The organism is Streptomyces sp. col6 (genome assembly GCF_008042035.1).
Taxonomy (GTDB): domain Bacteria; phylum Actinomycetota; class Actinomycetes; order Streptomycetales; family Streptomycetaceae; genus Streptomyces.
Genome location: NZ_RDBL01000013.1, coordinates 1,462,164 through 1,516,007, shown reverse-complemented (window position 1 = coordinate 1,516,007; position 53,844 = coordinate 1,462,164). Strand labels below are relative to the sequence as shown.

The following is a 53,844-nucleotide window of genomic DNA, read 5'->3' as shown; positions in this document are numbered from 1 at the left end:
GGTGCCGGCCGCGCGCATCCCGGCTCCGAGGACCGCGAGCCGGTCCACCGGGCGGACCGGCTCGCGGTCCTCGGAGCCGGGATGCGCGCGGCCGGCACCGTCGACCCGGCGGCCCCGGTCGGTGACCAGGGTCGGCGGCCGGCGGCGACGGGGCAGCGGCCTGGTGCCCTCGGGGTGCAGGGCCCGCACGCCGTCGTCGGGGGCCTGCTGGTGCTGCTCGCGTTCGCCGTCGCGGCGCAGTGCGCGGGCGCGGAAGATGCCGCCGCGTTCGCTCTCGGTGTCCTCCAGGTCGGCCACGCCGTCGAGCACGGGGTCGAGCCCCGGACCGGCCACCGCTTCGAGGACGGGGTCACGGGTGAAGTCCAGCGGCTCGTCGCCCTCCAGCTCGACGGGGCCGTCCAGCAGGACCGGGTCGACCAGTCCGGTGGGGACCGGCGAGAGGCCGCTCGGCCGCCCCGGCACGTGGACGTCGGCCTCGGGGCGGCCCGTGGCGGCGCCCGGACGGCTGCTGGCAATGGCCTTCTCGGACCTGCGGTCGAGGCGGAAGCCGGTGCCGTGCGACTCGGGTGCGTCGGTGAGGAGCGCGGCCGGGATGAACACCACCGCCGTGGTGCCGCCGTACGGGGATGTCTGGAGGGAGACGCGGACGTTCTGCCGCTGGGCGAGCCGGCTGACCACGAAGAGGCCGAGGCGGTCGGTGTCGGACAGCTCGAACTCGGGGGTCTCGGCGAGCCGGAGGTTGGCGTCGAGGAGGACGTCCGGGGGCATGCCGAGGCCGCGGTCGTGGATCTCCAGGGTGAAGCCGTTGGCGACGCGCTCCCCATGCACCTGGACGGCGGTGTGCGGGGGCGAGAACACCGTGGCGTTCTCCAGGAGTTCGGCGATCAGGTGGGTGAGGTCGGCGACGGCCGGGCCGCCCACGCCGATCCGGGGCAGCCGGCGGACCTCGACGCGTTCGTAGTCCTCGACCTCGGCGACGGCGGCGCGCACCACGTCCATCAGCTGGATGGGCTTGCGCCACTGCCGGGAGGGGGCCGCCCCGGAGAGGATCACCAGGCCCTCGGCGTGCCGGCGCATACGGGTGGTGAGGTGGTCGAGGCGGAAGAGGTCGGCGAGTTCGTCGGTGTTCTCGGTGCGGCGCTCCATGGCGTCCAGGAGCGTCAGCTGGCGGTGCAGCAGGACCTGGTTGCGGCGGGCGAGGTTGACGAAGACCTCGGAGACGCCGCGGCGCATGTCGGCCTGTTTGACGGCGGCTTCGACGGCGGCGCGTTGCAGGGTGTTGAGGGCCTGGCCGACCTGGCCGATCTCGTCGCGCTCGTACTGGAGGTGCGGCGACTCGGTCTCCACGTCGACCTGTTCGCCCGCGGCGAGGCGGCGCATCACGCTCGGCAGCCGTACGCCGGACACCTCGTGGGCGTCCTTGCGCAGCCGGGAGAGGTCGCGGACCAGTTCGCGGCCGATGCGTACGGACACGAAGACGGAGACGAGCAGGGCCAGGAAGCCGAGGACGCCGGCGATGCCCGCCTTGATCAGGATGCCGTAGCCGGCGGGTTTGCCGCGGTCCTGGAAGCGGTTGTTCATCTCCGTCGCGTCGTTGGCCAGCCGGTCCAGGGCGGGCGGGCCGACCTCCTGCCAGCGGGCGGCGTCACGGGTGCGCGGGCCCGTGGTGGGGCCCTGGTCGAGGATCTTCTCCTCGGCGGAACGCAGCGGTTCGCTGTCCGGGCCCTGCCAGTACTGCTGGACGCGCCGGCGTTCGGAGGCGGGGAGCAGGTCGACGTTGGTCTCGTACAGCAGGCCGCGCTGGGCGACGAGGTCGGAGATCTGGCGCAGTTCCGGGGCGGTGAGGCGGCCGGCCAGGAGGCCCGAGGCGACCAGGGCGTCTTCCCTGGAAAGCATTTCGCGGGCGCGGGATATCCCGGTCAGTGCCCGCACCTGCTGGTCCATGGAGACGTTCTCCATGGTGTGCAATCCGGTCAGGAAGCGGTAGCAGGGGTCGATCAGGCGGTTGTAGTAGGCCATCGCCTTGAGCCGGCCGATGGTGCGTTTGTCGACGGATTCGCGCAGGGCGTCGAGACCTTCGACGGCGCCGAGTATCGAGGTGAGCTGGGTCTCGGCGGTCGCGCCGAGCGCGTCGCGGATGTCCTTCTCCTGGGCGCTCCTGCTGACCTCGGCCACGACCCGGTCGGTGGTGGCGCGCTGCCGGCGCAGGGCGGGCAGGGCGTCGGACGTGCGCGGGTCGGCGAGGAAGACGAGCGTCTGGCGGCGTTCGCTCTGGATGACCCGGACGGTGTCCTCAAGCGGGTGGCCCACCTTCTCCACGACGGCGCTCGCGCTCAGCAGTTTCCCGGCCTCGCGCCCGGTGAGATAGGTGGCGAAACCCCAGAGCGCGGTGAGCGAGACGAGCGGCACCACGAGCAACGCCACGATCTTCCTGCGGATGGACTTTCCGCGAAAGCGCATGGCCTCCCCCAGGTCGTCCCCGCGCGGCGGGGACGGGTTTCGTCAACAAACGGCGCGAGCCTACTACTGACACACAGACAACTCGAAGGCGTGTCCGGACGATTTTCGGCCGCCTTACCGGGAGTTGACCATGGCTTGTCCCGGTATTCCGGGAGATGAAATTCACGAAAGCGACAGAAGAGGCCCCAGGGAGTGGCACGTTCCTTCACGTCCCGGTTGGCTGGAATTCTTCGTTTCGTGACGGGTGGGGGGAATCTTCACCCCTGACCGCTCGTCTGTCTGTACGGGGGTAGGGGGACCAACGGGTCACGCTCGGGCGGACGGGACGGACCGTCGGCGTAGAAAGGGTGTATGCCGGGCAGCAACCCTGAAGTCGGACAGCGGTGGGAGTGAAGGGTCTTGGACACACAGGAGCGTGAGGAAGCGGTGGAGCCGACGGGGGACGCGGGCGCGCGGGAGCGGCCGGCCGTGCCCCGGCAGCTCTGGGTGGAGGAGCCGGCGCTGCGACGGCGGATGCCGGATCCGGTGCGCACGGCGGCCGTGCGGGCGGTGCTCGTCCTGTCGTTGACGGTCATCCTGGCGATGGTGGCGTTCCTCACCGCGCTGGCCGGGTCCTGGCTCTCCTTCCCCATGGTGCTGAGCGGGGTGGCGAGCACGGTGGTCGCGACCTGGGCGGTGCTGGACGTCTGGGTCACCCGCCAGGTGTGGAACCAGCGCAACGGCGTGGTCTCCGAGCCCAGCAGCTCGGCCCGTGCCCTGCGGCGTGAGCGGCGCAGGGCACGGCGTGAGGCCCGCACCGCGCAGCGGGACGCGGCACGGATAGCCCACCGGGGCACGGACCGCCTCTCGCGGGCCTGACCGCGCCCGGCGGCTACGGAGTCCGGGTCTTCTCGACGGTCTCGGACGCGTCCGGTGTCCGCGGGGCCGGGGCGCCGCGCTTGAACATGCGGGTCGCGGTGATCTCGCCGTGCACCGTCTCGGCGGCGGGGTCCTGCTGCGGCAGCCCGGGGCGCAGGTGCTCCTCGACGCTGATGTACTTCAGACCGGCCCGCAGGTCCGCGTCGTTGCGCAGCCGGATGACGAGTGGGAATTCCGCGAGCGCCGTGGTGTCGAACAGCCCGGTGGTGTACAGGAGTTGTACGCCGAGTGCGTCGGCCACCGCGCGCTGGAGCTCCAGCAGATAGGTGGCGTTGGCCCGGCCGATCGGGTTGTCCAGGAACAGCGTGCCCGCGTGCCGGTGCTGGGTGCGGTCGCGGCCCCGGTCGTTGCTGCGCAGGGCGGCCATCGTGCAGTAGAGGGCGATGGCCGCGGTGAGCAGCTGGCCGCCGGAGAAGACGTCGCCCATCTGCCCGACGGGCACGCGCTCGGCGCGCAGGACGGCATCCGGCTTGAGGATCTCCACGGCGATGCCCCTGGGTTCCAGGGCTGCCTGAACGCCGCGCAGGAGCAGGGACATGCCGTCCCGGCGCAGGTCGGAGTTCTTCCTGAGGGCAGCCCTGGTGGCCTCGTCGATGACCTCGCCGAGCCGTTCGGTGAGGGTGGCCTGGTCGGGTTCCTCGAAGCGGATACGGAGGAATTCCTGCCCGGACCACTCCCCCAGGCCCTCGGGGAGCCGGGAGAGCCGCTGCGCGGAGCGGAGCGTGGTGAGCGCGGACTCCACCAGGCCGCGCAGCCGGTCGACGATGGAGTCGCGGTTGCGCTCCAGCTGGGCCAGTTCGTCGGTGAGGACCCGAAGCCGGGGCGCGAAGGCGATGGCCCACTTCTCCGCGTGCTCGGGGAGCGCGGCGGCGGGCAGCTCGCGGATCTGCTGCCGGGCGGGCGTGCGGACCTGCTCGTAGCGGGTGGAGTTGGCGTGCCGTACGAGGACGTCGCTCGCCTCCCGGACGGCCGCTTCGGCGGCGGACAGGTCGGCGGCGCAGCCGCGCAGCGAGCGACGGGCCTCGGCGGCGGACTGCCGGGCCTCCTCCAGGCTGCCCGGATAGGGCTCGGGATCCTCCGGGTCGTCCTCGGCGCCGTGGTCCCTGAGCAGGTCGCGCAGCAGGGCGGCGGTCTCGTCGAAGCCGCCCGCCGCGTCCTCGGCGGTGCGATGGGCGTGCAGCAGCTCGGCGTGGGCGGCCCTCGCGGTGTCCAGGGCGGCGGTCGCGGCGGCCAGCTCGGCAGTGGCGGTGCGCAGGAGGGCCTGGGCCTGTTCCGCGTCGGCGGGCACCTGGTCGTCGGGCAGTTCGGTGTGCAGGCTCTCGCCGTCGGCGGGCGCCAGACGTTCGGCCTCGCCGCGCAGCCGGCCCAGCTGCTCGCTGGCCGCCGAGGCACGGGTCTCCAGGAGCTGGACGAGGGATTCGGCACGGGCGGCGGCGGCCTGCCGGGACGGGCCGTCGGCGCCGTCGGTGCCCTCCAGGAGCTGGGCGGCCCGGGTGCGGACCTTGTTGGTGAGGCGGTCCAGCTCGGCGAGCGCGGCGCTCTCGTCGCTCTCGGCGCGGGCCTGTTCGGCGCGCAGGTCGGCGCCGACGCCGACCTTCTCGTACAGCTGGGACGCCGCCCGGTACGCCTCGCGCAGGGCGGGCAGCGCCTGGCGGGGGGCGTCCTCGTCGGGGTCGGGGAGCTGTTCGGGGGCGCCGGCGATCTCGGCGCGTTCGGCGCGCAGGGCGCGGGCGGTGCGGCGGGCGTCGTCGGCGGCGCGCTGGGCGGCGCGGCGGTCCTCGTCGGCGGCCCTGGCGCGCTCCAGGAGGACGGTGGCGCGGGCCTCGCACTCGGCGGCCTCGTCGGTCAGTTCGCGCAGCTTGGCCTGCCAGCCGGCCCGTTCGCGGAGCCGGAAGGCCAGTCCGGCGAGCGCGTCGGCGGCCCGGCGGGCGCGCTGGGCGGCCTCCTGGCGCTCCTCGCGGACGCGGGCGGTGTCGGCGGCGGCCTCGTCGGCCTCGGCACGGACCGTGCGGGCCTCGGCGAGGACGGCCTCGGCGGTCTCGGCGGCGGTGCGGGCGGAGGCGGCGCCCTCGGCCAGCTCGGCGAGCATGCCGGGCGGGCAGTCGGCGCGCCAGGACCCGATGCGGGCGGCCAGCGCGCGGTCGGCGCCGAGACGGGCGGCGAGCACCCGGATGTCCTCGTCGCGGGCGGCGGCCCGGCTGCGCAGCGCGTGGCGCTCCTCGTCGGCGGCGTGCTCGTCGTGCATGGCCGGGTTCGGCGGGACGAGGAAGACCTCCTCGGGGGTGCCGGACGCGCCGCTGCCCGGGCCGGGCACGGGGGCGAGGAGGGCGGCGGCGGTGCCGACGGCGACGGCGGAGCGGGGCAGCAGGGCGGCGGCGCCGAGGACCTCGCGGGCGCGGGCGTGCGCGTCGGGGTCGGTGATGACGACGCCGTCGACGAGCTCGGGGCGGGCGGCGAGGACGGCCGCGTGGTCGGCGGGGTCGACGGCCTGGGCGAGGTAGCGCCAGCCGGGCAGGGCGGGGATGCCCTGTTCGCCGAGGTATTCCACGGTGGCCAGGACGTCCGGGCTCGGCGGGAGGAGGCCGCCGTCGCCGAGCGCGCCCAGGATGCGGGCGTCGTCGGCCGCGGCGGTGCGCAGTTCGAACAGGCGCCGTTCGGCGGTGGCGACGCTCTGGTCGAGCAGGCCGCGCAGCTCGTCCGCGCCGCGGTCGAACTCGTCGGCGGTGAGGGGCTGTCCGTCGGGATGGGCGGCGGTGGCGGTCTCCGTGCCGTCCGGGGCCGGGGCCTCGTCGGTGCGGTGCGGGTCGTCGGCGGCCGTGTCGGCGCCGGGCGCGGCGGCCTGCCGGGGCCGGGGGACGGCGCCGGTCGTGACGGGCAGCCCGAGCAGTTCGGCGAGGCGGGGTTCGGCGGCGAGGGACCCGGCGGCCCTCAGCTCGGCCTCGTAGGCCTGTTCGGCGGCGCGGGCGGCGTCGGCGGCGCGGGCCGCGGCCAGTTCGGCGCGGCTCTCGTCGGCCGTGGTCTGCCGGGCCCGGTCGGCGGCGGCTCCGGCGGCCTCGCGAGCGGTGTCCCACGCGGCCACGGCGGACTGTTCGGCGTCGTTGGCGGCGAGGGCGGCCCTGGCCGGGTCGGCGTGCGGCGCGGTGTCGTCGAGCCAGCCGGCCCGGACGGCTTCGGCGGTCTCCTGCTCGACCTCGGCGAGGCGCTGGCGCAGGTGGCCGGCCTCGCTGCGGGCGCGCTGGGCCTCGGTGGCGGCGGTGGTGGCGTCCCGGTGGGCGGCCTCGCCGGCGCTCTGCAGGGTGTCGGAGCGCTCCTCCTCCTCGTTGGCCCGGTTCTCCCCCGCCTCGGCGGCGGTGTGCAGGGCCCGTACGAGGTCGGCGGCCGCGCTCGCGCGGGCGGCGAGTGCGGGGGCCGCGTCGCGCTCGGCCTCCCGGATCGCGGCGGCGACGCGGGCGGAGCGGTCGGCGGCGGCGCGGTGGCGCAGGACGGCTTCGGCGGCCTGCCAGGCGGAGTGCAGGGTGCGGGCGTCGCCCAGTTCGCGGCGCTGGGCGGCGGCGCTCTTCTCGGCTGCGGTCAGGGCCAGCGAGGCGTGCCGGTAGGCGAGTTCGGCGGCGATCAGGGCGCTGCGGCCGCGGGTCTCCTCGGCGCCGGTGACGGTGTGGGCGGCGCCGGTGACCTGCTGGGCGAGCTCGGCGGCCCGGCCGCGCTCCTCGCCGGACCGGGCGGAGAGGCGGCGGGCGAGGGTGCGGGTGCGGCGCTCCGCCCCGGCGTGGATGTCGCGGGTGCGGGCGCGGGCCGCGGCGGCCTCGACGATGCGGCCGAGGAGGTCGACGGAGCCGGCGGTGAAGTCGCGTTCGGCGGTGAGTTCGGCGCGGCGGCCGAGCTTGTTGCCGAAGCCGCTGACGAGGTCGGCGAGGCCGTCCGTGTCGCGGGTGTCGGTCACGGCGCGCAGCAGCAGGTCGGTGAAGTCGGAGTCCTTCTTCACCGCGAAGAGGCCGGCCGCCTCGCCCTCGTCGGCGTTCATCTCGCGCTGGTAGCGGAAGAGTTCGGGGTCGAGGCCGAGTTCGCCGAGGTGCTCGTTCCAGCGGTCGTGGATCTCCTCCCAGTGCACGTCGAGGTGCTGGTAGAACTTCCCGGCCTCGGTGAGCGCGTCCCGGAAGCCCTTCATGGTGCGGCGCCTGCCACGGGCGCCGGAGACGCCCTCGGCGGGGCGGCCGACGGCGGTGGACTCGGCGACGGGCAGCGAGTCCAGGCCGAGCCCGGGGCCGGGGCGGAAGGAGTACCAGGCCTCGGCGAACTTCCGGGGGTCGTTGGAGACCTGGCGCCCGCGCCACTCGCTGACCTTGCCGACGACCACGCACTCGCCGGTCACGGTGTGCTGCCACTCCAGCGCGACATGCCCGCAGTCGTCGGCCAGCAGGAACTTGCGCAGCACGCCGGAGCTGGCGCCGCCGAGGGTGTTGCGGTGGCCCGGCAGCATCACCGAGAAGATCAACTTCAGCAGGACGGACTTGCCGCCGCCGTTCTCCAGGAAGAGCACACCGGCCGGGGCGGGCCTGCGCGGCGGGCCGACCGGCTCGTCCTCGAAGAACTCCGCCTGCGCCGGTGCGGGGCGGGGCACGGGCTCGCCGACGCCGCGCAGGTCGAGCACGGTGTCGGCGTAGCGTGCGCCGGCGGGCCCGATGGAGTAGAGGCGGACCCGGGAAAGCTCGTACATGGCGGCGGACTCTCGTCGTTCGGGGAGCGGAAGGAAGTCGTCGGGGACGGGATGCGGTCAGCCGTGGAACGGCAGGCCCGCGTCGGCCACCAGTTCCAGGTCGTCGGGGTCCGGGGGCGGCAGCAGCGTGGCGCTGCCGTCGGTGACGGGGACGACGCCCAGCTCCAGGAGTTCGGCCATGGCGGCGCTGCCGGCCATGTCGCGGACCTGGAGCTGGTAGCGGGCGGTGGTGCGGTATGTGCCTCCGGCGTCGTCGCCGGTGCGCTGGAGGAAGCCGGAGTCGGTGAGGAAGGCGACGGCCTTGCCGATGATGCCGGTGGTGGATCCGGCGAGCCGGCGGGCGTCCTTGGTGGCTCCGGTGGCGCTGCGCCGGGCGTAGACGCGCCAGCCGGCCTCCAGGCCCGGGGCGTCGCTGGCCGGGTCGGTGTTGTCGCCCTGCTCCTCGGCGCGCTCCTCCAGGCGGTTGCATGCCTGGCGGACGAAGCCGTCGACCCCGTTGACCGTGATCCGGCCGATGTAGGCGTCGTCGGCGACGTCCTCGGGGCGGGGGAACGCCATCGCGGCGACGGCGAGGTGGGCCAGGCCGTGCAGGAACCGGTCGGCGCTGTCCGAGGAGGCGCGGCGCGCGTAGTCGCCCATGCGGACGGCGAAGAGCGAGTCCTCGCCCGCTGTGACGGCCATGCCCGCCCGGGGCGAGACCTCCAGGACGATGAGGCCGAGCCCGGTGGCGACGGCGTCGGCGAGCCGGGCGAAGGCGGGGTCCTCCCGGTAGCGGCGCAGCAGTTCGGCGTACTCGGCGTCGCGGGCGGGCAGCAGCTTGGGCTGGAGGCCGAAGGCGACGAGCCGGGCGGCGTCCGCCGCGTCCGCCGGGGTGACGGCGGCGGGTGCGGGCGCCGGGCGGTCGGGCTCGTAGCCGTGGGCGGGCCGGTCGGCGGGCTCGCTCCACGCGTCGGCGTGCTCTGCGCGGTGGTCGCTCACGACACTCGCTCCTCGGTGCGGAATGTACTGCGGAAGGTGGAAGGGGAGCCGAGGGCTGTCACGGCGCCTCCGTACGGTCGGCGGCCATGCCGGCGGCGTCGAGCAGAGCCGTGCCCACGATCAGGTCGGCGCCGCCGAACTCCTCGTCGTCGAGCGGGGTGCCGTCGTCCACGGAGAACAGCAGGCGGCGCTCGCCCTGGCGGTAGGCGGTGCCGACCGGGGGGCTCGCGGCGTGCACCGCGAGCAGGGCGACCAGGTAGGGCAGGTCCCGGTCGCGCCGGCGGGCGTCGGCCAGGAGGCCGGAGAGGCGGCGCGGCGCGTCGTGCTCCAGGTCGAGCAGCTCCATCGCTGCGGCCAGCTGCTCCTCGCTGAAGCGGCTGTCGTCCGGGGTGGCGATCAGGTCCGGCTCGGGCATCTCGGCGCCGAGGTGCTCGCGCGCCGGCGGCGGGCTGAGGAGCAGGTCGACCAGGTCGCCCACCCGCACGGATACCGGGGTGCGCAGGCCCGTGCCGTGGGCGAAGAAGGCGTCGGTGGCGCGGCTCGCCTGCTCGACGGGGAGCGGCAGCAGCGGGCCGAGGAGCTGCCCGTACAGGTCGAGGCCGGTGCGGGCGGCGGGTGCGGCGAACGCCTGCCGGTCCTGTTCGGCGCGGAAGAGGGGGCCGGCCTCAAGCAGCCGGGACTGGAGCTGGGTGTGGCGGCGGATGCAGTCCTTGACGATGTCGACGAGCTCGGCGGCGCGGCGCTTGTGCTCGGGGTCCTCGGCCTCGTCACGGGCCTTGCGGATGTTGGTGAGGATCGCGTTCTCGTGGCGGTAGCGGTCGGCGACGTGGTCCAGCGCTTCGGCGATCATGTCGGGCACGGCGTTGAGCCAGTCGACCGCGCGGACGTTGCGCCGGGTGGCGTCGAGCGTCTTGCGCAGCGTTTCCGCGTACTGCACGGTCCGGTAACGGGCCTGTTCGGCGGCGAGCTGGGCGTCGGCCAGCCTGCCCCGGCTGATCAGGACCTCCAGCTTCACCTCGGCGGCGATCTGGGCGCTGGTGACGTCCGTGTCGAGGGCGCCGACAAGGACGTTGACCGCCTCGTCGGTGGCCCTGAGGTAGACGCTGCCGCCGTGCCCGGGGACCTCCTCGATCAGCTTGAAGTCGTAGTCGCGGCGGACGTAGGCGCCGTCGGGCCCGAAGGTGCCGTAGACCGCGCGGAATCCGCGGTCGACGCTGCCGACGTTGATCAGGTTCTCCAGGACCCAGCGGGCGACCCGTTCGTGCTCGGCGGCCGGGCGGCCGGGGGCCTGGGCGGCGACGCGCGGGAGGAGTCTGGTCACTATCTGGTCGTGGTCCGCGCCCGTGTCGAAGTCCATGTTGAGCGTGACGTGGTCGATCGCCGCGAGGGCGACCTCGGCCATCGCGTAGCCGCTGTACTCACCGGCGAGGTTCGCCTTGCGGACGTCCAGGTCGTGCAGCGGAGCCGTGCAGGCGAGCGCGCGCAGCCGCCGGGACAGCCCCTCGTCGGCGGCCGGGCCCGGTGCGGGCCGCGGCCCCGCGCTGAGCTGGGGCGCAGCGTTGTCCGTATAGGCAGGCGAAGTCACGGTGCACAGATTAGGTCCTCGCACCGACAACGGTCGAAACGGCGCAGAAGGGCCGCTCCCGGCGGGACCGGCCGGGCCCCGCGTTCCCGGTCAGCCGTGCCCGTCCCCGTCGCCCGGCTCCCCGTATCCGCCGCCTCCGGGGGTGCGCAGCACCAGGACGTCACCCGCTCCGGCGTCCGCGCTGTCGCAGCCGTCCAGCTCGGTGCGGCTGCCGTCCGCGCGCTCGATGTGCTGGCTGCCGAGCGCGCCGGGTGCACCGCCCGCCATGCCGTACGGGGGCACGCGGCGGTGTCCGGTGAGCAGGGCCAGGGTGACCGGTTCGAGGAAGCGGATGCGGCGCTCCACCCCGCTGCCGCCGCGGTGGCGGCCCGCTCCCCCGCTGCCTTCGCGCACCCGGAAGCTCTCCAGCAGGACCGGGTAGCGCCATTCCAGGATCTCGGGGTCGGTGAGGCGGGAGTTGGTCATGTGGGTCTGGACGGCGTCGGTGCCGTCGAAGTCCTCGCCCGCGCCGGATCCGCTGGCCACGGTCTCGTAGTACTGCACCCGCTCGTTGCCGAAGGTCAGGTTGTTCATGGTGCCGGACCCCTCGGCCTGGACGCCGAGGGCCGCGTACAGCGCGCCCGTGACGGCCTGCGAGGTCTCGACGTTGCCGGCGACCGTGGCGGCGGGCGGGGCGGGGGCCAGCATGGAGCCCTCCGGGACGCGGATCTCCAGCGGGTTCAGGCAGCCGCTGTTGAGCGGGATGTCGTCGGCGACCAGGGTGCGGAAGACGTACAGTACGGCGGCCATGACCACGGACTTCGGTGCGTTGAAGTTGCCCGGCTGCTGCGGGGAGGTGCCGGTGAAGTCGATGACCGCGCTGCGGGCCTCGCGGTCGACGGTGATCGTCACCTCGATCACGGCGCCGTTGTCCGTCTCGTACCGGTAGTGGCCGTCGTCCAGTCCGGCGATGATGCGGCGCACCGACTCCTCGGCGTTGTCCTGCACATGGCCCATATAGGCGTCGACCGCCTCGGCCCCGAACTGGCCTGTCATGGCGCGCAGTTCGGCGATGCCCTTCTCGTTGGCGGCGATCTGGGCGCGCAGGTCGGCGAGGTTGGTCCCGGGGTCGCGGGAGGGGTACGGGGCGGTGGTGAGCAGGGTGCGGGTGGCGTCCTCGCGGAAGGTGCCGTCCCGTACCAGGAGCCAGTTGTCGAAGAGGACGCCCTCCTCGTCGATGGTCCGGCTGAAGGCGGGCATGGAGCCGGGGGTGATGCCGCCGATCTCCGCGTGGTGGCCGCGCGAGGCCACCAGGAACCTCAGCACCGGCTCCGCGCCGCTCTCGTCGAACACCGGCGTCACGACCGTGACATCGGGCAGATGGGTGCCGCCGTGGTACGGGTCGTTGATGGCGTACACGTCACCCGGGCGCATGGTGCCGGTGTTGCGGTGCAGGACCTCCTTGATGGACTCCCCCATGGAGCCGAGGTGCACCGGGATGTGGGGCGCGTTGGCGATGAGGTTGCCCTGCGCGTCGAACAGCGCGCAGGAGAAGTCGAGGCGCTCCTTGATGTTGACGGAGCGGGCCGTGTTCTCCAGCGTGACGCCCATCTGCTCGGCGATGGACATGAAGAGGTTGTTGAAGACCTCCAGCAGCACCGGGTCGACCTGGGTGCCGACGGCCTGCCGGGCCGGGCGCGGGCGTGCCCGGGTGAGGACGAGGTGCCCGGTGGCGGCGAGTTCGGCCTGCCAGCCCGGGTCGACGACGGTGGTGGCATCGGCCTCGGCGACGACGGCGGGCCCGGTGACCGTGTCGGTGGCCCGGAGGTCGGCCCTGCGGTGGAGCGGGGCCTCCTGCCACCGGCCTTCCGCGAACATCCGCGCGGTGTCGTACGGGCGGGGCGTGGTGGGGGCGCCCTCGTCGCGCCCGGCCGGCCGGAGCTCGGCGTGGCCGCCGGCCGTTCCGGTGGCCTCGACGGAGACGGTCTCCACGACGAGCTGCCGGTCGGCGGTGAAGCCGTAACGGGCCCGGTGCTCGCGGGTGAACGCCTCGGTCATCGCGGCGGCCGTGTCCAGGGCCACGGGCAGGCTCGCGTCGGTGCCCTCGTAGCGCAGCAGGACCCTGGCCCGGGTGGAGACGGCGTCGCCGGGCACACCGTCGGCGCGCAGATCGGCGCTCGTACGGGCGGCGAGCTCGTCGCACAGTTCCCGCACCCGGGTCTCGGCGGCGTCGTCGAGGACGGCCTCGAAGGACTGCTCGCGCATGGCGGTGGCATCGGCGAGCCCGATGCCGTACGCCGAGAGCACCCCGGCCAGCGGGGGGACGAGGGCGGTGTCGATGCCGAGCGCGTCGGCGACGGCGCAGACGGCCTGGCCGCCGGCCCCGCCGAAGCCGGTGAGCGCGTAGCGGGTGATGTCGTGGCCGCGCTGCACGGAGATCTTCTTGACCGCACTGGCCATGGCGAGGACCGCGATCTCCAGGAAGCCGGCCGCGGTCTCGGCCGCCGTCCGCTTGCTGCCGGTGGCGCGGGCGACCTCCTCGGCGAGGTCCTCGAAGCGTTCGCGCACGACGTCCGCGTCGAGGGGCTGGTCGCCGTGCGGCCCGAAGACGGCGGGGAAGTGCGCGGGGCGGATGCGGCCCAGCATCACCTGCGCGTCGGTGACGGTCAGCGGTCCGCCTCTGCGGTAGCAGGCGGGACCGGGGTCGGCCCCGGCGGAGTCGGGTCCGACCCGGTAGCGCCGGCCGTCGAAGTGCAGGACCGAGCCGCCGCCGGCCGCGACGGTGTGGATGTTCATCATGGGCACCCGCATCCGCGCGCCCGCCACCTCGGCGCCCAGTTCGCGCTCGAACTCGCCCGCGTAGTGCGAGACGTCGGTGGAGGTGCCGCCCATGTCGAAGCCGATGACCCGGTCGTGGCCGGCCTGCGCGGAGGTGCGGACCATGCCGACGACACCGCCGGCGGGCCCGGAGAGCACCGCGTCCTTGCCCCGGAAGTGCGCGGCCTCGCGCAGGCCGCCGTTGGACTGCATGAACATCAGCCGGATGCCGGGGAGCTCGGCGGCGACCGACTCCACGTAGCGGCGCAGGATCGGGGAGAGATAGGCGTCCACGACGGTGGTGTCACCCCGCGGGACGAGCTTGATCAGCGGGCTGACCTCGTGGGAGCAGCTGATCTGGGTGAACCCGGCGGCCCTGGCCTCGGCGGCGACCGCCTGCTCGTGGGCCGGGTGGCGGTAGCCGTGCATCAGGACGACGGCCGCGCTGCTCAGCCCGTCGGCGCGGGCCTCGCGCAGCAGACCGGCGACGGCCTCGCGGTCCAGCGGGGTGAGGGTGCGGCCGTGGGCGTCGATGCGCTCGGGGACCTCGATCACCCGGTCGTACACGGCTTCCGGGAGCAGGATGCGGCGGTCGAAGAGGCGGGGGCGGTTCTGGTACGCGATGCGCAGGGCGTCCCGGAAGCCTTCGGTGATCACCAGGACGGTGGGTTCGCCGCGCCGCTCCAGCAGGGCGTTGGTGGCGACGGTGGTGCCCATCTTCACGGCGGAGACCCGGTCGGCGGGGACCGGCTCGTCCGGTCCGAGCCCCAGCATCAGCCGGATGCCGGCCACGGCGGCGTCGCGGTAGCGGTCCGGGTCGTGCGAGAGAAGTTTGCGGGTGACGAGCTGTCCGTCGGGGCGCCTTCCCACCACATCGGTGAAGGTGCCGCCACGGTCGATCCAGAACTCCCAGCGCCCGGTCATGTCCCCATACTGGCCTGCCGTCCGGTGATCGCGGAACAGGGCGCGGCGCGTCCGTGGGCCGGCGCGGGTCCCGACGGGTGGTGTGCCGGGAGCGGGGCGGTGCACGGCCGCGGTGGGCCGGGCGGGGTGGAGCGGCGCGCCCCCGACGCGCTGCTTCCTGCGGGGCCGTGTGCGGCCCCCGTACGGACGGTGTCCGGCGGTCAGACGGCCGGGGCGTCCGGGCCGATCCTGCTGCGTACCGCCGACTGGACCTCGGCCTCCTCGGCGGGGTCGGCGGCCAGTCGGCGCAGCCGCTCCGCCACGCGCAGATCACCGGTCTCGGCGTGGAGCGCGGCGACCTCGCGGGTTGTCTCCTCGCAGTCCCACAGGCACTCGACGGCGAAGCCGGTGGCGAAGGACGGGTCGGTGGCGGCCAGGGCGCGGGCGGTACGTCCGCGCAGCTGGGAGGAGGACGTCTCCCGGTAGATGTGGCGCAGTACGGGTGCGGCGCAGGCGATACCCAGCCGGCCGGCGCCGTCGACGAGTGGCCACAGCCGTGGCGCGTCGGGTCCGTCGCCGCGTACGGCGTCGCGCAGGGCGCCGAGCACTGCGGACGCGTCCTGCGGACCGCCGCGTCCGGCCAGCACTCCGGCCGCCGAGGCGCCGAGCGCGTCGGGCCTGCGGGCCCAGCGGCGGGCCCGGTCCACGGCGTCCTCGCCGCACATGCGCTCGAAGGCGGTGACGGCCGCTTCGGCGACGGGCCCCCGGGGTTCGGTGGCGGCGGCCTCGATGAGGTCGAGCACGACGGGGTCGCGGACCTCGGCGGCGAGATAGTGGAGCGCGGCGCAGCGGGCGGCGTCGGGGCCGCTGCGGGCGGCCTCGACGATCTCGGGCCGGTCCTCGGGGCCGGCCACGGCGGCGAGGCAGCGGGCGGCCGGGACGTGCAGGGTGCTACCGCGCTCCAGCCCCTGGTGCGCCCAGTCGAAGACCGCCTGGACGCTCCAGCCGGGCCGGGGGCCGCCGGGGCGCATCTGGCGCTGCCAGCGGTCGAAGGAGCCCTGTTCGGAGGCGGCCCGGACGCGGGCGCCGACCGCCTCGCGCGGATCGTCGGCCCACAGGCGCCAGGGGCGGGGCTCGTAGGCGTCCCGCACGGTGGCGGCCAGTTCGGCGCGGCCCTCGGGGTCGTCGGGGAAGCGGGCGAGCACGGGTTCGGCGAGGGAGCGCAGTCCCGCGTCGTCGTCGCGCAGGGCCAGCTCGTCGAGGGCCCAGGCCCAGTTGGAGCCGGTCGCGGTGTAGCGCCGCAGCACGGCGAGGGCGTCGCCGCGCCCGTAGGAGGCGAGGTGACCGAGGACGGACAGGGCGAGGCCCGTGCGTGAGTCGTCCGTGTCGAGGTGGTCCTCGGGGTCGGACAGGTGCCGCTCGATCTCCTCGACCCCGCCGTCGAGGTCGAGGTAGAGGCGTGCGTAGTACAGGGAGCGGTTCTCTGCCTGCCAGTCGTGGCGGGGGTCGCTCAGGACGCAGTGGTTGAGAGCCGCCAGGGCCTCGGAGCGCGGTGCGGCGAGCGCGTGGAGCGTGCCGTCGCCGCGGCCTCTCTGCAGCAGGCCGAGCAGGGTGCCGCTCGGCGCTATGAACGGATCAAACATGGGGAAAGCCTCACATCAAGCTGTCGACGCAACCGGGACTGTGCAGTTCCATGTGCCGGGTAAGCACTAGGCCGCGCAGCAACATGATTCGCCGACCGCCGTCTTCTGCCTGGTGTAGAGCATCTTCCTCTGCCTCTCGTCGGGTGACCCTGATCGGGCCCGCGACGTCATGATGACCCAGCCATTTCGCCACCGCGACCACATTTACGGCGAACCCGTTCAGCGGGCGCCGAAGAGTTCCAGCAGGTCGTCCTTGCCGAACATGCGCGCGGTGTCCACCGCGGAGGGCGTTCCGGCCGCCGGATCGGCCCCGGCGTCGAGCAGGGCGCGGACCACCGCTTCCTCCCCCTTGAAGACCGCGCCGGCGAGCGGCGTCTGACCCCGGTCGTTCGCCCGGTCCGGGTCGGCGCCGCGGGCGGCGAGGGCCGTGACCGCGGGGGCGTGCCCGTGGTAGGCGGCGAGCATCAGGAGCGTGTCGCCCCGGTCGTTGGTGAGGTTGGCGGGCACCCCGGCGTCCACATAGGCGGCCAGGGCGTCGGTGTCGCCGCCGCGCGCCAGGTCGAACACCTTGGAGGCCAGCTCCACCACCGCGGGATCGGGGGTTTCGCTCATCGGGGTACCGCCTTCCTTGACCGTTCGCGCCACCGCCGGCGGCCGGGACGTGCACGGCGGGGGCCGTGCGAGTGAACCGACAGGGTACTGCCCGTACGCGTGTGTGATCCGGTCCGGACCACATGTCCGCCAATCGAGTGGATAATCACCCTTTTCACCCGATTACGCCTTTTATCTTATGGATACTTGGGGTGAGCCTGGAAGGACTCATGGTGACTGTCCCCCCAACCAGGAGAACCACTCATGATCCTTTCCATGTCAGGCGTCGTCATCCTCGGCATCATCGTCTTCCTGTTCTTCAGGAAGGACGGCCTCAAGGCATCGCACGCCCTGGTCACCGCCCTGTTCGGCTTCTACCTGGCCGGTACCGCCATCGCACCGAGCATCACCGCGGGCGGAGCGAGCCTGGCCGGACTCCTGGGCGGAATCAAGTTCTGACCCTCCGCCCCCGCACCGGCCTTCAGGAGACACAGGAGACAGACGTGGCCCGGCGACCACTCCCCCGCATTCTGAGCAGCGGCAGCGCTTCGATCACCCGCAGTCGGGAGATCGCGCGCACGGCCGCCGACAGCGCCACCGACGTGCTCCATCCCCTGATCACGCTCACGCGTGGTCTGCGGATGCTGGCCGGCGCAGGACGGCACAAGTGGGCCGCGACGCCCAAGGACCGGCGTGGTCCCACGCTGTTCCTCGTCGCGGCCTGCGTACTCGTGGTCGCGCTCATCCCGTACGGGCCGCTGCTGGCCCTCGTCACGGTGATGGGCGCCGCCGCATGGAAGGGACGGGACCGCACCCCCGTCAGAACCGGCCCCGACGAGGCGGAGACCGCCCGGCTGCGGGCCCTGTACGAGGCGCTCGTGCCGTACTTCTCCACGGCCGAGGACCCCGCCCCGCTCTTCAGCCACGGCGGCGAGTGGGAGAAGGTCTTCAGCGACTACGCGTTCGACGGCGACGGCCGCGTCTCGCGCCTCCAGGTCGCGTATCCCGCGTACTTCACCGACAGCGAGCCCGAGTCCCGGGCCCGGATCGAACAGCTGCTGCACGCCAAGTCGGGCCGCGGCCGGGAGTACCACTTCGCCTGGGACGAGGAGGGCAACCGGCTCGTGATGAGCGTGCTCGACGCCCTGCCCACCTCACTCACCGCACAGCGCTTCGTCACCGCCCCCGGCGAGACCGTCCTCGGCTTCACGGACGAGGACGCGGTGCGGCGCACCGTCCCGGTCAGCGACGGCGACGGCGGCCGGGACGCTCCCGGCGTCGTCTGGCGTACCGGTGCCCGCTCCACCGAACCGCACCTGCTCGTCGCGGGGCAGCCCGGCAGCGGCACCACCAGCCTGCTGCGGTCCATCGCCCTCCAGGCGCTCCAGCACGGCGACATCCTGATCGTCGAGGGCAGCGGCACCGGCGAGTACGCCTGCTTCACCGGGCGCGAAGGCGTCCTGGCCGTCGAGTGCGGACCGGCCGGCGCCCTGTCGACCCTGGAGTGGGCGGCCAACGAGACGGAACGCCGGCTGATCGACGCGAACCGCGCCCGGCAGGCCGGCGACCCGGTCCCCGAGGACCTCACGCGCCCGCTGTGGATCCTGCTGGACCGCCCCAGCGCGCTCGCCCGGCCGGCCGGAGACGGATCGCCCGGTGTACCGGAGCTGCTCCAGGTCCCGCTGCGGCACGGCCGGGCCGCCCATGTGGTCGTGGTGCTGGCCGAGGCGTTCGACCACCTCGACGGCCTCGGCGAGACCGTGCTCACGCACACCAGGGCCCGGGTGGCGCTCGGCCACTGCACCGCCGGGCAGATCGAGTCGGTGCTCGGCACGGGGCCGCACACCACGCCTCCGCCGGACGTCCCGCCCGGCCGCGGCTACGCCCGGTTCGGCGCGGGACCGGTCCTGCGCATCCAGGTCCCCGCCACGCCCGACCCGTACGACGACGCCACCAGCGACGCGCAGCGCGCGGCGGTGCTGAGCCTGCTGCCCGAGCGGCGCACGGCGGTCGAGGCGGGCGCGCCGGAGCCGGCGTCCCTGGAGGAGGAAACGGTGGGCGTCGGGATCGAGCCCATGGGCGCGCCGGTGGGGGTGGAGGCCGTCGCGGTCAGCGACTGAGACCGCGGATACGTCCGAGGAGGGCCCGGCACGCGTGCCGGGCCCTCCTCGGACGTCCGYGGCCGGTTCGTGGGCGTCAGGCCACGAACGTGCGCGGCGCCTCCATGCCCGCGCCCGCGCCCGCCCCGACCAGGCGGGCGGCCTGGGCGAGCCGCTGGGCCGCCTCCTCCGCCACCGGCCCGCCGACCGTGAACGGGAGCCGTACGTAGCCCTCGAAAGCGCCGTCGACGCCGAACCGGGGTCCCGAGGGCACGCGTACCCCGACTCCTTCCCCGGCGACCGCGAGCCGCGAGCCGGAGAGGCCGCCGGTGCGCACCCAGAGCGTGAGCCCGCCGGCCGGCACGGAGAACTCCCACTCCGGCAGCTCCCGGCGCACGGCCGCGACGAGCGCGTCGCGGTTCTCCCGGGCCTGCTCCCGGCGCAGCCGCACGGCCTCCTCCCAGCCACCGGTCCGCATCAGCCAGTTGACCGCCAGCTGTTCGAGGACCGGGGTGCCCATGTCGGCGTACGCGCGAGCGGCGACCAGGCTGCGGATCACATCGGGCGCGGCCCGTACCCAGCCGATCCGCATGCCGGCCCAGAACGCCTTGCTGGCCGAGCCCACGGTGAGGACCGTGCTGCCCGCCGGGTCGAACGCGCAGACCGGGCGCGGCATCGCCACGTCGTCGTCGAGGTGCAGCTCCCGCATCGTCTCGTCGACGACCAGGACCGTGCCGGCCGAGCGCGCGGCGTCCACCAGCGCCCGTCGGCGGTCCTCGCCGGCCAGCGCGCCGGTGGGGTTGTGGAAGTCCGCGACGACGTAGGCGAGCCGGGGCGCCGCGTCCCGCAGGACCTGGCGCCAGCGGTTCAGGTCCCAGCCGCCGAGCCCCTCCTCCATGGCCACCGGCACCAGCCGGGCGCCCGCCTCCCGCATCAGCTGGAGGATGTTGGCGTAGCTCGGCGACTCCACCGCGATCCGCTCGCCGCGGCCGGCGAAGAGGTGGCAGATGGCGTCGATCGCGCCCATCGCACCGGTGGTGACCATGATCTGCTCGGGCATGGTCGGGATGCCGTCGGCGGTGTAGCGGTCGGCGATCATCTGACGCAGGGCGGGCAGCCCGGCGGGGTAGTCGCCGTGGGTGTGCGCGTACGGCGGCAGCTCCTCCAGGGCGCCCTGGACGGCCCGGGTCAGCCAGGGCTCGGGGGCCGGCAGCGAGGCGCAGCCCAGGTCGATCATGGAGCCCAGGGCCTCGGGCGGCAGCGGTTCCAGACCGCGCGCGGGCAGCGGGTTGCCCGCCGGGACCGCCGTCCAGCTGCCGGCGCCGCGCCGGGACTCCAGGAAGCCCTCGGCCCGCAGCGCCTCGTAGGCGGCGGCGACCGTGGTGCGGCTGACGGCGAGGGCGACGGCCAGCTCGCGTTCGGCCGGGAGGCGGGCGGCGACCGCGACCCGGCCCTCCAGGACGAGCAGCCGGATGCCGTCGGCGAGCGCGCGGTAGGCGGGCGGGCGGCGGCTGCCGGGGCCCAGCGGCCGCTGCTGCTGGGCCCGGAGCTGCCGGGCCAGCTGTGCCGCTCCCACCGCCGAAGTCCACTGCGCCATGAGAATCAGTCCACCTTTCTCGGATTGGCCATGGTTGGCGGCCAATCGCCTGCCACAGAGTGACACGGAGCAGTCCAACACCACCACTCCAGGGGGCACACCTTGTCCAAGACCCTCGTCCCGCAGGGGGCGCACCTGACCCGACGGCTGGTCCAGCTGTACGCGGGGCTCGCGCTCTACGGGGCGAGCTCGGCCCTGCTGGTCGTCGCCGGTCTCGGCCTGGAGCCGTGGGGCGTGCTGCACCAGGGGCTCGCGGAGCGGACCGGGATCAGCATCGGAGTGGTCTCGATCATCATCGGCGCGGTCGTGCTGCTGCTGTGGATCCCGCTGCGCCAGCGGCCGGGCCTGGGCACGGTCTCGAACGTGTTCGCCGTGGGGATCGCGATGGACGGCACGCTCGCCCTGGTCCCCGAGGTGCACGGTCTCGTGGCGCGGGCCGGTGTGATGGCCGCGGGAATCGTCCTGAACGGGGTGGCGACGGGCCTCTACATCAGCGCCCGGTTCGGCCCCGGCCCCCGGGACGGCCTGATGACCGGGCTGCACCGGCGGACCGGCCGGTCGATCCGGCTGGTGCGCACGGCCATCGAGATCGCCGTCGTGGTCACCGGATTCGTGCTCGGCGGCTCCCTCGGCGTCGGTACGGTCCTGTACGCCGTGGCCATCGGACCGCTGGCCCAGGTCTTCCTGCGCGTCTTCGCGATCCCCGAGGCCGGGGAGACCTCGGCGGGGAGCCCGGCGCCCCGGCAGTCCATACTGCGGCGGTGACTTCCGAACGCCACCCCTATCTGGACCATCCCGCGCCGCTCGCGTTCGCGCACCGGGGCGGCGCGGCGGACGGGATCGAGAACACGGCGGCCGCCTTCCGCCGCGCCGCCGACGCCGGGTACCGCTACTTCGAGACCGATGTGCACGCCTCGGCGGACGGCCGCCTGGTGGCCTTCCACGACGCCACGCTGGACCGGGTGACGGACGCCCGGGGCCGGCTGGCGGAGCTGCCGTGGAGCGAGATACGCCGGGCCCGGGTCGCCGGGCGTGAGCCGCTGCCGCTGTTCGAGGAGCTGCTGGAGGCGTTCCCCGGGGCCCGGTGGAACGTGGACATCAAGGCGGAGGCCGCCCTGGAGCCGCTGGTGGAGCTGGTCCGCGCGACGGGCTCCTGGGACCGGGTGTGCGTCGGCTCGTTCTCCGAGGCGCGGGTCGCCAGGGCGCACCGGCTGGCCGGCCCGCGCCTGGCCACCTCGTACGGCGTGCGCGGTGTCCTCGGGCTGCGGCTGCGGTCGTACGGCATCCCGGCGGCGCTGCGGGCCGGGGCGGTGTGCGCGCAGGTGCCGGAGAGCCAGAACGGCGTCCGGGTCGTCGACCGGCGCTTCGTGCGTGCGGCCCATGCGCGGGGGCTCCAGGTGCACGTGTGGACGGTGAACGATCCGGAGCGGATGGCCGCGCTCCTGGACCTCGGCGTGGATGGCATCATGACCGATCACATCGAGACGCTGCGCTCGGTGCTGAGCGAGCGGGGGGCCTGGGCCTGACCCGCCGCCGGCCCGGGTGACGTCTTCACGGGGACATTTCCAGGGGGCACCATGACGGCCGAGACCGCAGACACCGCCGAACCGGCCGACGGCACGACCGGCCCCGGCGCGGACGGCGCGGCCGAGCGGCGCAGGGAACAGCGCGGCTGGTACTTCTACGACTTCGCGTGCTCCGTCTACTCGACGAGCGTCCTCACGGTCTTCCTCGGCCCCTATCTGACCTCGGTCGCCAAGGCGGCGGCGGACGCCGACGGCTTCGTCCACCCGCTCGGCATCCCCGTCCGCGCCGGATCGCTGTTCGCGTACGCGGTCTCCGCCTCGCTCGTCCTGGCGATCGTCCTGATGCCCGTGGTGGGCGCGGCCGCCGACCGTACGGGACGCAAGAAACCGCTCCTCGCGGCGGCGGCGTACACCGGAGCGGCCGCGACGACGGCGATGTTCTTCGTGGGCGGCCACCGCTATCTGCTCGGCGCCTTCCTGCTCATCGTGGCGAACGCCGCAACGGCGGTGGCGACGATGCTCTACAACGCCTATCTGCCGCAGATAGCGGAGCCCGACGAGCGCGACGACGTCTCCTCGCGGGGCTGGGCGTTCGGCTACACCTCCGGGGCGCTGGTCCTGGTCCTCAACCTGATCCTGTACTCGGGTCACGACTCCTTCGGCCTCTCCGAGTCCCAGGCGGTACGGATCTGCCTGGCCTCGGCGGGCGTGTGGTGGGCCGTCTTCACGGTCATCCCGCTGCGCCGGCTGCGCGACCGGGCTCTGGGGAAGGGCGGCCGGAGCGGGGAGGGCACGGGCGGCCGGGGCGCGGCGGGCTCGGGCTGGCGGCAGCTGCGGGCCACGCTGGCCGACATGCGGCGCCATCCGCTGACCCTGTCCTTCCTGCTCGCCTATCTGGTCTACAACGACGGCGTGCAGACCGTGATCTCGCAGGCGTCGGTGTACGGCTCCGAGGAACTGGACCTCGGCCAGTCGACGCTGATCACGGCGGTGCTGCTGGTGCAGGTGCTGGCGGTCGCCGGGGCGCTGGCGATGGGCCGGATGGCCCGCGTGTACGGCGCGAAGCGCACGATCCTGGGCTCGCTGGCCGTGTGGACGCTGATCCTGGTCGCCGGATACTTCCTGCCGGCCGGCTCGCCCGTCTTCTTCTACCTGCTGGCGGCGGCCATCGGTCTGGTGCTCGGCGGCAGCCAGGCGCTGTCGCGTTCGCTGTTCTCGCACCTGGTGCCGCGAGGCAAGGAAGCCGAGTACTTCTCGGCGTACGAGATGAGCGACCGGGGGCTGAGCTGGCTGGGACCCCTGGTGTTCGGTCTCGCCTATCAGCTGACCGGCAGCTACCGGGACGCGATCATCTCGCTGGTGGTCTTCTTCGTGGTCGGTTCGGTGCTGCTGGCCCGGGTGCCGCTGAGGCGCGCGGTGGCGGCGGCGGGAAACCCCGTACCCGAGCGGATTTAGACGTTGAAGTAAAAGGCCGGTAGTGTACGCCTTTGGCCTGCCCCGGGTGACCGTAACTGCGAGTGGAAGTCTCCGAACCGTTGGGTGACATCTTCCGTCAAAGGTGACAAACCGGGTATGGGCGGGTACCTGAACCCTGGGAAACCTGAAAATCAGCGGTACGACGGGCGACGCATGACCGGCAACGGGAATCTTTGCCGCCGACCGGACGTTGACCGATTGACGACGACAGCGACACCTGTCCTGTGGGCGACAAGCCCGGGAGGCACGATTCATGAGTGAGCGAGCTCTCCGCGGCACGCGACTCGTGGTTACCAGCTACGAGACGGACCGCGGCATCGATCTGGCCCCGCGCCAGGCGGTGGAGTACGCATGCCAGAACGGACATCGATTCGAGATGCCGTTCTCGGTAGAGGCGGAAATTCCGCCGGAGTGGGAGTGCAAGGCGTGCGGCGCCCAGGCACTCCTGGTGGACGGGGACGGCCCCGAGGAGAAGAAGGGCAAGCCTGCGCGTACGCACTGGGACATGCTCATGGAGCGGCGTACGCGCGAGGAGCTGGAGGAGGTGCTGGCCGAACGGCTGGCGGTCCTGCGCTCCGGCGCGATGAACATCGCTGTGCACCCCCGGGACAGCAGGAAGTCTGCTTGACCGGCTAGCACGGCACGGAAACGAAGCCGCGGGCCCCGACACGCTGTGCGTGCGGGGCCCGCGGCTTCGTCGTGTAGCGGGGGGCGTCCTGAGAGGTCAGGGCGTCAGCGGGGGGCGGGGCTCGTCGTTCGGGCCCCGGTTGTCGGGGGGCGTGTCGTCGCGGATGACCTCGCCCTGGACGACCTTGCCGTCGGGGCGGTGGATACGGGCCTGCTGGAAAGCATCCGAGAAGCCGCCGGGAGCCGCCGTGCGCATGCGCCGGTCCAGCGAGCGCTCCGCGTACCGGCTGAGTGCCGTGCGGACCGGCGGCACCAGGAGCAGGAGCCCGGCCACGTCCGAGATCAGGCCGGGGATCATGATGAGCAGTCCGCCGAGCATCAGGAAGCCGTTGCCCCGGCCGCTCTCGGGAGTGGCGGGCGAGGAGCCGTCCGCGCCCGCCTGCCCAGGCATCCGCTGCAGCGTCTCCGTGAGATTGCGGAACGCGCGGCGGCCCGCGCTCTTGATCACCGCGGCGCCGAGGACGATCCCGGCGGCCAGCAGGATCACCACGGTCAGCCCGCCGGCGACGTCCGCCACCAGGATCAGCAGCCAGATCTCCAGCACCGCCCAGGCGGCGACGGCGAGAGGTACGAAGGTCCGGGCGCGCGAGCGCCTGCGGGCGGTCGGAGGCGGTGTGCCGGTCGTCATGCCCCCAGTGTGCCTGGCCACGCGTCCGTACGCCGTAAGGGGGTGGCCCGCGGACTCAGGTCGTACGGCGGCCGAGCACCTTGTTCGTCCGGGTGGTGACGCCCCAGGCGGTCACCCGCCACAGCGCCTCGACCAGAATGTCCTTGCTCATCTTGGAGTCGCCGACCTCGCGGTCCACGAAGGTGATCGGCACCTCGACCACGTGGAAGCCGGCCTCGATCGCGCGGCGGGCCAGGTCGACCTGGAAGCAGTAGCCCTGCGAGGCGACCTCGTCCAGGCCGATGCCCTTGAGGGTCTCGGTACGGAAGGCCCGGTAGCCGCCGGTGACGTCCCGGGTCCGCAGCCCCAGCATGAGGCGCGAGTAGGTGCTGCCGCCGCGCGAGATGAACTCGCGGGACTTCGGCCAGTTCACCACCCGGCCGCCGGGCACCCAGCGGGAACCGAGGACCAGGTCCGCGCCCTTGAGCGCGGTGAGCAGCCGGGGCAGCTCCTCGGGCTGGTGGGAGCCGTCGGCGTCCATCTCGACGAGGACGCCGTAGTCGTGCTCCATGCCCCAGCGGAAGCCGGCGAGGTAGGCCGCGCCGAGCCCCTCCTTGCCCTTGCGGTGCAGGACGTGGACGTGGTCGTCGGCGGCGGCCAGCTCGTCGGCGAGCTCGCCCGTGCCGTCGGGGCTGTTGTCGTCGGCGACCAGGACGTGGGCGTCCGGCACGGCGGCGCGCACCCGGTTCACGATCGGCTTGATGTTCTCGGCCTCGTCGTAGGTCGGGATGATCACCAGGACACTGCCGAGCGGGCCGAATTGCCGCTGACCGCCGTCGTTCACTTACTGCCCCTCACGTCCGTACGCAGATGCACACCATATCGATCGCGGCGGCGCGGAATACCGACCCGGTCGGGGTGGCGCGGGAGCCGCCGGGGACAGAAGAGCGGAATCAGGGACAGAAGTGCGGATCGGGGCCCGGTGTCCTTCGGGCCGACCTGGGACCCGCTGGCTGCGGGTCGACCTAGAGCCGTTGTCTACTGAACGTCCGGGCCCCACCCGGGTCGCACCCTCCGTCCGGCTGAAACCTTCCCTCGCCCCCGAGGCGCGGGCGCTGAACCTGGCTGTCAGTGGTGGTGCGCCGGTGCGGCACACCACCCCGTGACCCAGCGGCGTTCGACGACTGCGTGGAGGTTTCACCGGTCGGACGTCCTGTGGTGGACTCGGCCGAACCTACCGGCCGATGGCCGCATTCTGTCAATAGTTGCCTGACCTGCGTCGATTACCGAAATTGCCTGGTCAGTCCCGAAGATCCCCAGGTGGCGGAAGAGCCGGGGCGCCTTCGATCGGCGGAGCGGAGGATCCGCACGTCACTCGTTCGGCCTTACGTAGACAGTTTGTCCGAGGACGACCGTGCGCAGGCAGACCGGGAGGTCGGCGCCGGGGCTGAGGTCGGGCAGCCCGGGTGTCCCGGACCGGGGGTCGGTCGACCAGCGCGCCACCCGGTCGTCCGGAGCCTGGACCAGCAGCTCGTCGGTGCGCCAGACCGCGTAGTCGGCCGGGGCGCCGGGCACCAGGGTCCCCGCGTCGTCCCGGCCCATGGCGCGCCAGCCGCCCCGGGTGTGCGCGGTGAAGCCCGCCCGCACGGAGACGCGGTGATCGAGCGTCCGGTGGAAGGCGGCGGCCCGTACGGTCCCCCACGGGTCCAGCGGGGTCACCGGGCTGTCGGAGCCGAAGGCGAGGGGCACACCGGCCCGCAGGAGGGCCGCGTACGGGTTGAGGCCGGCGGCCCGCCCGGCACCCAGGCGCTCGGCGTACATGCCCTCCTCGCCGCCCCACGCGGCGTCGAAGGCGGGCTGCACCGAGGCGGTGAGGCCCAACTCCGCGAACGCGGCGATCGTCTCGGGGGTCAGCATCTCCGCGTGCTCGACGCGGTGCCGGGCGGCGCGCACCCGGCCGACGCCCACCTTCTCGGCGGCGGCCCTGACGCCGTCGACGACCGCCGAGAGGGCCGCGTCGCCGATGGCGTGGAAGCCCGCCTGGAGTCCGGCCTCGGTGCAGGCGGCGACATGGGCCGCGATCTGCCCGGCGTCCAGGTGGGCGGTGCCGGTGTGCGGGGCGTCGGCGTACGGCTCGTGCAGGCAGGCGGTGTGCGAGCCGAGCGAACCGTCCACGAAGAGGTCACCGGCCGCGCCGACGGCGCCGAGCTCCCGGACGCGCCGGGCGTCCTTCTCGTCGGCCACCTGCTGGGCCCAGTAGCCGAAGACCCGGGGGCCGGGCTGCTCGGCGGCGAGCTTCAGCAGCCCGGTGAAGTCCTCCTCGTCGGAGATGTCGGGCCCGCCGCACTCGTGGACCGTGCCGATGCCCAGGGACGCGGCGTGGCGCAGGGCGGCCCGCTGGGCGTCGGCGCGCTGGGCGGGCGGCACGGCGTCGTGGGCGGCCGCGCGCACGGCGTGGTGGGCGGCGCCGGTCAGCGGGCCCTCGGGGTGGTAGCCGGCCATCGCGGTGACACCGGGGACAAGGTCGAGCAGGGCGGTGGTGACGACCGCCGAGTGCACGTCGATCCGGGGCAGGTAGACGGGCCGGCCGGCCGCCGCCTCGTCGAGCTCGGCGCGCGAGGGCGGGCGCCGCTCGGGCCAGCGCGTGGCGTCCCAGCCGTGGCCGAGGACGACCCGTCCCGCGGGGTGGGCGGCGACGTGGGCGCGGACCAGGGCGAGGGCGTCGCCCAGGGTGCGGGCGTCGGAGAGGTCGAGCCCGGTGAGGGCCAGGCCGGTCGACGTGGTGTGGACGTGCGCGTCGGTGAACGCGGGGGTGACCAGGGCCCCTTCGAGGTCGATCACCTCGTCGACGCCGCTCGCGAAGGCGTCGGCGGCCCCTTCGGAGCCCACCCAGGCGACATGGCCCCGTTCGACCACCATGGCGGTGGCGAAGGGGTCGGCTGGGCTGTGGACGTCTCCACCGCGCAGCAGCACGGTGCGGTGTTCGCTCTGGGGGGCGGTGCTCTCGGTCATGGGGACCAGTCTCCCGCCTGCCGGACCCGCCCCCGTGCGCGCCCCCTCAGATCTGCGGCGGGCGTGCCTCGTACGGGGTCGACAGGACGACCGTGGTGCGGGTGGAGACACCGGCGAGGGAGCGGATGCGGGTGAGCAGGTTCTCCAGCTCCAGCGGGGTCGCCACGCGCACCTTGAGGATGTAGTTCTCGTCCCCCGCGACGCTGTGGCACGCCTCCAGCTCGGGGACGCCGGCGAGCCGTTCGGCGATGTCGTCCGGTGCGCTCGGATCGAAGGGCTTGACCGAGATGAACGCGGTCAGCGGCAGGCCGACCGCCTCCGGGTCGACGACCGCGGCATAGCCGCGGATCACCCCGCGCTGCTCCAGCCTGCGGACGCGCTGATGAACCGCCGAGGTGGACAGGCCGGTGGCCTTGCCCAGGTCGGTGTAGCTCATCCGCCCGTCCTTGACGAGCAACTCCACGATGTGACGGTCCAGCTCCTCCATATGGATCAATCTATGGCCATCAGTCGCTCCCGGCACAGCCGCCCAGCCCTTGGGACGGCACCTGCGCCGGGCATGTGACCAACGCCACAGGTTTACGCAACAGTAGGGGGACACGGAACGGTTACGGCCGATCGGTGGCGGGAAGTGCTTGCTGTGGCCGAGGCCACAGCGTCATGTCGGCCCATCCGAGGGGGGATTTCCCATGCCAAGCCTGAAGCTCACCGGACGTATCGAACCGGAGCCCGTTGATCCGTTCGACGACGCCGCTTCCGACGCGTACGACACGTTCGAGATGTACCGGGTCGTCTGCCCAGACTGCGCGCGGCCCATCGCGCTCCTGGCGGACGAGGACGTGCTCCCGGAGCACGCGCTGTGCCCGTCCCCGTGGAACCCATTCGTGCTCACCGTGTGCCCCGGTACGGGGCGTGCCGCCGGGGCGCGGCCCGAGGAGGCCGACGGCGTGCAGGAGCAGGAGACGGCGCTGCTGCTGACACTCCCTCAGGGGCTCGACTGGCGGACACAGCCCTTCTCGCACGCCGGTGGTCCGGGATCCCGCCCGATCCGGGTGCCCCGTCAGACCCGGCGCGAGGCCGCCTGAGCCTCCTCTTCCCGAACGTGCGGCCGGGGTGCGCGAGCGGCCCGGCAGCCGGTGGGAACCGGGTGAACACGCGCCCGAATCGCACAGCCAGTGACCCGGCCGCCTGCTGCGGCGTTGGCCCGGTATGACCCTGCTGCACTCCACGGCCGGCCCCGGTCGCCGCCGTCTCGCCGCTCCGGCTCCCGCCTCCGAAGAATCGGTTCCGCAGCCCGGTTCCGTACCGGCGTCCCAGTCCGAGGCGCCGCGCTCGGCGCCGCGCGCGGTGCCGCACTCGAGCGATCCGCCGATCTACCGGGCGCTGCTGCGGCACTGGGAGAGCACGGGGCGGACCCTGCCGGGCCGCCATGACCAGGACTGGAACCGGATCATGACGACGCCCGTGTGGTCGGAGCGGCCGTTGCGGGTCAGCGGGACTCAGGGCCCGCGAGGTGCCGGGCGATGACCATCCGCTGAATCTGGTTGGTGCCCTCGACGATCTGGAGCACCTTGGCCTCGCGCATGAGGCGCTCGACGGGGAAGTCCTGCGTGTAGCCGTAGCCGCCGAGCACCTGGACGGCGTCGACGGTCACCTGCATCGCGGTGTCCGTGCAGAAGAGCTTGGCCATGGCGGCCTGGCGCGAGAAGGGGCGGCCGGCGTCCCTCAGCCGGGCGGCCTCCAGGTAGAGCGCGCGGCCGGCCTCGATCCGGGTGGCCATGTCGGCGAGCATGAACCGCAGCCCCTGGAAGTCCGCGATGGGCCGGCCGAACTGCTCGCGGCCGGTGGCATAGCCCAGAGCCTCGTTCAGCGCGGCCTGGGCCACGCCGATGGCGCAGGCGGCGATGCCGAGCCGGCCGGAGTCGAGGGCGGACAGGGCGATCGCGAAGCCCTGGCCCTCGTCGCCGATCCGCCGCGTGTCCGGCACGCGCACCCCGTCGAAGTGCAGCTGGGCGGTGGGCGAGCCCTTCATGCCCATCTTCTTCTCGGGGACGGCCGCGCTCAGGCCCGCGGCGTCGCCGGGGACGAGGAAGGCGGTGATGCCCCGGGCGCCCTCTGCGCCCGTGCGGGCCAGCACCGTGTAGAAGTCGGCGATGCCGCCGTGCGTGATCCAGGCCTTGGTGCCGGTGAGGACCCAGTCGTCGCCGTCCCGTACGGCCTTGGTGCGCAGCGAGGCCGCGTCGGAGCCGGACGCGGGCTCGGACAGGCAGTAGGCGCCGAGCAGACCGCCGGAGAGCATCGCCGGGAGGTGTTCGGTCCGCTGGTCCTTGGTGCCGTAGCCGGCGAGCGCGTGACAGGCGAGGGAGTGGACGCTGACGCCGAGTCCGACGGTGAGCCGGGCGGCGGCGAGCTCCTCCAGGACCTGGAGGTAGACCTCGTAGGGCTGGTCGCCGCCGCCGTGCTCGGAGTCGTAGGGCAGGCCGAGCAGGCCGGACTCGGAGAGCAGGGTGAAGACCTCGCGGGGGAAGCGGCCCGCTTCCTCCTCCTCGGCCGCCCGCGGCGCGATCTCCCGCTGGACGATGTCGCGCACGAGGTCGATGAGCTGGCTGGACTCCTCGGTGGGCAGACGGCGTTCGACCCACTGCGGGGCACGGTCGGACATGACGGCGCTCTCCTCCCTGTCGGGCGTTGCGGCGGTCGCGCGCGCGGGGTGTGAGCGGCGCCGCCGGGGGGATCTCCGGGCGATGCCCGAAATCACTGCTGCCCAGCCGATGTTGCCCTCCCGGATTACGAGAGGCGCAGGCAGGCGGCTGTGGCGGGTCGAGTATGCCCGATCGGACGGTATCCGTCACCGGTTGACCGGACATACGGATCAACGGACCCCGGGAGGCGCGGAGATCATCGAATTGGTCCGAACCATTGACCCGACTGGTCTAGTCCATCTACGGTTCCCAGCGAACCGGCTTTCCGCGTTCATGCCAACCACGTACGAGCGCGGAAGACCGGTCGTCCACTGGCACGTCCCCTCCCCCACGAGGAGCAACCATGACCGGACTGCATCGCCCGGGAGCCCGGCTCCGGGCTGTCGCCGCCGCCGCGTGTACCGCCGCCCTGGGTGCGGCCCTGCTCGGCGTCGCCGGCACCGGATCCGCCGGCGCGGCCCCCGCCACGCCCCGGGCCGCCGCACCGGCAGCAGCGCCCGCCGCCCCCACAGCGGCCGGCGACAAGGTGGTCGGATACTTCACCAACTGGGGTGTCTACCAGCGCAATTACCACGTCAAGAACATCGAGACCTCGGGCTCGGCCGACAAGCTCACGCACATCAACTACGCCTTCGGCAACGTCCAGGGCGGCAAGTGCACCGTCGGCGACTCGTACGCGGACTACGAGAAGGCGTACACCGCCGACCAGTCCGTCGACGGTGTCGCCGACACCTGGGACCAGGAACTGCGGGGCAACTTCAACCAGCTGCGCAAGCTGAAGAAGCTGCACCCGGACCTCAAGGTGATCTGGTCCTTCGGCGGCTGGACCTGGTCCGGCGGGTTCGGTGAGGCCGCGAAGAACCCGGCCGCGTTCGCCGAGTCCTGCTACAACCTGGTCGAGGACCCCCGCTGGGCCGATGTCTTCGACGGCATCGACATCGACTGGGAGTACCCCAACGCCTGCGGCCTGACCTGTGACACCAGCGGCCGGGACGCCTACGGCAACCTGCTGTCGGCGCTGCGTTCCAAGTTCGGCGGCGACAACCTGGTCACCTCGGCGATCAGCGCGGACGGTTCGGACGGCGGCAAGCTGGACGCCGTCGACTACGGCGGCGCGGCACAGTACGTCGACTGGTACAACCCGATGACGTACGACTTCTTCGGCGCCTGGGACGCGAAGGGCCCGACCGCCCCGCACTCCCCGCTCACCTCCTACGAGGGCATCCCGAAGGAGGGCTTCAACAGCGAGGCGGCCATCGACAAGCTGAAGGCGCAGGGCGTCCCGGCCTCGAAGCTGCTGCTGGGTATCGGCTTCTACGGCCGCGGCTGGACCGGCGTCACCCAGGACGCGCCGGGCGGTACGGCGACCGGCGCCGCGCCGGGTACGTACGAGGCGGGCATCGAGGACTACAAGGTCCTCAAGAACAGCTGCCCCACCACCGGCACCGTCGCCGGCACCGCGTACGCCCACTGCGGCACCAACTGGTGGAGCTACGACACCCCCGCCACCATCGGCACCAAGATGGCGTACAAGGACCAGCAGGGTCTGGGCGGCACCTTCTTCTGGGAGCTGAGCGGTGACACCACCGACGGCGAACTGATCAAGGCGATCCACTGACCTCGTAGCACGCCGCACAGGCGGGGGCGGGGAGCCGGCAGGACTCCCCGCCCCCGCCGGGCGCGCAGGGCTCAGAGCAGGCCGAGCTGGGTGACGAGCATGGCGACGACGACCACGAGGGTCCAGCCGAGTACGTGCTCCAGCAGCTTGGGGCCGTCGTCGGGGCCGCCGGTACGGGCGCGGCGGCGGGCGGCGGTGAGGGGGGCGGCAGTCGCGCTCATGGCATCTCGTTCGGTCGGCCGGCAGAAGAGGTACCCAGCACCCGGCCGGGACCCGACCACAGTGCCAGCCCGGTGGGCCCCTGGGTAGAGATGTCCGTCACTGCCCCGCGCGCCCCGGAGCGTCTCCGTCCCGCCGCCGCCCCGCGACGTGCGCAAACGGTACGGCCGGGGAGGCGGGCCGCCCATCGCCTGTGCCGCAGACCACACCGCGCCCGCCGATCAGCGGCCCACGGCCACCAGTCCGGCCCAGCACGCCGGGTCCGCCGGATCGTGGCCCGAGGCCGTGAGGGCGTCCAGCAGTCCGGCCGCGAGCCGCCGCACGTCGGCCGGGAGCGACGCGGGCAGTTCCCGTGCCGGGCCCACCATCCAGAGCTGTGCCCCGCGCAGCGCGTCCACCGGCGGATGGCCCGTACGCAGCCCGTGGTGGAACAGGAGGTCGACGAGGGCCGTCGCATGCAGCCGTACCGGCCACAACGAGCCCAGCACGGACGACGCTCCCCCGGCCAGGAACGCCGCCGCCATGGTGAACGACTCGTCGTGATGGCGGCGCGGCAGGCCGTTCATGCACGAGGCCAGGGAGACGCACAGCCCCGGCCCCTCCGGCGGCACCGGGAACCGCTGGGCCGCGATGGTCTGCACGGACAGGCGGTCCACGTCCCCGGCGGGCGCCCCGTCCGGCCCCATGACCGTGCCGAAGGCGAGGTGCGAGCGCCAGCTGTCCGACGGATCGGGCAGCAGGTGCGCCGACACGTCCACGATGCCGTGCGCGAGGGCGGCCCGCCGGATCTCGTCGAGGACCTCCGCGGGCCGCGTGGTGCCGTCCGGGCCACCGCTCGTGCGGCCGGCCGGGCGGCCCGCCTCCGGAGCCAGCAGGCGCGGCCTCGGGTACAGCCGGTGCAGCGCCCTGCTCGACGAACTCCGGGCCTGCGCTCCCGTCAGCCCCAGGACCAGCAGGGCCCCGTCCCCGGCCCGGACCGGGGGCCGCCCGGCCGCGGCGACGAACATCCGGGCGGACGGGGCGGTGGACAGCACCAGCCGGTCGACCGCCCGGACCGCGCGCCCGCCCGGACCCGGCAGCCGCGCCGCGCTCCACGGCACCGAGGCCAGCGCCCCGAGCGGCACCAGCACCAGCCTCGGCAGGCCGTCGGCCCCGGCGCCCCGCGCGTCCCGCGTCAGGGGCCCCACCACCGCCCGCCCAGCCCAGTCGCACAGCCCGTCCAGACGGGCCCGCCAGGCGTGCTCGGCCGCGTCGGCCCGGGGCGCGGAGAGCAGCAGTTCCAGGGCGCCCGTGTAGGCGTCCAGAGCGGTGGGGTCCGCCAGGCCGGCCAGGGGGGTCCAGCGGACACCGCCGTCGCGCCGCACCCGCAACGCACCCCCGGAGACAGGTGAGTTCCGGGTCGGCAGCAGGTACACCAGCTCGTCGTTCCCGGTTCCGCGCAGGGCCGCCGCGATCTCCGCCACCGGCACCGTCCCCAGCAGGGTTTCCAGGGCGCCGTGCTCCTCCAGCACCGCCCGCACCCGGGCACCGAGGCGCTCGGGCACCGGGTGTTCGGCGTACGAGTCCCAGGCGGCCCCGGACCCGTCGGGTGCTCCCTCCGGCCGGTTTCCCGCCCGGTTCTGCCGGTGCGCGGCGTCCCGCCAGGCGCGCCACTCCCCCGCCAGGTCCGCGCGGCCCAGCCCGGTCAGGGTGCGCAGCACGTCGACGGTGGCCATCTCGGTGTGCAGGGCGAGCGCCCGGCCGCGCTCCAGGGTGCCGACGGCCTCCTCCAGGGCGCCGTCCTCGACGCACCAGCCGGCGACCTCGCGGGAGAGCGGCCCGGCCCGTTCCGCCGTCAGCACGGCGTCGGCGGCGGCCTCCTGCACGAGCACCCGGCGCGCCAGCAGGCCCAGGGCCTCCTGCCCGGTCCGGCGGGACCGCTCGCGCCCCGCCCGGCTCGCCGCGGCCGACGAGGTGCCGGGCCGGGCGGCCCGGACGAGCAGTTCGCCGAGCCCGGCGGGGGCGGGGTCCACCGCCCGTTGCGCGCGGGCCAGTTGCATCCGCAGGTCCAGGGCGGGGGTGTCCACCGCGTCCGGCCGGGCGGCCGCGGCCTCCTCCATGCGCCGCAGCCGCCGGTCCCGGTCGCCCGGGACCTCCCCGCCGGGGGCGGTGCCCGCCGCCAGGGTCTCGGCGTAGAAGTGGACTGCGCGCACGGTGTCCTGGAACGGAGGGCGGGACGCGACATCGGGCCGGTCCACCAGCCGGCCGATGGCTTCGGCGTGCGCGCGGGCGGCGCCCGGTGGGGCGGCCGGCGCCTGTGCCTCGGCCAAGCGGGCGATGTGCAGCAGCAGTTCCCGGCCGGCGAGCTGCGGGGAGCGCTCGTCGGTGCGGCTCAGGGACTCCGTCAACGCCGTACCGGCCTCGGCCAGCAGCGCGTACCGCTCATCGCCGGCGAGCCCGCCGCCGTCGGTGTAGGTGGCGGCCATCAGCAGCGACCAGCCCAGGGTGTGCTGGACCAGCGCCAGCAATTCCGGGCTGTGGTCCTCGCGGGTGTCCGCCAGCCGCCGCGCCCGGTCCACGCACAGGCGCAGCAGCTGCCGGGTGCGGGCCGCGTGGCCGGCCCGGTCCTGCGCGGGGGTGGCCTCGTCCCCGGTGCCGGTGCAGTCCGCGTCGTCGGCCCCCGCGTGGTAGTGGAACGCGGTGTGCACCTGGGCGAACACGGCGTCCAGGACCAGACGGTGCAGCGGGTCGGCGGGGTGCTGGGCCCGCGCCCGGCGCAGCATGGCGAGCGCGGACCGGATGTCGCTCAGCGAACCCTCGCCCGAGCCGCGCAGGGACAGGAGCTGTACGAGGGCGAGGTCGACCGGAGCCGTCAGCGGATGCCCCGGAGGCAACAGGGAGCGGACGCCGTCGAGTTCGAGGACGACCGCCCCGATGTCGCGTTCCCGGGCCGACCAGGTCCCGATCACCTGGGTGCGGGCCAGGGCCCTGGCCGCCAGGGTCTCGGACCACTCCGGGGAAGCGGGGTCCATGATCCTGACGGCGTGCTCCAGCGCCGCGACCGCGTCCTCGAGGCCGAGCCCGTCGACGCTCTCGCCCACCGTGATCGCCCGCAGCAGCTCGGCACCGAACCGGGCGGCGGCCAGCGGGTCGTCGGGCGCGGCCTGCCACACGGCCCGGTGGGCCAGGGCGAGGTCCGCGGCGCCCGTGGCGCGGGCGGCGTCCCCGCCGGTGTGCACCTGGGTGGCGAGCGCGGCCCCGGCGGCGCGCAGCTGAGCCCGCTGCGCGTCGTCCAAGTGGCTGCCGGGCCGGGCCAGTTCCTCGGCGGCCAGCCGGGCCGCCTCCGCCTCGCCGGGGCTGTCCCCGCCGTACTCCGCGACGCGCTGCGCGAGGACGACGTAGCGGTACCTCCACTCGTCGCGCCGGGCGTCCTCCTCCGGGAGCAGACGTAACGCGCGCCGCATCAGGTCCTGGTGGGCGATCCTGCTCCGCACGAAGCGCTCGGGGGCCTCCTGCGGCGGAATGCCGTCGCGCCGGCCGGCGAGCGTGCGGCGGACGTGGTCGGCCGACTCGTGCACGACATGGGTGAGTTCGAGGAGGGCGAGGTAGGTGTCCCGCACCTCGTCGTCGGTCATGGGCGGTTCGACGAGCGGGCGGGCCTCGCGGAGCAGCCGGCGGCAGGGCCCCAGGCAGTCGGTGGCGCGCAGGAGCCAGGTGTCCAGCGTCCGTGCCTCGTCCGGCGGGGGCACGTCGCCGGCCGCGATGACCCCGGTGCAGGCGTCCGCCACCGCCTGCACCGTGTCGTACCAGTCGGTGAGCTCCGTCGCCGGGTGCACCTCGGCGTGCGCGCCCGGCCGGAGGAGGTGTTCGGCGTGGTCCCCGGCGGCGCGGAGGGCGGCCGCCAGCTCGCTCTCCCGGCCGCGCCCCCGCCCCGGGTGGGTGTAGTCGATCATGGTTCCGGCTGCTCCTCGGGCGGGCGCGCGAAGGTGATCTGCGGGGCCGAGTGGCCGGTGCGCCGGAGGTACGCGGTGAACTCCTGGCCCGTACGCCTCTCGTCCGCCGTGCCTTCCGGGAGCGGCCAGGCCGCCGCCGCGTAGAGCGCGTCCCGGTGGCGGAGCAGCGCCGCCTCCACGGTGTCCGCGTACTCGTCGACGCCGTCCCCCAGCCCGGCGAGCAGCAGCGCGCCGACCAGGGCGCCGGCGAGGGCGGCGAGTACGGCGGGCCAGAGGGCGACGCGGTCCAGGAGGGCGAGCGGCAGCGCGGTGACGACGGTGAGCGCCGCCCAGACCAGGTTGCGGGCCCGGCCCAGCACCTGGTCCGAGGCGCGTTCCAGGTCGCGCCGGGCGGGCTCGTCGAACAGTTGCTGGAGCAGCGGCCAGCAGAGCTGGGCGTCCAGCCGGTGACGTCCCAGGATGCGTTCGCCCATGGCGGCGAAGCTGTCGCCGATCCTGGTCGGGGCCGTCAGCACGTCCTGCACCGGCCGCCGGAAGAGCTTGCGGCGCGCCTCGGCGGCGGCGCGGCCCGTCCACGGCTCCCCGGTGCGGTCGGTGAGCCGTCGTTTCGCCCGCACCCGCCCGGCGATCCGGCGGGCGACGAGGGCGGCGAGCGGTCCGCGTACGGGCAGCGCGGTACCGGACAGCAGATGCACGAGCGGCCCCGCCAGGGCCGTCACCACGAGGGAGGCACCGCTCGCGGCGACGACGGCCAGCACCCCGAGGGCGGCGAGCGCCAGCGGCTCACCGTGTCCGGCGTCGCAGATCACGGCGGTGGGGCCGGTTGCCGGGCAGATGCCCGAGGGCGGGCGCCAGGGGCGCAGCAGCAGGACGGCCACGGCGGTGAACGCGTAGGCGCCGCCGCTGATCAGCGCCGTCCAGCGCTTCGCCGGCCCCGACGCCAGCGCCGAGATGATCCCCATGGCAGCCCTCCCGGTCTCCGCCCCGGCTCAGCCCCGCGGGTTCCGCCGCCGGTAGACCAGCTCCGCGCCGCACGCGCACAGGAAGTCGCCGTCCTGGGGGAAGTCCATGCTGCCCGGCTTGTCGGTGGTGCAGGGCGCGGTCTCCCCGGGTTCGCGGGAGCACTGCCAGCTGAAGGAGGCGACACCCAGCGCCTGCGCCGGCGGTGCGAGGGCGAGGTGACCGTCGGCCGCCTCGACGTCCAGCGGCTCGTCGCCGCCGAACCAGTCGTCGGCTTCCTCGTCGTGGTCGCGCCGCACCATCCGACCCCCCGGGCTCTCGGCCGTATGTCGTCCCGCCACGCACTGTAGCCCGGGGGCCGGAGCACGGTCCGGTGAAGCGGAGGATTCGCCCGAATGGCAGTCACCAGCCGTGCGGGGCAGTGGACTTCACCGCCCCGCACGGGTCCGGGCCGGGGACGGGCGGGGGCTCAGACCAGCCCGAAGGACCGCAGCGCCCACCGCTGTGCCGGGGTCGGGCGGGCCGGCCAGTAGACGTAACAGACCCCGCCCGTCCCGCTCTTGACGTTGCCGTTCGCGTCGTACCGCTTCGTCCGCAGCCAGATCGTCTCCCACTCGTGGCGCTTGTAGACGTGGCGGACCGCGTCGTCGTCCGGGGAGGCGGGGTCGTTGGCGATGACGTCGCCGTCCGCGGTGAAGCCGATGACCGTCATCAAGTGGCCGGAGGTGCCGTAGCCCGCGCCGGTCAGCTCCTCCTTGAGGAAGGACTGCGAGGTGATGACCGGGATGCCCGCGCGGACCAGGGTCTCCACGTCGTTCAGGGAGCCGAGCCGGGTGACGGCGGCGCTCATGTCGCGGTACGTGGCCGCGTAGGCGGCGTTGAACGGCCAGTTGCCGCAGCCCTCGTACTGGTTGTCGTACGTGAAGCGCGCCGCGTGGCAGACCTGGGGATCCTGTATGCCGGGCTCGACCCAGGCGAGGTCGTCGGCGGAGGGCTTGCGGCCCCAGTACTCGATGATCATCTGCGAGGAGGTGGGGCTGCACCACGCCTCGCCGCCGTTGTCGTACTCGGGGTACTGGCCGACGTGGAGGTTCTGCGAGTAGCGCGGCACCGGCAGTTCGCGGACCAGGCCCGGGGTGCTGGCGGGCACCGTGAAGCGGTCGGGGATGTCCGAGGCCATCGCGCCCACCCGCCACACCGTCGGGGTGAGCCGGGTGCCCGGGGTGCGGTACAGGGTCAGCCGGAGGCGGTACGAGACCAGGCGCAGCCCGCTCGCGGCGTCGTCCACCGAGAAGGTGTCCGTCCAGATCGAGCTCTTGCCGTCGCTCTGGTCGTCCACCGAGGTACGGCGGATGTCCCCGTCACCGGCGGCCCAGCGGCCCATCACGTACCAGGGGGTCTCGGTGCCGTCGGAGTATGTGCCGCGCAGTTCGGTCTGGATCCAGGTGCCGGCCGGGGTGTCCGCGTTCCAGGAGGCGATGACCTCGGTGGCGGGGACGGAGGAGCGGTGGACCGGGGAGGTCCAGGTCGCGTACTCCCACGCGGCGGTGGTGCCGGTGTGCGGGTCGGTGTAGTCCGTACGGCCCAGCGGGTGGGCGATGGCGAGGCCCGCACGGAGGCCGGCGACCGCGCGCGTCCCCTCGTTCCGGCCGAAACGCCAGTCGGGGTACGTGGTCCAGGCGTGGTTGTCCACGGAGGGCGGCGCGGGCCTGTCGCGTCGCGGTGCGGCGGACGCGGAGGCGGCGGACGACAGTGCTCCGGCGCCGGCGGCAGCGGCAATGGCGGCGGCGAGCACGGTACGGCGTGAGGTGGGACTGGGCATGGGCGAGACCCCCGGTCGTCGGCGGAATGGGGCTGCGGTGCACGACAGTGCGCCAACTATCGCGGTTCGCGTCCCCGTTCGGCCAGCGATTCGGCCCGTGCCGATCAACCAATATTGGTCTCTACCACTGGCGTGACCTGCGGCTGGTCCGAACGGCCCAGCGCGCACCCGGCTCGTAGGCTGGGCCCATGGACGACCTCGCTTCCCATGCCGCCCGGCTGCGCGCTCTCGCGCCGTCCTGCGGACCGGTGCGGCTGATCGCCGTCGACGGGCACGCGGGATCGGGCAAGAGCACCTTCGCCGGCCGGCTCGCGACGGCGCTCGGCGGGGCGCCCGTGCTGCACCTGGACGACCTGGCGACGCACGAGGAGCTGTTCGCCTGGACGGACCGGCTGCGCGAGCAGGTGACGGGGCCGCTCTCGCGCGGCGAGCCCGCGCGGTACGCGCCGTACGACTGGACGGAGCGGGCCTTCGGACCGGTCAGGACCCTGGAGCCCGCCCCCGTGATCCTGATCGAGGGGGTCGGTGCCGGCCGGCGCTCCCTGCGGCCCCTGCTGGCCCGGCTGCTGTGGATGGATCTCGGGGCCGAGGAGTCCTGGGATCGGGGCCGCAGGCGCGACGGGCCCGCGCTGCGCTCGTTCTGGGACGGCTGGACCGCGGCCGAGACGGCCCACTTCTCGGCCGACCCGTCCCGCCCCTGGGCGGATGCTCTGGTACGGCAGTTGCCTGTGGGGTACGAGTGGCGGAAGGGACCCGTACGGGAGCAGTGCTGAACCGTTCCGTCACCGGGTGTGACCGGCTCGCGTCTCCGTACTGAGCAACCGGAAATCGACTCGCGAGTACCTCAACTCCGCTTGACCGGGGGGCGGTACAGGTCTTACGTTCTCAATGTGCGGCTTTTCGGAGCCCCCACAGACGCGAAGCCCCCGGTTGTTCCCCCGTGACCGGGGGCTTCGTCCTGTGCTCCCCGCACCTCTCCGACCCTCCCGATCTCACCCTGGGTCACGACGCGTCCCGGGCCTGCGGCACCCTTCGTCGGATACGCACCGCACAGGTACGATGCCTCTCGGTGCGGTCAATTCCCGTCCACGGCACAGCGATTCGGCGCGCCTCGGCGGGCTTTCGGGCGGCGGGACATCCTGGGGGCACGTTTGTGGGGGACCTGATGGGCTTCGGTACGCAGGGCGCACAGGCCCCGGCCGACCTCGCGTGGCTGCGGGGCGTGGACGCCTACACGATGGGCGCCTATCCGCAGGCGGAGGAGGAGTTCCGGGCGGCCGTCCGGCAGGACCCCGGGATGGCGGACGCGTGGCTCGGTCTGCACGCGCTGCGCGTCGACACGGCGTCGGCCCTGCTGCACATGCACCGCCACCGCGACCGCTTCGGTGAACAGCGCGGCCGCCACCGGCGCACGCTGAACTCGTGGTACTGGCTGGGCTGGTGGGTGCAGCCGGTCCTGGAGAGCCCGCGCGACCTGCTGCTGGCGCACGCCTCGCACTGGCTGGACGGCCGCCATGTGGCCGAGCTGGACCGGGCGCTGGCCGCGCTGCCGCCGGTGGAGACCGATGCCCAGGTCCGCTTCCTGCACGCCTGCCGCTCCTATCTGGTCAAGGACTGGGAGCAGCTCGTACGCCACACCGAGCAGCTGATCGACGATCCGATGCTCGGCATCGAGGCGGGGCTGTTCGGCGGGATGGCACGGGTGCGGCTGGAGATGTACGGGCAGGCCGAGCCGATGCTCGCGACGGCCCTGATGCGCTGCCGCAGCGAACAGCCGCAGCGCAAGGAGCTGCGCTACTGGCTGGCCCGCGCGCACGAGGGAACCGGCCGCAGTGCCGCGGCCCTGCCGCTGTACCGGGCCGTGCACCGGATCGACCCCGCCTTCATGGACACCTCCGCGCGGCTCGCGGCCATCGCGGACTACGACGGGCTCGACGGCACCGAGGACATGTCCGGGCTGGCGGCCGTGTCCCTGACCGGTATGGAGGCGGACGGGGTCTGCGCGGAGGGCCTGGCGGAGTCCGCGCCGTCGCCGGGCGCCGAGCAGCCGGACGGCCGGGAGCTGTCACCGGGCGGTGAGCCCGCCGACCCGCCCGGCGTCGGGGTCTCCCCGCTGCCCGGCGGCGTACGGGCGAAGGCCTCGGGGCCGGCGCAGCCCTTCCCGGCCGGGCCCAGCGACCCGGCGCTGCTGGCCGAGGCGCTGGCCGAGCTGGAGCGGATGGTCGGTCTGGAGCCGGTGAAACGGCAGGTGAAGGCCCTGTCGGCGCAGCTGAACATGGCGCGGCTGCGGGCGGGCCAGGGGCTGCCCGTACAGCCGCCGAAGCGGCACTTCGTCTTCTCCGGGCCCTCCGGCACCGGCAAGACGACGGTGGCCCGCATCCTGGGCCGGGTGTTCTACGCGCTGGGCCTGCTCGGCGGGGACCATCTGGTGGAGGCCCAACGGGCCGATCTGGTGGGCGAGTTCCTGGGCCAGACCGCGGTGAAGGCGAACGAGCTGATCGATTCGGCGCTGGGCGGGGTGCTGTTCGTCGACGAGGCGTACAGCCTCTCCAACACCGGGTACAGCAAGGGTGACGCGTACGGCGACGAGGCCCTTCAGGTCCTGCTCAAGCGGGCGGAGGACAACCGGGACCATCTTGTCGTCATCCTGGCCGGCTATCCGGAGGGCATGGACCGGCTGCTGTCCACCAACCCCGGGCTCTCCTCGCGCTTCACCACCCGGGTGGACTTCCCCAGCTACCGGCCGCTGGAGCTCACCGCGATCGGCGAGGTGCTGGCCGCGGAGAACGGCGACGCCTGGGACGAGGAGTCGCTGGAGGAGCTGCGCTCGATCAGCGGCCACGTCGTCGGCCAGGGCTGGCTGGACGAGCTGGGCAACGGCCGCTTCCTGCGGACGCTGTACGAGAAGAGCTGCGCCTACCGCGATCTGCGGCTCTCGGGCTGTACGACGGTGCCGACCCGGGACGACCTGGCCACGCTGCGGCTGCCGGACCTGATGCAGGCGTACGGCGAGGTGCTGTCGGGACGCGGGCCGGTCGGCCGGGGGCAGCAGGAACCGCCGGGCCTGTGAACAGCGGCCCCGGCCACCGGAAACCTCCGGCGGCCGGGGCGCGGCTCAGCCGACCAGGGCGCCCGCCCCGTCCGGGTCCGTCGTCCGCTCCTCCGTGCGACGCGGCTCCGCCACCCGGTGCGCCGGGTCGCGTACCTCGCCGACCAGCGTCTCCAGGACGTCCTCCATCGCGACCAGGCCGAGCACCCGGCCCGATGCGTCGGCGACCTGGGCGAGGTGCGTGGCGGCGCGGCGCATCACGGTGAGGGCGTCGTCCAGCGGGAGTTCGGCCCGTACGGTCGCCATCGGGCGCCACAGCTGCTGCGGCACCGCCCGCTCACCGTCCTCCAGGTCGAGGACGTCCTTCACGTGCAGGTAGCCCATGAAGGGCCCGCCGCCCTCGGCGCAGACCGGGAAGCGCGAGAAGCCCGTGCGGACCGTCAGCTCCTCGATCCGGCGCGGGGTGACGGAGGGGTCCACCGTCACCAGGGCGGCCCGGCGCAGCAGCACGTCGGTGACCGGCCTGCTGCCCAGCTCCAACGCGTCCTCCAGCCGTTCCTGCGCCTCGGGTTCGATGAGACCCGCCTGCCCGGAGTCCTCCACGAGGCGGTTGAGCTGCTCGCTCGTGAAGACGGCCTCCACCTCGTCCTTCGGTTCGACGCCGAAAAGGCGCAGCACCAGCCGGGCGCAGGCGCCGAGCGCCGCGGTGACCGGCCGGCAGAGCCGGGCGAAGCCGACGAGGCCGGGGCTGAGCCAGAGCGCGGTCTTCTCCGGCGCGGCCATCGCCAGGTTCTTCGGGACCATCTCGCCGATGACGAGGTGGAGGAAGACGACGAGGACGAGCGCCAGCACGTAACCGAGCGGGTGGATCAGCCCTTCGGGCAGGTGCACGGCGGTGAAGACCGGCTCCAGGAGGTGCGCGACGGTGGGTTCGGCGACGGCACCCAGGGTCAGGGAGCAGACGGTGATGCCGAACTGGGCCGCCGCCATCATCCGGGGCAGGTTCTCCAGGCCGTACATCACCTGGCGGGCGCGGCCCGAACCGGCCGCGGCGAGGGGTTCGATCTGGCTGCGGCGCACGGAGACGAGGGAGAACTCCGCGCCGACGAAGAAGCCGTTCGCCAGGACCAGGAGTGCGGCGAAGAGCAGTTGTACGAGGCTCATCGCGCCGCCTCCAGAACGGCCGGCTCCGGGGCGTCCGCGCCGGGGACCTCGGCGCCGGGGATCTCCGCCACGCGTACGAAGCGGACCTTCTCGGCGCGGTAGTGGCCGACCTGGCGGACCGCGATCCGCCAGCCGGGGAGCTCGGCCCGGTCGCCGGGCGCGGGAATGCGGCCCAGCAGATCGGCGACGAGCCCGGCGACGGTCTCGTAGGGGCCGTCGGGCACGTCGAGTCCTATGCGGCGCAGGGTGAGGACGCGGCAGCTGCCCTCGGCGTCCCAGGCGGGCCTGCCGTCCTCGGGCGGGGCGGGGGCCAGCTCGGGGCGGTCGGCGCCCTCGGCGTCGTGCTCGTCGCGGACCTCGCCGACGAGCTCCTCGATGATGTCCTCCAGGGTGACGACCCCGGCGGTGCCGCCGTACTCGTCGACGACGACGGCGATCGGCTGCTCCTTGCGCAGCCGCTGGAGCAGCTGTTCGACGGGCAGCGTCTCGGGCACCAGGAGCGGCGGCACGGCGATCCGGCCGGCGGTGGTGCGCAGCCGGTCGGGGGCCGGGACGGCGAGGGCGTCCTTGAGGTGGATCATGCCGACGACCTCGTCGATGCGCTCCCGGTAGACGGGGAAGCGGGACAGGCCGGTGGCACGGGTGAGGTTGAGGACGTCCGCGGCGGTGGCGGAGGTCTGCAGGGCGCTGACCTTCACGCGCGGGGTCATCACGTGCTGGGCGGTGAGCCCGGCGAGCGACAGGGTCCGTACGAAGAGGTCGGCGGTGTCCTGTTCGAGGGTGCCCGCCTCGGCGGAGTGCCGGGCGAGGGAGACCAGCTCACCGGGGGTGCGGGCAGAGGCCAGCTCCTCGGTGGGCTCGACGCCGAGGAGGCGTACGAGCCGGTTGGCCGCGGTGTTCAGGGCCCCGATGACCGGCCGGAAGAGGCGGGTGAAGCGGGCCTGCGGTCCGGCGACGAACCGGGCGACCGTGAGCGGACGGGAGACCGCCCAGTTCTTCGGGACGAGTTCGCCGATGACCATCTGGACGGCGGCGGCGAGCAGCATGCCCGCCACCACGCTGACGGTCGGGATCGCGCCGTCGGGCAGGCCGGTCAGGGCGAGGGGTCCGTCCAGCAGCTGGGCGAGCGCCGGCTCGGCGAGCATGCCGACCACCAGGGAGGTGATGGTGATGCCGAGCTGGGTGCCGGAGAGCTGGAAGGAGAGTTCGCGCAGGGCGTCTGTGACGGTGCGGGCCCGCCGGTCGCCCTCGGCGGCGGCGCGCTCGGCGTCCGCGCGTTCCACGGTGACGAGCCCGAACTCGGCCGCCACGAAGAAGCCGTTGGCGAGGATGAGAAGGAATGCCGCGCTGAGCAGCAGGAGGGGGGTTGTCATGCCGCCGCCTCCGCGGAGGGGGCGGCGCAGGTACTACCGGACGATCCGTCCATTGCTGGAGGGAGTCACTCCTCGGGTCGCAGGAAAAGCCCCGCCGGCCGCGTGGGCCTTTGGGCGGGGCGGGGCGCGCACGGGGCGCCACCGCCTTCCAGAGTAATCAACGGGAGGCGGTACGGGGGAAGGGGCTGGGGGCGGCTTGTCGGTCAGGGTCGGTCAGGCCGCGGCGTCTGGTGCGGTGCATCGCAAGGCGCCGGGGCGTCCTCATGGCGGAGCCATTCGGGCGTTTCGGCAACGCGGCGAGGTGCCGTGCCAGGCGTCGCGGACCCGGCCCTGACCGACAAGCCGCCCCCCCCTAGCCGTTGTCGGCGCCCGTGCCGCGGTTCTCGGCGAGGGCTCGCAGGGCCCGTGCGTCCTGGATGGCCCGCTGCTTGGCGATGCCGGGCTGGATGCCGAGGGCGGGCATGCTGGTGCCGTCGCTGAGGTCGAGGAAGACCCACGGATCCCCCACCCGCAGGTTGACGCGGACGATCTGCGCCCAGGAGAGGCGCCGGGTGCGCGTGAGGTTGACCACCGTCACGCCCTCCTCGTCCGCGACGACCTTGGGGCGGCTGAGCAGCGCCAGGACGCCGAAGAAGAGCAGCGCGGTGAAGACGAAGCTGACCCGCTCTCCCCCGCTGAGCTGTTCGAGGGTGAAGGCGACGACGGTGATGACCGCGAACATCGCCGCTCCGACGGTCAGCAGGACCACCCGGGTGCGGGTCGGCCGGAAGGTGACCGGCAGGGCCGGGAGGCCGGGCGGGGGTGTGGGGGCTGACATCGTGCTCTTCTTCCGTCCGCCGCCGTCAGAGCCGGCAGGCGTGGATCGCGGTGGTGAGGATGGCGCGGGCACCCAGGTCGTACAGGTCGTCCATGATCCGCTGCGCCTCGGCGGCGGCGACCATGGAGCGGACGGCGACCCAGCCCTCGTGGTGCAGCGGGGAGATGGTCGGCGACTCCAGGCCCGGCGTGAGGGCGACGGCGCGCTCCAGGTGCTCGACGCGGCAGTCGTAGTCCATCATCACGTAGCTGCGGGCCACCAGGACGCCCTGGAGGCGGCGCAGGAACTGCTGGACCTTGGGCTCGTCGCCGGGGGCGCCGGTGCGCCGGATGACGACGGCCTCGGAGGTCATGATGGGTTCGCCGATGACTTCGAGGCCGGCGTTGCGCAGGCTGGTGCCGGTCTCGACGACGTCCGCGATGACCTGGGCGACGCCGAGTTCGATGGCGGTCTCGACGGCGCCGTCGAGGTGGACGACGGAGGCGTCGACACCGGACTCGGCGAGGTGCTTGGCGACGATGCCCTCGTAGGAGGTGGCGATCGTCAGGCCGCCGAAGTCCGCGGGGTCCGTGACGGTGCCGGGCTTGGTGGCGTAGCGGAAGGTGGAGCGGGCGAAGCCGAGCTGGAGGATCTCCTCGGCCTCGGCGCCGGAGTCCAGCAGCAGGTCGCGGCCGGTGATGCCGATGTCGAGGCGGCCCGAGCTGACGTAGATGGCGATGTCGCGGGGGCGCAGGTAGAAGAACTCGACCTCGTTGGCGGGGTCGACGAGGACGAGTTCCTTCGACTCCTTGCGCTGCTTGTAGCCCGCCTCATGGAGCATCGCCATCGCAGGCCCGGAGATAGCACCCTTGTTGGGGACGGCGATGCGCAGCATGAGGTCGGGTTTCCTTTGCGAAAGGTGTGGCGGGATGACGTACGGGAGCGTGCGGGGCCTTGCTCAGAGGTGGGCGTAGACGTCGTCGAGGGAGATCCCGCGCGCGACCATCATCACCTGGACGTGGTACAGCAGCTGCGAGATCTCCTCGGCGGCGGCGTCCTTGCTCTCGTGCTCGGCGGCCATCCAGACTTCGGCGGCCTCCTCGACGACCTTCTTGCCGATGGCATGGACCCCCTTGTCCACCAGCTCGGCGGTGCGGGAGGTGGAGGGGTCGCCGTTGGCGGCCTTGAGCTGCAGCTCGGCGAAGAGCTCTTCGAAGGTTTTGTTCGCCATGATGTGCTCAGAATACGGGGTGCCGGGCCCGCACTCAGCGCCAGGGTTCGCTGACCGAGCGCAGTGTGGCGGCGGTCGCCACGGCGGCGGTGACCGCTTCGTGCCCCTTGTCCTCGTTGGACCCTTCGATGCCCGCGCGGTCGAGCGCCTGCTCCTCGGTGTCACAGGTGAGGACGCCGAAGCCGACCGGGACGCCGGTGTCGACGGCGACCTGGGTGAGGCCGTTGGTGACGCCGTGGGACACGTATTCGAAGTGCGGGGTGCCGCCGCGGATGATCACGCCGAGGGCGACGATCGCGTCGTACCCGCGTCCGGCGAGCACCTTGGCGACGACCGGGAGCTCGAAGCTGCCGGGGACCCGCAGCAGGGTCGGCTCGTCGATGCCCAGCTCGTGCAGGGCGCGCAGCGCGCCGTCGACGAGTCCGTCCATGACCTTCTCGTGCCACTGTGCGGCGACGACCGCCACACGGAGGTCACCGCAGTTGCGTACGGACAGTTCGGGTGCGCCCTTGCCGCTCATGTCTCTCCTGGCTTCTCTGTACGGGTGACTGCTGGTGGTGCTACTGGTTGTCGCAGGTCGACGCGGTGGCCGCGTCGAGCCAGGGCAGGTCGTGTCCCATGCGGTCGCGCTTGGTGCGCAGGTACCGCAGGTTGTGCTCGCCGGCCTGGACGGGCATCGGCTCGCGGCCGGTGACGGTCAGGCCGTACCGGGTGATCGCGGCGGTCTTGTCGGGGTTGTTCGTCATCAGGCGCAGGCTGCGCACGCCGAGGTCCTGGAGGATCTGGGCGCCGGCCGCGTAGTCCCGGGCGTCGGCGGGCAGGCCGAGCTCCAGGTTGGCGTCGAGCGTGTCGACACCCCGCTCCTGGAGCTCGTACGCGCGCAGCTTGGAGAGCAGGCCGATGCCCCGGCCCTCGTGGCCGCGCAGATAGACGACGACGCCGCGTCCCTCGTCCGTGATCCGCTCCATGGAGGCGTGCAGCTGGGGCCCGCAGTCGCAGCGCTCGGACGCGAAGATGTCGCCGGTCAGGCACTCGGAGTGGACCCGGACCAGGACGTCCTCGCCGTCCCCGAGGTCGCCGTGGACCAGCGCGACGTGCTCGACGCCGTCCACGGTGGAGCGGTAGCCGTACGCGGTGAAGGCGCCGAAGCGGGTCGGCAGCCGGACCTCGGCCTCGCGGCGGACGGTGGGTTCGTTGCTGCGGCGGTACGCGATCAGGTCCTCGATGGAGATGATCGTGAGGCCGTGCTTGCGGGCGAACGGCACCAGTTGGGGCAGCCGGAGCATGACCCCGTCCTCGCCCGCGATCTCGACGATCGCCCCGGCGGGCCGCAGGCCGGCGAGCCGGGCCAGGTCGACGGCGGCCTCGGTGTGGCCGTTGCGCACGAGCACCCCGCCGGAGCGGGCGCGCAGCGGGAAGATGTGGCCGGGGCGCACGAAGTCGCCGGGGCCGGCCGTGCCGCCGGCGAGCAGGCGCAGCGTGGTGGCGCGGTCGGCGGCGGAGATGCCGGTGGACACGCCGTGGGCGGCGGAGGCGTCGACGGAGACGGTGAACGCGGTCTTCATCGACTCGGTGTTGTGGCCGACCATCTGGGGCAGTTCGAGCCGCTCCAGCTCGTCGTTCTCCATGGGCGCGCAGATCAGGCCGCGGCACTCGCTCATCATGAAGGCGACGATCTCGGGGGTGGCCTTCTCGGCTGCGATGACGAGGTCGCCCTCGTTCTCGCGGTCCTCGTCGTCCACGACCACGACGGGCCGGCCGGCCGCGATGTCGCGGATGGCCTGCTCGACGGGGTCGAGGGCGAGGTCCTCGACAGGGGTCTCGTGTTCCGGGTGCAGCCAGGTGGGCTGGGCAGTCATGCCGTGGCTCCTTCCAGAGCGGGTGTCCGCGTACGCAGCCACCAGTCGCGCATGCCCCACAGGACGAGGGCGCCGTAGACGACGTAGATCAGACCGGAGAAGGCGAGGCCGCTGTGGAAGTTCAGCGGGACGCCGACCAGGTCGACGAGCAGCCAGGCGAACCAGAACTCGACCATGCCGCGCGCCTGGGCGAGCATCGCGACCAGCGTGCCCGCGAAGATGTAGGCGTCCGCCCAGGGGCTCCAGGACAGCGAGGGGAAGGCGGTGAACAGGCCGCCGACCGCGAGGGTGCCGAGGGCGGCGCCGCCGACCAGGTAGCCGCGTTCGCGCCAGGTGGCGAAGCGGACCGCTATGGAGCCGTCCTGCGCCTGCTGGCGGCCCCGGGTCCACTGCTGCCAGCCCCAGACGGCGACCGCGATGACGATGACCTGCTTGCCGACGCTGCCGGCCTGCTGGACGGAGACGTTGGCGGCGACCAGGACGACGCCGGACAGGAGCTGGGCGGGCCAGGTCCAGATCGAGCGCAGCCAGCCGAGCGCGAGGGCGATCAGGCCGATGGTGTTGCCGATCATGTCGGACCAGATGATGTGCTGGTCGAGGACGGTGAAGGCCTCGGAGTTCAGCCAGTGCAGGGCGCTCACTTCGTCTCCTCCCCGGTCTCCGGCGCGGCGTTGCCGAGCAGCCGCTCGACGTACTTCGCGATGACGTCCACTTCGAGGTTGACCCGGTCGCCCGGTCCCTTGATGCCGAGCGTGGTCAGCGCGAGGGTGGTGGGGATGAGGCTGATGGTGAAGAAGTCGGGTCCGGCGTCCACCACGGTCAGGCTGACGCCGTCCACGGTGATCGAGCCCTTCTCCACCACGTACCGGGTGAGGGCCGCCGGGAGCGAGATCTTCACGATCTCCCAGTTCTCGGAAGGCCGGCGCTCCAGGATGCGGCCGGTGCCGTCGACGTGGCCCTGGACGATGTGGCCGCCGAGCCGCCCGCCGAGCGCCATGGGGCGTTCCAGGTTGACGCGGGAGCCGGTCGTCAGGGCGCCGAGGCTGGAGCGGTTCAGGGTCTCGGCCATCACATCGGCGGTGAACTCGTGCTCGCCGAGCTCCACGACGGTCAGGCAGACGCCGTTCACGGCGATCGAGTCCCCGTGCTTGGCGCCCTCGGTGACGACGGGGCCGCGCAGACGGAAGCGGGAGGCGTCGTCGAGCTGCTCGACGGCGGTGACCTCACCCAGTTCTTCGACAATTCCGGTGAACACTCAGTTTTCCTTCCGGGCGTGGCCGGGAACGGCGGTGACGCGCAGATCGGGGCCGATGCGGACGGTCTCCGTCACATCGAGGCGCAACGCCTCGGCGAGGGTGGGGATTCCGGCGTCGGCGAGGGCGGCGGGGCCCGCGCCGAGGAGGACGGGGGCGAGATAGCCGACGACCTTGTCGACGAGTCCCGCGGCGACGAAGGCACCGGCCAGGACCGGGCCCCCTTCGAGGAGGACGGAGCGCACGCCGCGCGCGTGGAGGGCGGCGAGCAGGGCGGCCAGGTCCAGGCCGGACCCGCCGTGGGCGCGCGGGAGGCGCAGGACGGCCTCGTCGGGCAGGTGGCGGGCGTCGGCCTCCTCGGCGACCGCGACCAGGGTGGGCGCGGAGGCGTCGAGGACCCGGGCGCCGGGGCGTACGGCGGCGGCGCGGGTGTCGACGACGACGCGCAGGGGCTGGACGGCACCGTCGATGCCGCGCACCCCGAGCTGGGGGTCGTCGGCGCGGGCGGTGCCGGAGCCGACGACGACCGCGTCCGCCTCGGCGCGCAGCCGGTGGACGTCGGCGCGGGACTCGGCGGAGCTGATCCAGCGGCTGGTGGCGTCAGCGGCGGCGACCCGGCCGTCCAGGCTGGCCGCGTACTTCCAGGTGACGTGCGGGCGGCCCCGGCGCACCGAGGTGAGCCAGGCGGCGTTGCCCGCCTCGGCCTCGTCGGCGAGGAGGCCCGCCTCGGCCCGGACGCCCGCGGCGCGCAGGGTCTCGGCACCGCCGGTGGCCTGCGGATTCGGGTCGCCGACCGCGTACACGACCCGGGCGACGCCGGCCTCGATGAGCGCCTGGGCGCAGGGACCGGTCCGGCCGGTGTGGTTACAGGGTTCGAGGGTGACGTAGGCGGTCCCGCCGCGGGCCCGGTCGCCGGCCGCGCGCAGGGCGTGGATCTCGGCGTGCGGGCCGCCGGCGCGCTGGTGGAAGCCCTCGCCCGCGGTCTGACCGGCGGCGTCGAGGACGACGCAGCCGACGACGGGGTTGGGGCTGGTGGAGCCGAGACCGCGGGCGGCGAGCGCGATGGCTCGGCGCATGGCGGTGGTGTCGGCTGCGGTGTCCACCGGGTCCTCCTGCCTCTTCGGGCACGGACTCCGGGGCCTGTCGATGACGACAGAAGAAGCGGGAACGCACGACAGGGACGCCGGAAGCCGGAAAACACGGATGGTCCGGTGGTCCGGAATCCATCCGCCGACGGCGGCGTACCCGCGAAACGGCCCGCCGCGCACTGCCTCCCATCCGGACTTTAACCGTCGGTCCAGGAATCCCACCTGGTCAACCGGCCGCTGGATGCGGACGGGTCGCGGACTATAACCGCCGGTTCGGAATTGCACCGACCCCGGAGTGCGCTGCTGCTGGTACACGATCAGTGTGCCACGAGCGGGCATGGACCATACGGGTGAACGCTGTGGAGTGGCTCACAGACAGCCCGTGACAAGGGCTCTTTTCGGACAGCCGCACAGGAATGGATCACCGATGGTCCAGACCTATTGACGCACTGGTCTAGTCCTCTTAATCTCTGCGTCACCTCCGAGGACCGGTTTCCTGGTGTGCGCACGCCCGGGACCCAACACGACCCACCCCCTTGTCAGTTGTGTTCTGCCGACCTCCCCAGGAGGAACCGAACGTGCTGTCCCCCACTCGCGCGAGAGCCTCGCTCGTCGCCGCCGGCGTCTCCGTCGCCGCGCTGCTGCTCGGCTCGCTCGCCGCGGCCCCCTCGCAAGCCGCCGACCAGGAGTCCTGTCGCCCCGACGGGCTCTACGAGACGCCGGGCGTCGCCGTCCCCTACTGCTCCGTGTACGACTCCGAGGGCCGCGAGAAGATGGGCGCCGACCACCCGCGGCGCGTCATCGGCTACTTCACGAACTGGCGGACCGGCAAGGACGGCAAGCCGGCCTACCTCGCGTCCGACATCCCCTGGGACAAGGTCACCCACCTCAACTACGCCTTCGCCCACGTCGACGGATCGAACAAGATCTCCGTCGGCGCCGATGGGCCGGAAAACGCCTCCACCGGCATGACCTGGCCGGGTGTCAAGGGCGCCGAAATGGACCCGGACCTCCCCTACAAGGGCCATTTCAACCTGCTGAGCAAGTTCAAGAAGCAGTACCCGAACGTCAAGACGATGGTCTCCGTCGGCGGCTGGGCCGAGACCGGCGGCTACTTCGACGACAGCGGCAAGCGCGTCGACTCGGGCGGCTTCTACTCGATGGCCACCAACGCCGACGGCTCGGTCAACCAGACCGGGATCAACACCTTCGCGGACTCGACCGTCGACTTCATCCGGAAGTACGGCTTCAACGGCGTCGACATCGACTACGAGTACCCGACCACCATGAAGGACGCCGGCAACCCGCTGGACTGGACGCTGTCCAACGCCCGCCGGGCCGGTCTGGTCAAGAGCTACGCAGCGCTGATGAAGACCCTGCGCGAGAAGCTCGACCGGGCCTCCGCCGCCGACGGCCACCACTACCTGCTCAGCGTCGCGGCCCCCTCGTCCGGCTACCTGCTGCGCGGCATGGAGACCTTCCAGGTCCAGAAGTACCTGGACTACGTCAACATCATGTCGTACGACCTGCACGGCGCCTGGAACGAGTACGTCGGCCCCAACGCCGCGCTCTTCGACGACGGCAAGGACGCGGAACTCGCCCAGGCGAGCGTCTACTCCACCTCGCAGTACGGCGGCACCGGCTACCTCAACACCGACTGGGCGTACCACTACTTCCGCGGTTCGATGCCGTCCGGCCGGATCAACATCGGGCTGCCGTACTACACCCGCGGCTTCAAGAACGTGCAGGGCGGCACCAACGGCCTGTGGGGCAGGGCGGCTTCCACCGACTGCCCGGCCGGCGCGGGGCTGACCAAGTGCGGTGACGGCGCCGTCGGCATCGACAACCTCTGGCACGACGAGGACACCAACGGCAAGGAGGCTCCCGCCGGCTCCAACCCGATGTGGCACGCCAAGAACCTGGAGAAGGGCATCGTCGGCGACTACGTCACGGACTACGGGTTCCCCGCGGACACGAAGCTGACCGGCGCCTACGTCCGCAACTACGACTCCACGCTGGTCGCGCCGTGGCTGTGGAACGCCGAGAAGAAGGTCTTCCTCTCCACCGAGGACGAGCAGTCCGTGCAGGCCAAGGCGGACTACGTGGCCGACAAGGGCATCGGCGGCACGATGATCTGGGAGCTGGCCGGCGACTACGGCTGGAACGCGTCCAAGGGCCAGTACGAGCCCGGCTCGACGCTCACCTCGACGATGTACGACACCTTCAAGAAGGCCGCGCCCTACGGGGCGAAGCGCTCCACGATCGACCTGCCGACGCAGGCGCTGGACATCGACGTATCCTTCGGCCAGTTCCCGCTGGGCGACTCGAACTACCCGATCAGCCCCAAGCTGACGATCACCAACAACACGAAGGCGACGCTGCCCGGCGGCACGGAGTTCCAGTTCGACTACTCCACCTCGGCGCCCGCCAACGCCAAGGACCAGTCGGGCTTCGGCACCACGATCGTGCGCAGCGACCACACGGCGAACAACGTCGGCGGGCTGAAGGGCGACTACAACCGCGTCTCCCTGAAGCTGCCGTCCTGGCAGAGCCTGGCGCCCGGCGCGTCGGTCCAGGTGGACTTCGTGTACTACCTGCCGACGTCCACCCCGTCCAACTGGACCGTGACCTTCGGCGGGAAGTCCTACGCCCTGGCGGCGGACCTGGCCCGCGGCACCACGGTCGTCGAGCCGGGCACGGGCTCGACGCCGACGCCGACCCCGGACCCGTCGGGTTCGACCGGCCCGAGCCCCGACCCGTCGGGCGGCGCGTGCGCCGCGGCGGCGTGGAGTGCGAGCGCGGAGTACGGCGCCGGTACGACGGTGAGCCAGGACGGCCACCAGTGGAAGGCGAAGTGGTGGACGAAGGGCGAGAAGCCCGGCTCCACCGGTGAATGGGGCGTCTGGCAGGACCTGGGCGCCTGCTGAACCCCGCAGGTGCAAGCCCGTCCGGCGATTGAGGACGGAACCGGTTCGCCGGTCCGGGGCGGCTCGCAAGGGCCCCGGACCGGCACACCGGTCAAGCGCCCGGCGTGAACAGCGCCTCCTGCGCCGCCTCCCGCGCCGCGAGCAACGCCCCCCGCAGGACCGCCGTGCCGCCCAGCAGCCCCGCCCGGACCTCCGTCCGCAGCGGGGACATCGCCTCCAGCCGCCCCGAGACCCGGGCGGCCAGCGCGTCGCCCCCCGC

Annotated in this window: 40 protein-coding genes, 1 pseudogene and 1 riboswitch; of the genes and pseudogenes, 12 read left to right on the top strand and 29 right to left on the bottom strand. The window is 73.4% G+C overall.

Annotated elements, in window-relative coordinates; genetic code table 11:
• Positions 1–2,460, bottom strand: a 2,460-nt coding sequence (locus EAO73_RS23570; protein WP_224756402.1) for a nitrate- and nitrite sensing domain-containing protein, incomplete at its 3' end; no start/stop codon positions are given.
• Positions 2,461–2,859: 399 nt separating this feature from the next.
• On the opposite strand from EAO73_RS23570, the gene EAO73_RS23565 reads away from it, so the two are divergent.
• Positions 2,860–3,318: a hypothetical protein gene (locus EAO73_RS23565; RefSeq protein ID WP_376560043.1), complete on the top strand. Its 459-nt coding sequence runs from the start codon at positions 2,860–2,862 to the stop codon at positions 3,316–3,318.
• A 13-nt stretch (positions 3,319–3,331) separates the two neighbouring features.
• Here the strand turns inward: EAO73_RS23565 and EAO73_RS23560 are convergent, their stop codons facing one another.
• The 6 genes from EAO73_RS23560 to EAO73_RS23535 form a co-directional block, all read right to left on the bottom strand.
• Entirely contained in the window at positions 3,332–8,092 is a 4,761-nt protein-coding gene (locus tag EAO73_RS23560) for a hypothetical protein (protein ID WP_147973443.1), read from the bottom strand.
• 57 nt (positions 8,093–8,149) lie between these two features.
• Positions 8,150–9,070, bottom strand: a complete 921-nt coding sequence (locus EAO73_RS23555) for a hypothetical protein (protein WP_147973442.1) — start codon at positions 9,068–9,070, stop codon at positions 8,150–8,152.
• Positions 9,071–9,128: 58 nt separating this feature from the next.
• A complete protein-coding gene (locus tag EAO73_RS23550; RefSeq protein WP_147973441.1) occupies positions 9,129–10,655 on the bottom strand; it encodes a hypothetical protein in 1,527 nt (508 codons plus the stop codon).
• A gap of 90 nt (positions 10,656–10,745) precedes the next feature.
• Positions 10,746–14,375, bottom strand: a complete 3,630-nt coding sequence (locus EAO73_RS23545; RefSeq protein WP_147973440.1) for a hydantoinase B/oxoprolinase family protein — start codon at positions 14,373–14,375, stop codon at positions 10,746–10,748.
• Between the two features lie 200 nt (positions 14,376–14,575).
• Positions 14,576–15,997, bottom strand: a complete 1,422-nt coding sequence (locus tag EAO73_RS23540; RefSeq protein WP_147973439.1) for a HEAT repeat domain-containing protein — start codon at positions 15,995–15,997, stop codon at positions 14,576–14,578.
• Between the two features lie 219 nt (positions 15,998–16,216).
• Positions 16,217–16,609 (bottom strand): ankyrin repeat domain-containing protein, encoded by a 393-nt coding sequence (locus tag EAO73_RS23535; RefSeq protein ID WP_147973438.1) that lies wholly within the window; start codon positions 16,607–16,609, stop codon positions 16,217–16,219.
• A 243-nt stretch (positions 16,610–16,852) separates the two neighbouring features.
• Here EAO73_RS23535 and EAO73_RS23530 point away from each other — a divergent pair, with 243 nt between their 5' ends.
• Both EAO73_RS23530 and EAO73_RS23525 read left to right on the top strand, forming a co-directional pair.
• Positions 16,853–17,047, top strand: a complete 195-nt coding sequence (locus EAO73_RS23530) for a hypothetical protein (protein ID WP_018103962.1) — start codon at positions 16,853–16,855, stop codon at positions 17,045–17,047.
• A 44-nt stretch (positions 17,048–17,091) separates the two neighbouring features.
• Positions 17,092–18,708 (top strand): hypothetical protein, encoded by a 1,617-nt coding sequence (locus EAO73_RS23525; RefSeq protein WP_147973437.1) that lies wholly within the window; start codon positions 17,092–17,094, stop codon positions 18,706–18,708.
• Between the two features lie 76 nt (positions 18,709–18,784).
• On the opposite strand, the gene EAO73_RS23520 is transcribed toward EAO73_RS23525, so the two are convergent.
• Entirely contained in the window at positions 18,785–20,284 is a 1,500-nt protein-coding gene (locus EAO73_RS23520; RefSeq protein ID WP_147973436.1) for a PLP-dependent aminotransferase family protein, read from the bottom strand.
• A 102-nt stretch (positions 20,285–20,386) separates the two neighbouring features.
• Here EAO73_RS23520 and EAO73_RS23515 point away from each other — a divergent pair, with 102 nt between their 5' ends.
• The 4 genes from EAO73_RS23515 (at position 20,387) to EAO73_RS23500 (ending at position 23,914) form a co-directional block, all read left to right on the top strand.
• Positions 20,387–21,049: a YczE/YyaS/YitT family protein gene (locus tag EAO73_RS23515; protein WP_147973435.1), complete on the top strand. Its 663-nt coding sequence runs from the start codon at positions 20,387–20,389 to the stop codon at positions 21,047–21,049.
• Positions 21,046–21,810 (top strand): glycerophosphodiester phosphodiesterase, encoded by a 765-nt coding sequence (locus EAO73_RS23510; RefSeq protein WP_147973434.1) that lies wholly within the window; start codon positions 21,046–21,048, stop codon positions 21,808–21,810. The genes EAO73_RS23515 and EAO73_RS23510 overlap by 4 nt, the downstream gene beginning before the upstream one ends.
• Before the next feature lie 51 nt (positions 21,811–21,861).
• Entirely contained in the window at positions 21,862–23,265 is a 1,404-nt protein-coding gene (locus tag EAO73_RS23505; protein ID WP_147973433.1) for an MFS transporter, read from the top strand.
• A gap of 274 nt (positions 23,266–23,539) precedes the next feature.
• Positions 23,540–23,914 carry an RNA polymerase-binding protein RbpA gene (locus tag EAO73_RS23500; protein WP_003959706.1) on the top strand — a complete coding sequence of 125 codons (375 nt, stop codon included), beginning with the start codon at positions 23,540–23,542 and terminating at the stop codon, positions 23,912–23,914.
• Positions 23,915–24,010: 96 nt separating this feature from the next.
• On the opposite strand, the gene fxsA is transcribed toward EAO73_RS23500, so the two are convergent.
• The 4 genes from fxsA to EAO73_RS23480 form a co-directional block, all read right to left on the bottom strand.
• On the bottom strand, positions 24,011–24,601 hold the full coding sequence (gene fxsA, locus EAO73_RS23495) for an FxsA family membrane protein (RefSeq protein ID WP_147973432.1): 591 nt from the start codon (positions 24,599–24,601) through the stop codon (positions 24,011–24,013).
• A 55-nt stretch (positions 24,602–24,656) separates the two neighbouring features.
• The gene (locus EAO73_RS23490; RefSeq protein ID WP_147973431.1) at positions 24,657–25,424 is read right to left on the bottom strand and encodes a polyprenol monophosphomannose synthase; all 768 of its coding nucleotides are present in this window, start codon (positions 25,422–25,424) and stop codon (positions 24,657–24,659) included.
• A gap of 527 nt (positions 25,425–25,951) precedes the next feature.
• Positions 25,952–27,592 (bottom strand): amidohydrolase, encoded by a 1,641-nt coding sequence (locus EAO73_RS23485; protein ID WP_147973430.1) that lies wholly within the window; start codon positions 27,590–27,592, stop codon positions 25,952–25,954.
• Positions 27,593–27,638: 46 nt separating this feature from the next.
• Positions 27,639–28,079, bottom strand: a complete 441-nt coding sequence (locus tag EAO73_RS23480; protein WP_018103953.1) for an Lrp/AsnC family transcriptional regulator — start codon at positions 28,077–28,079, stop codon at positions 27,639–27,641.
• A gap of 202 nt (positions 28,080–28,281) precedes the next feature.
• Between EAO73_RS23480 and EAO73_RS23475 the strand changes: the two genes are divergently transcribed.
• Positions 28,282–28,677, top strand: coding sequence for a hypothetical protein (locus EAO73_RS23475; RefSeq protein ID WP_147973429.1), 396 nt, complete (start codon positions 28,282–28,284; stop codon positions 28,675–28,677).
• Between the two features lie 404 nt (positions 28,678–29,081).
• Here the strand turns inward: EAO73_RS23475 and EAO73_RS23465 are convergent, their stop codons facing one another.
• Positions 29,082–30,254, bottom strand: coding sequence for an acyl-CoA dehydrogenase family protein (locus EAO73_RS23465; protein WP_147973428.1), 1,173 nt, complete (start codon positions 30,252–30,254; stop codon positions 29,082–29,084).
• A gap of 383 nt (positions 30,255–30,637) precedes the next feature.
• On the opposite strand from EAO73_RS23465, the gene EAO73_RS23460 reads away from it, so the two are divergent.
• Entirely contained in the window at positions 30,638–31,912 is a 1,275-nt protein-coding gene (locus EAO73_RS23460; RefSeq protein WP_147973427.1) for a glycoside hydrolase family 18 protein, read from the top strand.
• A gap of 71 nt (positions 31,913–31,983) precedes the next feature.
• Here the strand turns inward: EAO73_RS23460 and EAO73_RS23455 are convergent, their stop codons facing one another.
• From EAO73_RS23455 to EAO73_RS23435, 5 genes are all read right to left on the bottom strand, one after another.
• Positions 31,984–32,133: an SCO1431 family membrane protein gene (locus tag EAO73_RS23455; protein WP_147973426.1), complete on the bottom strand. Its 150-nt coding sequence runs from the start codon at positions 32,131–32,133 to the stop codon at positions 31,984–31,986.
• 219 nt (positions 32,134–32,352) lie between these two features.
• The gene (locus tag EAO73_RS23450; protein WP_147973425.1) at positions 32,353–36,063 is read right to left on the bottom strand and encodes a CHAT domain-containing protein; all 3,711 of its coding nucleotides are present in this window, start codon (positions 36,061–36,063) and stop codon (positions 32,353–32,355) included.
• A complete protein-coding gene (locus EAO73_RS23445; RefSeq protein WP_147973424.1) occupies positions 36,060–37,025 on the bottom strand; it encodes a hypothetical protein in 966 nt (321 codons plus the stop codon). Before EAO73_RS23445 ends, EAO73_RS23450 begins: the two co-directional genes overlap by 4 nt.
• A gap of 27 nt (positions 37,026–37,052) precedes the next feature.
• Positions 37,053–37,325: a hypothetical protein gene (locus EAO73_RS23440; protein WP_147973423.1), complete on the bottom strand. Its 273-nt coding sequence runs from the start codon at positions 37,323–37,325 to the stop codon at positions 37,053–37,055.
• Positions 37,326–37,492: 167 nt separating this feature from the next.
• Entirely contained in the window at positions 37,493–38,845 is a 1,353-nt protein-coding gene (locus EAO73_RS23435) for a peptidase C39 family protein (protein WP_147973422.1), read from the bottom strand.
• 188 nt (positions 38,846–39,033) lie between these two features.
• Here EAO73_RS23435 and EAO73_RS23430 point away from each other — a divergent pair, with 188 nt between their 5' ends.
• Both EAO73_RS23430 and EAO73_RS23425 read left to right on the top strand, forming a co-directional pair.
• Positions 39,034–39,618 (top strand): uridine kinase, encoded by a 585-nt coding sequence (locus tag EAO73_RS23430; RefSeq protein WP_147973421.1) that lies wholly within the window; start codon positions 39,034–39,036, stop codon positions 39,616–39,618.
• A 392-nt stretch (positions 39,619–40,010) separates the two neighbouring features.
• Complete coding sequence (locus EAO73_RS23425; protein ID WP_191134178.1) at positions 40,011–41,915, top strand: AAA family ATPase; 1,905 nt, start codon at positions 40,011–40,013, stop codon at positions 41,913–41,915.
• A gap of 45 nt (positions 41,916–41,960) precedes the next feature.
• Here EAO73_RS23425 and EAO73_RS23420 read toward each other — a convergent pair whose 3' ends face one another.
• The 10 genes from EAO73_RS23420 to ribD all read right to left on the bottom strand — a co-directional run bounded on the left by EAO73_RS23420 (position 41,961) and on the right by ribD (position 50,673).
• Positions 41,961–43,058 (bottom strand): hemolysin family protein, encoded by a 1,098-nt coding sequence (locus tag EAO73_RS23420; protein ID WP_147973419.1) that lies wholly within the window; start codon positions 43,056–43,058, stop codon positions 41,961–41,963.
• Entirely contained in the window at positions 43,055–44,431 is a 1,377-nt protein-coding gene (locus EAO73_RS23415; protein WP_147973418.1) for a hemolysin family protein, read from the bottom strand. The genes EAO73_RS23420 and EAO73_RS23415 overlap by 4 nt, the downstream gene beginning before the upstream one ends.
• Before the next feature lie 352 nt (positions 44,432–44,783).
• Positions 44,784–45,248 (bottom strand): PH domain-containing protein, encoded by a 465-nt coding sequence (locus EAO73_RS23410; RefSeq protein WP_147973417.1) that lies wholly within the window; start codon positions 45,246–45,248, stop codon positions 44,784–44,786.
• Positions 45,249–45,273: 25 nt separating this feature from the next.
• A complete protein-coding gene (gene hisG / locus EAO73_RS23405) occupies positions 45,274–46,122 on the bottom strand; it encodes an ATP phosphoribosyltransferase (protein WP_018524274.1) in 849 nt (282 codons plus the stop codon).
• 63 nt (positions 46,123–46,185) lie between these two features.
• The gene (locus EAO73_RS23400; protein WP_018524273.1) at positions 46,186–46,458 is read right to left on the bottom strand and encodes a phosphoribosyl-ATP diphosphatase; all 273 of its coding nucleotides are present in this window, start codon (positions 46,456–46,458) and stop codon (positions 46,186–46,188) included.
• Positions 46,459–46,492: 34 nt separating this feature from the next.
• The gene (ribH, locus tag EAO73_RS23395) at positions 46,493–46,978 is read right to left on the bottom strand and encodes a 6,7-dimethyl-8-ribityllumazine synthase (protein ID WP_018524272.1); all 486 of its coding nucleotides are present in this window, start codon (positions 46,976–46,978) and stop codon (positions 46,493–46,495) included.
• Positions 46,979–47,018: 40 nt separating this feature from the next.
• Positions 47,019–48,317 (bottom strand): bifunctional 3,4-dihydroxy-2-butanone-4-phosphate synthase/GTP cyclohydrolase II, encoded by a 1,299-nt coding sequence (locus EAO73_RS23390; RefSeq protein WP_147973416.1) that lies wholly within the window; start codon positions 48,315–48,317, stop codon positions 47,019–47,021.
• Positions 48,314–48,958: a nicotinamide mononucleotide transporter family protein gene (locus EAO73_RS23385; protein ID WP_147973415.1), complete on the bottom strand. Its 645-nt coding sequence runs from the start codon at positions 48,956–48,958 to the stop codon at positions 48,314–48,316. Before EAO73_RS23385 ends, EAO73_RS23390 begins: the two co-directional genes overlap by 4 nt.
• The gene (locus tag EAO73_RS23380) at positions 48,955–49,572 is read right to left on the bottom strand and encodes a riboflavin synthase (RefSeq protein ID WP_147973414.1); all 618 of its coding nucleotides are present in this window, start codon (positions 49,570–49,572) and stop codon (positions 48,955–48,957) included. Before EAO73_RS23380 ends, EAO73_RS23385 begins: the two co-directional genes overlap by 4 nt.
• Entirely contained in the window at positions 49,573–50,673 is a 1,101-nt protein-coding gene (gene ribD, locus EAO73_RS23375; RefSeq protein ID WP_147973413.1) for a bifunctional diaminohydroxyphosphoribosylaminopyrimidine deaminase/5-amino-6-(5-phosphoribosylamino)uracil reductase RibD, read from the bottom strand.
• Positions 50,674–50,830: 157 nt separating this feature from the next.
• Positions 50,831–50,961, bottom strand: a riboswitch (FMN riboswitch).
• Between the two features lie 275 nt (positions 50,962–51,236).
• On the opposite strand from ribD, the gene EAO73_RS23370 reads away from it, so the two are divergent.
• Positions 51,237–53,585: a chitinase C-terminal domain-containing protein gene (locus tag EAO73_RS23370; protein ID WP_147973412.1), complete on the top strand. Its 2,349-nt coding sequence runs from the start codon at positions 51,237–51,239 to the stop codon at positions 53,583–53,585.
• 91 nt (positions 53,586–53,676) lie between these two features.
• Here EAO73_RS23370 and EAO73_RS36690 read toward each other — a convergent pair.
• Positions 53,677–53,844, bottom strand: a pseudogene (locus EAO73_RS36690) (ROK family transcriptional regulator); the annotation flags it as partial.

What these genes read in the sequence shown, in the direction of transcription:
- hisG (WP_018524274.1), bottom strand. Translation starts at nt 46,122, where the DNA reads ATGCTGCGCATCGCCGTCCCCAACAAGGGTGCTATCTCCGGGCCTGCG.
- EAO73_RS23450 (WP_147973425.1), bottom strand. Translation starts at nt 36,063, where the DNA reads ATGATCGACTACACCCACCCGGGGCGGGGGCGCGGCCGGGAGAGCGAG.
- EAO73_RS23400 (WP_018524273.1), bottom strand. Translation starts at nt 46,458, where the DNA reads ATGGCGAACAAAACCTTCGAAGAGCTCTTCGCCGAGCTGCAGCTCAAG.
- EAO73_RS23440 (WP_147973423.1), bottom strand. Translation starts at nt 37,325, where the DNA reads ATGGTGCGGCGCGACCACGACGAGGAAGCCGACGACTGGTTCGGCGGC.
- EAO73_RS23530 (WP_018103962.1), top strand. Translation starts at nt 16,853, where the DNA reads ATGATCCTTTCCATGTCAGGCGTCGTCATCCTCGGCATCATCGTCTTC.
- EAO73_RS23430 (WP_147973421.1), top strand. Translation starts at nt 39,034, where the DNA reads ATGGACGACCTCGCTTCCCATGCCGCCCGGCTGCGCGCTCTCGCGCCG.
- EAO73_RS23485 (WP_147973430.1), bottom strand. Translation starts at nt 27,592, where the DNA reads ATGACCGAGAGCACCGCCCCCCAGAGCGAACACCGCACCGTGCTGCTG.
- EAO73_RS23410 (WP_147973417.1), bottom strand. Translation starts at nt 45,248, where the DNA reads ATGTCAGCCCCCACACCCCCGCCCGGCCTCCCGGCCCTGCCGGTCACC.
- EAO73_RS23480 (WP_018103953.1), bottom strand. Translation starts at nt 28,079, where the DNA reads ATGGAGGAGCTGGACCGTCACATCGTGGAGTTGCTCGTCAAGGACGGG.
- EAO73_RS23445 (WP_147973424.1), bottom strand. Translation starts at nt 37,025, where the DNA reads ATGGGGATCATCTCGGCGCTGGCGTCGGGGCCGGCGAAGCGCTGGACG.
- EAO73_RS23425 (WP_191134178.1), top strand. Translation starts at nt 40,011, where the DNA reads ATGGGCTTCGGTACGCAGGGCGCACAGGCCCCGGCCGACCTCGCGTGG.
- EAO73_RS23520 (WP_147973436.1), bottom strand. Translation starts at nt 20,284, where the DNA reads ATGGCGCAGTGGACTTCGGCGGTGGGAGCGGCACAGCTGGCCCGGCAG.
- EAO73_RS23420 (WP_147973419.1), bottom strand. Translation starts at nt 43,058, where the DNA reads ATGAGCCTCGTACAACTGCTCTTCGCCGCACTCCTGGTCCTGGCGAAC.
- EAO73_RS23475 (WP_147973429.1), top strand. Translation starts at nt 28,282, where the DNA reads ATGCCAAGCCTGAAGCTCACCGGACGTATCGAACCGGAGCCCGTTGAT.
- EAO73_RS23505 (WP_147973433.1), top strand. Translation starts at nt 21,862, where the DNA reads ATGACGGCCGAGACCGCAGACACCGCCGAACCGGCCGACGGCACGACC.
- EAO73_RS23535 (WP_147973438.1), bottom strand. Translation starts at nt 16,609, where the DNA reads ATGAGCGAAACCCCCGATCCCGCGGTGGTGGAGCTGGCCTCCAAGGTG.
- EAO73_RS23560 (WP_147973443.1), bottom strand. Translation starts at nt 8,092, where the DNA reads ATGTACGAGCTTTCCCGGGTCCGCCTCTACTCCATCGGGCCCGCCGGC.
- EAO73_RS23435 (WP_147973422.1), bottom strand. Translation starts at nt 38,845, where the DNA reads ATGCCCAGTCCCACCTCACGCCGTACCGTGCTCGCCGCCGCCATTGCC.
- EAO73_RS23460 (WP_147973427.1), top strand. Translation starts at nt 30,638, where the DNA reads ATGACCGGACTGCATCGCCCGGGAGCCCGGCTCCGGGCTGTCGCCGCC.
- EAO73_RS23415 (WP_147973418.1), bottom strand. Translation starts at nt 44,431, where the DNA reads ATGACAACCCCCCTCCTGCTGCTCAGCGCGGCATTCCTTCTCATCCTC.
- ribH (WP_018524272.1), bottom strand. Translation starts at nt 46,978, where the DNA reads ATGAGCGGCAAGGGCGCACCCGAACTGTCCGTACGCAACTGCGGTGAC.
- fxsA (WP_147973432.1), bottom strand. Translation starts at nt 24,601, where the DNA reads ATGACGACCGGCACACCGCCTCCGACCGCCCGCAGGCGCTCGCGCGCC.
- EAO73_RS23390 (WP_147973416.1), bottom strand. Translation starts at nt 48,317, where the DNA reads ATGACTGCCCAGCCCACCTGGCTGCACCCGGAACACGAGACCCCTGTC.
- EAO73_RS23455 (WP_147973426.1), bottom strand. Translation starts at nt 32,133, where the DNA reads ATGAGCGCGACTGCCGCCCCCCTCACCGCCGCCCGCCGCCGCGCCCGT.
- EAO73_RS23545 (WP_147973440.1), bottom strand. Translation starts at nt 14,375, where the DNA reads ATGACCGGGCGCTGGGAGTTCTGGATCGACCGTGGCGGCACCTTCACC.
- EAO73_RS23540 (WP_147973439.1), bottom strand. Translation starts at nt 15,997, where the DNA reads ATGTTTGATCCGTTCATAGCGCCGAGCGGCACCCTGCTCGGCCTGCTG.
- EAO73_RS23500 (WP_003959706.1), top strand. Translation starts at nt 23,540, where the DNA reads ATGAGTGAGCGAGCTCTCCGCGGCACGCGACTCGTGGTTACCAGCTAC.
- EAO73_RS23465 (WP_147973428.1), bottom strand. Translation starts at nt 30,254, where the DNA reads ATGTCCGACCGTGCCCCGCAGTGGGTCGAACGCCGTCTGCCCACCGAG.